We start from the raw sequence: 56,288 nt of genomic DNA on the forward strand, positions 1-56,288 counted from the left end.
ATGGCGAGCCCTCCCGGCTCGCTGGAGGCGTAGGCGAGTTCCTTGGCTGCCTTGCGCAAGGCGGTGGCGCCTTGGTGGTCGGCGCGGATGGCGGAGCGACGGGCGCGGTTGAACGCTTTGGCCGCCGCCCGCAGTTCTGCCCGGTGTGGGCTGGTCGTGGCGCTGGCGATGTTGTACAGGGCATCGCCGAAGGCGGCCAGGTAGCCCTGGGCGGCGGCATCGTCACCGGAGTCGAGGACGGAGTGCGCCGTGTGTATTGCGGTGGTGGCGTTCCTCCATGGCTCGGCAGGGTCCGCCGCATCCTGCGGGCGGTCGGCCACTTCCTGGTCGGGGAGGCGTTCGCGTAGACGGTTGATGGAGAGGTCAGGGGCGAGTTTCGAGCCGCCGTACCAGACGGGTTCGCCCGCCGCGTTGGTGTCGCCAGGTGCGGCGAGGCTGTAGCCGATCACGTCACCAGTCTCTGGGCCGAGGCGAGTCTTGACCTTGATGCCGAGGGACTGGAGCACGGTGAAGTAGTCGGCTTCGTTGTGTACGGCGGCGACCGCGTACGCCTGCTCGCGCAGCCACTGCCGTGCCGTGACCGCCTGGCCCTGGCGCTCGGCCTTGGCGCGTTCGGCGCCGGTGGGGGTGCGAGGAGCGGTGAGGTAGCGGTCGCCGGGCGCGGTACGGACCGGACAGTGCCAGACATGCTGAGGTGGTTTCTTGCCACCCAGCTCGCGGGTGCGTAGGTCGACGTGGTGGTCGAGGCGCTTGGCGAGCTGGGAGTAGGTGGCCGCCGGGTCGCGGCCGGGGTCAGGGGCGCCGGCCATGTCCCAGGCGGCGACGATATGAGAGTCCGTGTGTTCGTCGCGTCGGCCGGGGCCGAAGAGGTAGACGATCAGTCCGCGGGAGTCGGAACCGGTGGAGACGTCAGGCACCATGAGCGGTGCCCTCTGCCAGGAGCTGGTCGATCAGTCGGTAGCTCTTCTCGGCTGATTGCTCGACGCATTCCAGCACGGCCTCGGCACGCTCGGGCACCGTTCCTCGGTGGATGGCTGCGGTGATCTGGTTGAGGTTGCCACCGATGCGGTTCAGCGCGACCGTGTGCGCCTCGACGGCCTCGATCAGCGGGCGGAGTGGATCGTCCTCCGGGCTGCCAACCAGCCCCGCCTTGCCAAGGGCGACGGCGAGGGCGGCGTCCCCGACGAATCCGGCGAACTTCTGCCCGCGCTGGTGAGCGGCGGCGCTGATCACGCGGACCGCGGTCCGCGTGAAGCGGATGGTCTTCTCCTGGTCGCGCTTTTCAACCGTGCGCTTGCGGTTCATCAGCGCGGGCAGGACGGGGGCGTCGAGATCCCGCCAGGAGGGCTGCTCGACGGGCGGTTGGACTTCGGCGGGCGGCTGAGTGATCGGGGCGACGGAATCTGCTGCGGGCAGGCAGCCGATCTCGGCTATGCCCTCCTCCGGCTCGTGCGCCCCCTGGCGCTCGGCCTTCTCCTCCGCCACCCCTGGGGCGGGGGCAAGCGCGGACGAAGCCTCGTTAGAGGCTCGTTCGCTCCAGCTTGCTGCTGATCGACAGGTCAGGCCGAAGAATCCCTTGCGGCGGCGGGTGGGGGCGTTGTCGGTGCTCGTTTCGGACATGGTGGCGCTCCGGTGGTCGTGGGGTGGGGCTTCGTCACGTCCGTTGCATCCGTCCCGTAGCTGGTCAGGGTGGGTACGGAGGCGGGCGCCGGTACGGAGTGATCCGTATCGGCAAGGAACTCCGTCCCCGCGCTGACCTGCGCGGGGACGGATGCGACGGATTGATACGGAGCTGGTGTCAGCGAGTGGGCTTGGGGCTGGCAGGCCCGCCGGGCGGACCGATGGGCAGCATCCCGGTGGGAGGGGCGGGCAGCTTGCCGTGGGTTGGCCGTGCGAGCGCGGCCTCGTCGGCTGTGGGGGCCGGCTGGGAAGGGTCAGGGCAGTAGCGAGCCCAGGCGTCGAAGAACTGGTTACGGGCGTACGCCTTGGCCTGCCTGCCGTTCTCGAAACGGTGGTTGGCCGGGCTGATGCCGAAGTCGCGCAGCAGGTTGGCCAGGTGGTAGGCGTTCAGACCCTTGGTCCCGTACTCGGCCCACGGCCCCTCGGCGTCCTGGACGAGGGCGGCGAGCAGGTCCTGGCTGCGCAGAGCATCCTTGTTGCCCTCCTGCTCGAACACACGGCGGACGTCGCGCAGCAGCCGCGTCTTCAGCGTCGTCTGCTCGTCCTGGACCACCTCGTTGCGCGTCATCGCCAGGCAGGCGGCACGGGCCCGCGAGGGCCAGTGACCGCCGGCCAGGTCGGCGACGATCACCAGCGGCTCCCAGGTGTCGGCGGCGCGATCCTCGACCGGCATCTTCGGAACCAAGCCCGCGGCGCTGCTCCGCAGCGGGGCCAGCCAGGCGGTCAGCCGGTCACGCAGAGCGTGCAGTTCGGGCAGCGAGTACCGCGAGCGGAATGGAGTGATCCGCTCGCCCGGCTTACGCTTCTGCATGCGGATGACGACCGCCCGGTCCATGATCGTGTCCGGTAGGTTGCCGATCCCGGCGAGCGCGGCCATGGCGAAGGTGGGAAACGCCGTCGGCTTGTGCTCTGGCCCGGAGATCCGCCAGGCGGGTCGGTTGCGCTGGTGCCCGGCGTTCAGCAGGCCGCGAAGGTCCTCCTTGTCGCCGGCCTTGGGGCCGAAGATGGTGTCGGCCTCGTCCACCAGCAGCGTCGGCGGGTTCTTGCCGATGACGCGGAACACCACCGCAGGCGACGTGTTCACCGTCATCATCGGCTGGTGCACGGTCTCATGGAGCACGTCCAGGACCCGGGACTTGCCGCACCCCTTGGTCGGCCCCACGACCGCCAGCCGTGGGGCGTGCTGGAGGGCAGGCTGGATGTGGGAGGCCGCCACCCACAGCGTGACCGCCGTCAGGGCCTCGTCGCTCGGCAGCACCGCGTACCGGCCGATCGCCGCACGTAGGTCATCCAGCAGCGCGGCTCCTTCGTCGGCCGTCTCGCTGCTCGTACCGGCGCGGTCCCCGGTCCCCGATTCGCCGTCGGGGACCACGGTCCCCGCAGATGCGTGGGGACCGTGGCCCTCGCCATCTACTCGCAGCGCGCCGCGCTGGTCCGAGATTCGGGGACCGGGTTCGGGGACCGGCGGACCGAAAGTCTCCGCCCGGTCCCCGGCTTCCGCGCCGGCGGGACCGGTCCCCAAGGCGCTGACCTGCTCATATTCCGTGCGGGGGGAATTTCGGTCCCCGACCGGAACACCCGTCGAAGCATCACGGCTGGCGTGTGCAGCAGGGGACCGTGACTCCGTTCGGTCCCCGCTTCGGTCCCCGTTGCGCCAGGGGATGCCCTGGCCGGGGACCGCGGTGGTGGGCCAGACAACCTTGGATGTGTTCGAGGTGGCGGGGGACGTAAAGTCCTCCATAGACGTTCCTCTCAAGTGAGGGACGGGACGGGCAAGGTCCCGCCCCTCACCGGTTCGTTCGTTCAGGGATGGGCGACGTGCAGGGGAATCTCCGGCCCTCGGCGTTGGCGCGCCGGGGGCCGTTGCTGTGTCTGGGGCTGCCGGCAGCTCATGAGGCCAGGCCCCACTCGTCTCGGCCGTCGATCAAGGTGCGCTCGTAGCGCAGCAGCTCGGCCTCGGGGTACAGCACCCGCTTGCCGACCCTGATGCCGAGCGGCCCCTTCTTGATGTGGCGCCAGTAGCGGACGGTGCTTTCGGCTGTGCGGTAGCGCTCGGCGACCTCGGCGGTGGTCAGATATCGCATGCATTCCCATTCGGCTAGGAAGTGATTCGATCCGCATAGAGTTGTACCCCAGGATCGGCGGTTACCCAAATTGGGAAGCTCGTGTTTCAATTGGGATAGCTACGGTGACGATGGAGGTTCGATGGCAGGCGACAAGCCCGAGGGTGGCGAGGTGCCCCTGCTCTACAGCGAGGGGAACGTGGCCGCGCGCGTGGCCCTGGAGCGCGAGGTCAGAGGTTGGAGCACGACCGAGCTGGCCGAGCGGGTGACCAGGGCTGGCGTCAGGATGAACCAGACAGCGGTCTGGCGCATCGAGAACGGCACGCCTCGCCGGCGCATCAACCTCGACGAGGCCCTCGCCTTTACGCGGGTCTTCGAACTCCCCCTCGAAGAGCTCATGTCACCGCCCCTGGAGGGCCTCGACATCGATAGCCGCCGGCTCGTCCAGGAAGCCGTCGAGGCGTTCTACGAGACCCGAGACGCACGCGACCGCCTGCACCACGCCGTGGTCGCCATCGCCAATCACGTCAAGGCTCACCCCGACAGCTCGCGGGCGATCCACGAGCAGTGCCTCCGCCTCATGGGCGACGAGCGGGACGCTCGCACCCTCACCAGTGACATCGAGGACGGCGGCCACTACTGATAACCGACGCGAAGGAGAGGCCACTTGGCCAACATCCAGAAGCGCCCCAACGGCAAATGGCGGGCCCGCTACCGCGACCTCGACGGCAAGGAGCACGCCCGCCACTTCGACCGCAAGATCGACGCCCAGCGGTGGCTCGACGAGGTCACGGCCAGCGTGGTCACCGGACAGTACGTCGACCCGCGGTCGGCGAAGAAGCCCTTCAAAGAGTACGCAGAGGAATGGCGGGCCATCCAGCCGCACCGGCCTTCCACGGCCAAGGCGGTGGCCCAGCACTTGCGCTGCTACGTCTACCCCGCTTGGGAGAAGCGGGCACTCGGCGCCATCAAGCCCGGCGACGTACAGAGCTGGGTCACCAGCCTGACCGCCACGCATGGGCTGGCCGCCAGCACCTCACGCACGGTCTTCAACACGGTCAACGCCGTCTTCCGGGCGGCCGTCCGTGATCGGATGATCCCTCACAACCCGTGCGCCGAGGCGAAGCTGCCGTCGGTACCACGGAAGAAGATCGTGCCACTGGCCGTTGAGCAGGTGCGGACGCTGTCCGAGGAGATACCCGCCCGGTACAAGGGCCTTGTGCTGCTCGGCGCGGCCACTGGGCTCCGCCCCGGCGAGCTCTTCGGCCTCCAACTCCGGCACGTGGACCTGCTGCACGCGACCGTCTCGGTCGAGCAGCAGATACAGCAGGCCGCCAAGCATGGGGTGTACGTCGGACCGCCGAAGACCGCGCGCTCACACCGCACGGTTCCGCTCCCCCGCATGGCAGTGGATGCGATGAAGGCCCACCTGCGGGACTTCCCCGCCGATGGGCCCGAGAGCTGGATCTTCACGGCGCCGCAAGGCGGGCCTGTGGTCTACACGCACTTCATGGACGGGTCCTGGCGGCCCGCCTGCGCCAAGGCCGGCCTACCGAAGGGCACCGGACCCCACGCCCTCCGGCACCACTACGCCAGCCTGCTGATCAAGCACGGCGAGTCGGTGAAGACCGTCTCTGAGCGCCTCGGCCACACCAACGCGGCCATGACGCTGAACATCTACACCCACCTGTGGCCCGACTCCGAGGAGCGGACCCGGGCCGCCGTCGACAAGGCGTACGCGGACCGCCCTGCGGACGGCGAGACGGCGGTCGACGAAGCGGCGTAACCGCTCCACCTCGTGCCGGACTCATCCAGCACGTTGCGGACTCTGCGCGGACCGCAAAGGCCGCCCAACCCGCTCCGTCGCAGGTCAGACGGCCTTTCGCCGGACGTATTAGACGTTGAACCGGAACTCCACCACATCCCCGTCCTGCATCACATACTCCTTGCCCTCCATGCGGGCCTTGCCGGCGGAGCGGGCCTCGGCGACCGAGCCGGTTTCGACGAGGTCGTCGAAGGAGATGACCTCGGCCTTGATGAAGCCCTTCTGGAAGTCGGTGTGGATGACTCCGGCGGCCTCGGGGGCGGTGGCGCCCTTCTTGATGGTCCAGGCGCGGGTTTCCTTGGGGCCGGCGGTCAGGTACGTCTGCAGGCCGAGGGTGTTGAAGCCGACGTGGGCGAGGGTGGCGAGGCCGGGCTCGTCCTGGCCGACGGACTGGAGGAGTTCGAGGGCCTCGTCCTCGTCGAGCTCGGCGAGGTCGGCCTCCAGCTTGGCGTTGAGGAAGATCGCCTCGGCGGGGGCGACCAGCGCGCGCTGCTCGTTCTTGAAGTCCTCGTCGGTCAGCTCGTCCTCGTCGACGTTGAAGACGTAGAGGAAGGGCTTGGTGGTGAGGAGGTGGAGGTCGTGGAGGAGCTCCTCGTTGCCGGAGCCCTGGACGATGCCCGCGGAGAAGAGGGTGTCGCCCTTCTCCAGGATCTCCTTGGCCTCCTCGACGGCCTTGACCTTCGGGGCGACGTCCTTCTTGATGCGCGACTCCTTCTGGAGGCGCGGCAGGACCTTCTCGATGGTCTGGAGGTCGGCGAGGATCAGCTCGGTGTTGATCGTCTCGATGTCGTCCTTCGGCGAGACCTTGCCGTCGACGTGGACGACGTTCTCGTCCTTGAAGGCGCGGATGACCTGGCAGATCGCGTCGGACTCGCGGATGTTCGCGAGGAACTTGTTGCCCAGGCCCTCGCCCTCCGAGGCGCCCCGGACGATGCCCGCGATGTCGACGAAGTCGACGGTGGCCGGGAGGATCTTCTGGGAGGAGAAGATCTCGGCGAGCTTACCGAGGCGGGGGTCGGGGACGCCGACGACGCCGACGTTCGGCTCGATGGTGGCGAACGGGTAGTTGGCCGCCAGCACGTCGTTCTTGGTCAGGGCGTTGAACAGGGTCGACTTGCCGACATTCGGCAGACCGACGATTCCGATCGTGAGCGACACGGTGGCGACTCGACTTCCGAAGGGTGGTGGTGGGTGGGCAGCCGCTCCGTCACCGGATCCGGTGACGGATGCCGGTCCCGGGAGGGCCGATCCACCAGTCTACGGGGCGAGCCGCCGCAGACGGCCGCCACCAGGGACACCCGCCCCCGGCCCGCGCCCGCACCCCCCGCCCGGTGTCGAACGAAGGATCAAGGTCGGAACAAAGGGCGTGTCCCGTAACCGGTTAATACCACTTAGCGACCTACCGTTGACGGGTGGAGCAATACGAAACGCGCACGCACCAGCACGGTCCGCCGCGGTCCGGACGCCCGGGCACGGACACCGGCACCCGGCTCCCACGCCCCGCGGAGGCCGTGGCCGACGATCCCGATGACGCCTTTCTCTCCGCGATGCGGGCCTCCGGGTTCGCGTCCGTACCGGCCTCCGGCACCGCACGGACCGCCGGCAGCGCCCAGGTCTCCGGCGGCGCGCCGGCCGCCGTCCACGCGCCGGCGGGCATGCGTCCGCCGGCCCGCGGCCCGGCGCCGGCCGGGGCCGCCCGTGGTCGCGGCCGCGCGGACGAAGGCGGCCGGGCGCCGCGCCGTACCCCGCCGCCCCCGGTCGGCGCCGAGTCCTCGGCCGTCTACCGGGCCCGCGGGCAGCGCGGTCCGGTGCCCGTCCCGGCCGCCGCGCCCCTGGCCAGGATGCCCGCCGCCAAGCTCACCGGGCTCGGCTGCTGGCTGCTGGCGACGCTGGCGCTGCTGGCGTTCGCCTTCCTGGACCAGCTGCTCCTGGGCGGCGTGCAGAGCGCGTACGGGGTCTTCTTCCTGCTGGTGAGCGTGGGCGCGGCGCTCTGGGTGCGGCCGTACGACCTGGTCTTCGCGCCGGTCACCCTGCCGATCGCGTTCACCCTGGGCACGCTGCCGATCCAGCACGGCGGGGCCGGTTTCGGCGGGGTGGTGACGGGCGTCTTCACGGTCCTCGCGCTGAACGCCGGCTGGCTCTACGCGGGCACGCTGGTCTGCGCGCTCATCGCGCTCGTCCGGCGGGTGGCGGTCATCGCCCGGCGTCGGGCCAGCCGAGGGGCGATTCGACCGCAGGACGGGGCGCGGGACCGCCAGGACGGGCCGCCGGCGCAGGCTGCCGAGCAGGCGCGGCCACAACCGGGGAACCGTCCGCGCCGGGTGGCTCGCCAGTCCGAGCGGCGTACGCCGCCATCGCGGCCCCGACGATCCCCGCGTTGTTCCGAAGCTGAGCCGGCACGATCTCGGCCCTGATGCCCTCGATCAGCGGCAGGAACTTCTCCGCCTTGCGGGACACCCCGCCGCCGATCACGAACAGCTCGGGCGAGAACAGCATCTCCACATGGGCGAGGTACTTCTTGACCCGGTGGGCCCACTGCTCCCAGCTGAGGTCGTGGTCCTCCTTGGCCTTCGTGGACGCGCGCTTCTCGGCCTCGTGCCCGTGCAGCTCCAGATGGCCCAGCTCGGTGTTGGGGAGCAGCCGGCCGTCGCTGAAGACGGCGCTGCCGATGCCGGTGCCGAAGGTCAGGAGGATGACCGTGCCGGACCGGCCGCGGCCCGCGCCGTGCTGCATCTCGGCCAGGCCGGCCGCGTCCGCGTCGTTGAGCACCGTGACGGGGCAGCCGCCGGCCTCGCCGCCCAGCCGCTCGGTGAGCAGGGCGGCGACGTCGGTGTCGATCCAGCGCTTGTCGACATTGGCGGCCGTACGGGCGGTGCCGCCGATGATCACGCCGGGGAAGGTCACCCCGACCGGCCCCGACCACCCGAAGTGCTCCACGACCTCTGTGACGCAGTCCGCGACCGCGTCGGGGGTGGCCGGGTGCGGGGTCAGTACCTTGTGGCGCTCCTCCGTCAGGTCGCCCCGCTCCAGATCCACCGGGGCACCCTTGATGCCCGATCCGCCGATGTCCACGCCGAAGACCCTCATGGGAAAAGGCTAGGCGGCCACGGGCCGGGATGCCCGGGGGAAACGCAATCCCGTGCCGGTCAGTCCTCGGCCGTGCCGCCGGCCGCCCTGGCCTCGGCGCGCAGGTCGCGGCGCAGCTCCTTGGGGAGGGAGAAGGCGATGGACTCCTGGGCAGCGGTGACGGTCTCGACGTCCTCGTAGCCGCGCTGGGCGAGCCAGTCCAGGACGCCGTGGACGAGGATCTCGGGGACCGAGGCGCCGGAGGTGACACCGACCGTGCCGACGCCCTCCAGCCAGCTCTCGTCGATCTCCTCGGCGTAGTCCACCAGGTGGGCGTCGCGCGCGCCGGCGCCCAGCGCCACCTCGACCAGCCGGACGGAGTTGGAGGAGTTCTTGGAGCCGACGACGATGACCAGGTCGGCCTCGGCGCCCATCTGCTTCACCGCGGTCTGGCGGTTCTGGGTGGCGTAGCAGATGTCGTCGCTGGGCGGCGAGAGGAGGTTGGGGAAGCGGCCCTTGAGGGCGTCCACGGTCTCCATGGTCTCGTCGACCGAGAGCGTCGTCTGGGACAGCCAGACGACCTTGTCGGGGTCGCGGACCTCCACGTTCGCGACGTCGTCGGGGCCGTCGACGAGGGTGATGTGGTCGGGGGCCTCACCGCTCGTGCCGATGACCTCTTCGTGGCCCTCGTGGCCGATCAGGAGGATGTCGTAGTCCTCGTTGGCGAACCGGACGGCTTCCTTGTGGACCTTGGTGACCAGCGGGCAGGTCGCGTCGATGGTGGCGAGCTTGCCGCGCTTGGCCTCCTCGTGCACGACGGGGGCGACGCCGTGCGCCGAGAAGATGACGATGTTGCCCTCGGGCACCTCTTCGGTCTCGTCGACGAAGATCGCGCCCTTCTTCTCGAGGGTCTTGACGACGTACTTGTTGTGCACGATCTCGTGGCGCACGTAGACGGGGGCGCCGTACTGCTCAAGTGCCTTCTCGACGGCGATCACGGCGCGGTCCACGCCCGCGCAGTAGCCACGGGGGGCGGCGAGCAGGACCTTGCGGGCGGACGGCTGGATGTCGCTGCGACGCGCAGCGTCTCCACTGGGGGCGGCGGTGGGCGACGGGCGGGAAGTCATGCGGTCCATCGTAAGGCCGTGCCCCTTCCCCGGAAGATCTCGCCCGGTGGCCCAGACTGGGGCCGGTCGACCGAGGAGGCAGGGATGGCGTCGCTGCGGCGGACCGAGGAGGCGGGAGCGGGGCCGCTGCGCCGGACGCTGACGTTCCGGGATCTGCTCGTCTACGGGCTGCTGTTCATCGCCCCGATGGCGCCGGTCGGCATCTTCGGCACGCTGCAGGCGAAGTCGCACGGCGCGGTGGCCCTCGTGTACGTCGTCGCGACGGTCGCGATGGCCTTCACGGCGTATGCGTACGCCCAGATGGTGCGGGTCGCCCCGCAGGCCGGGTCGGTCTACACGTACGCGCGGGTGGGGCTGGGGCGGGGCGCGGGGTTCGTCGCGGGCTGGATGGCGATGCTGGACTACCTGCTGATCCCGGCGGTGGCGTACCTGTTCTCGGGGATCGCGCTGCACACGCTGGTGCCGTCGGTGCACCAGTGGGTGTGGACGGCGCTCGCGGTGGTGGTGACGACGCTGCTGAACCTGTGGGGCGTACGGACCGCGGCGCGGGTCGGCTTCGCGGTGCTGGCGATGGAGCTCGTGGTGCTGGCGGTCTTCGTCGTGGCGGCGGTGTGCGTGCTCGCCGCGCACGGGGCGCAGCGGGGCTGGTCGGCGCCGTTCACCGGTGAGGGGGCGTTCTCGCCGGGCGCGGTGCTGTCCGCGGTGTCGGTGGCGGTGCTGTCCTATCTGGGTTTCGACGCGATCGCCTCGTTCGCCGAGGAGTCCGCGGGAGGGGCGCGGCGGGTGGCGCGGGCGGTGCTGTCCTGCCTGGTGGTGGCGGGGGTGCTGTTCGCCGTGCAGACGTATCTGGCGGCGCTGCTCGCCCCGGTGCCGGCGGCCGAGCTGGCGGCGAGGCCGGGCGAGCAGGGGGACGCCTTCTACGTGACGGCGGGCGCGGCGGTCGGCGGGTGGCTGCAGAAGCTGGTGGCGGCGAGCAAGGCGATCGGGGCGGCGTTCGCGGCGCTGGCGGGGCAGGCGGCGGCCGGACGGCTGCTGTTCGCGATGGCGCGGGACCGGCGGCTGCCGGGGGCGATGTCGCAGGTGGACGAGGGCAGCGGGGTGCCGCGCCGGGCGTTGCTGGGTGCGGCCGTGGTGACGCTGGTGGCGGCGGTGTGGGCGGCCCGGCGGGAGGACGGGCTCGACCAGCTGTCGTCGGTGGTGAACGTGGGGGCGCTGACCGCGTTCGCGTTGCTGCACGCCTCGGTGATCGGCTGGTTCGGGATCCGCAAGGGGGCCGGGACGCCGGGCCCGCTGCGGCACGTGGTGGTGTCGCTGCTGGGGCTCGTGGTGGTGGGCGCGGTGATCGTGGCGGCGTCCCCGACCGCCCAGGTGGTGGGCGGCGTCTGGCTGGCGGTGGGGCTGGTGGTGCTGGCGGTGCAGTACCTGCGGCAGGCACGGGCCGGCGGCGGGGCGGCCGGGGCAGGGGACTGAGGGCGAGCTCGCGGCCACTGTCAGTGCCCACCGCTACTCTCGCTCGTATGGCTGTCTCAACGTCCCCGGAAACGCCGATCCCGGTCGGCGAGGTGTCCCGGCTCATCGGCGGGTGGATCGACCGCCTCGGCGCGGTGTGGGTCGAGGGGCAGATCACCCAGCTCTCGCGGCGGCCCGGCGCGGGGGTGGTCTTCCTGACGCTGCGCGACCCCTCGTACGACATCTCGCTGAGCGTGACGTGCTACCGCCAGGTCTTCGACAAGGTCGCCGACGTGATCAGCGAGGGCGCCCGGGTGGTGGTGCACGCCAAGCCGGAGTGGTACGCGCCGCGCGGCCAGCTGTCGCTGCGGGCGGCCGAGATCCGGCCGGTCGGGGTGGGTGAACTCCTCGCCCGGCTGGAGCAGTTGAAGAAGTCCCTGGCGGCGGAGGGGCTGTTCGCGGCGGAGCGCAAGAAGCCGCTGCCGTTCCTCCCGCAGCTGATCGGGCTGGTCTGCGGCCGGGCCAGCGCCGCCGAGCGCGACGTACTGGAGAACGCCCGGCACCGCTGGCCGGCGGTCCGCTTCGCGGTGCGCAACGTACCGGTGCAGGGGGTGCACGCGGTGCCACAGGTGATCGCGGCGGTGCAGGAGCTGGACGCGCTGCCCGAGGTGGACGTGATCATCGTGGCGCGCGGCGGCGGCAGCGTGGAGGACCTGCTGCCGTTCTCCGACGAGCAGCTCGTTCGCGCCGTGAGCGCGGCGGCGACACCGGTCGTCTCGGCGATCGGCCACGAGCCGGACAGCCCGCTGCTGGACCTGGTCGCAGACCTGCGAGCCTCGACGCCGACGGACGCCGCGAAGAAGGTGGTGCCGGACGTGGGCGAGGAGCTGGCCCGGGTGCGGCAGCTGCGGGATCGGGCGCTGCGCGCGATCGACGGCTTCCTGCAGCGGGAGGAGCGCGGGCTGGCCGGTGCGCTGCAGCGGCCGTGCATACAACGGCCGCAGCGGATGGTCGAGGAGCGCGAGGAGCAGGTGGCGGCCCTGGCGGCGCGCGGCCGGCGGACGCTGGGCCATCTGCTGGACCGGGCCGACTCCGAGCTGGTGCACACCCTCGCGCGGGTGGTCGCGCTCTCCCCCAAGGCGACGCTGGAGCGCGGCTATGCGGTGCTGCAGAAGCCGGACGGGGCGGCGGTGCGCTCACCGCAGGAGGTCGGTGCGGACGAGGAGCTCCGGGCCCGGGTGGCCGAGGGCGAGTTCAGGGTGCGGGTGGACGGCGTCCAGGGCGCTGTCACACCCCCTGCATAGGGTGGGAGACATGGCGAAGGCGAAGACGGACGACGGGGTGGACGCGGAGCAGGGCGGGGCGGACGGCGCACCGGCGCAGGTGCGGCCGGTGGACTCCACGCTCGGCTACGAACAGGCACGGGACGAGCTGATCGAGGTCGTCCGCAGCCTGGAGGCGGGCGGTACGACGCTGGAGGAGTCGCTGGCGCTGTGGGAGCGCGGCGAGGCGCTGGCGAAGGTCTGCCGCCGCTGGCTGGACGGCGCCCGCGCCCGTCTGGACGCGGCCCTGGCGGAGTCGGACGAGGCGGAGTCGGGCCCGGCGGGCGATTGAGCCGCCGGCCGCTGAAAGATCGGGAACATGTGAATCGGATCACAACGCGGGAGATTTAGTTGAAACTTAATCTATCCGCTTTAGAGTGGGGGTGACCGAATCTGACCGATCCGATTCACCGAGGTGCCCTTATGTCTCTCGCCCTTGACGCCGCCGCTCAGGACCTCCTGTTCCGCGAGGCCCAGACCGCCAACACGTTCACGGACGAGCCGGTGACGGACGAGCAGGTCCAGGCGGTCTACGACCTGGTGAAGTTCGGCCCGACCGCCTTCAACCAGTCCCCGCTGCGGATCACCCTGGTCCGTTCCGAGGAGGCCCGTCAGCGCCTGGTCAACCACGCCATGGGCGCCAACGGCCCGAAGACCCTGACCGCCCCGCTGACCGTGATCCTCTCCGTGGACCTGGACTTCCACGAGAAGCTGCCGGAGCTCTTCCCGCACGCCCCGGGCATCAAGGACAGCTTCTTCTCCGAGGCCGCCGTCCGCGAGGTCGCCGGCACCCAGAACGCCACCCTGCAGGCCGGTTACTTCATCGTCGGCGTCCGCGCCGCCGGGCTGGCCGCCGGCCCGATGACCGGCTTCGACTTCACCGGCGTGGACAAGGAGTTCTTCGGCGACGGCAAGCAGAAGTCGTTCATGGTCGTCAACATCGGCAAGCCGGGCGCCGACGCCTTCTTCCCGCGCTCGCCGCGGCTGGCCTTCGACGACGCCGTCACCACCGTCTGAGCAGGCACCCCGATCCACGACGAGGCCGCCGCACCCCTCCCGGGTGCGGCGGCCTCGTCGTCGGTGCGGGCGCCCTGCCGTCGTGCCTACGGCCGCGGGGCGCGCCTGCTCAGCTCTTCTTGGCCACCAGCGCGGCGGCCAGATCCGCGAGCCGCCCGTACGGCGCGGTGCCGGTGACGACCGTGGTCACGCCCGACTCCTCGCGGACCAGCGCCCGGTACCGGTCACCCTTGTAGCGGTCCCACTTCTTGCTGCCCACGGCCTGCTTGCCCTCGACCTTGGCGGCGCCGAGCGTGACCTCGCGGATGAACTTGCCGGCGGACGCGTCGCTCTGCTCGACGGACGCGTACTCCTGCTCCGGGTCGAGCATGCCCAGATGCCAGGCACCGCCCTTGCCGTCGTCGCTCGCCTTGTACGAGACCGACGTGGCGCGCCAGGTCTTCGGCAGCCCCTCCGGTGCCGCGACGGCGTAGGGCGCCGCCCGCCGGGCCGTGATGAGTTCGACGCGGTAGTCGACCGTCCTGACCGCGCTGTTCTCCGCGTCGGCGCTGTCGTCGTGCGGGATGAAGATGTAGATCGCCCCGACCAGGGCGCCGATCACCGCCAGCGACAGGACCATGTCGCGCACCGTTTGCCTGCCTCGCATACCTGCCACGCCCCTATGGTCCCCCATGCCCACGGCGACTCCGACAGGCCCCCTGGTGACGGCCGTCACCCGTGCAAACGAAGGATCGTGGCCGCATTCGTCCGCTCATGCGAAGGGCCCTCTGCTCATTTTGGCGGTCGGCAGATAAGGTCGGACCTACCCTCATCCTTCGCGGCCGTCGCCGTACAGAAAGGTGCGCTCGATGACCGAGCATCATCTCCCGTCCCAACTCGAGGTCAGCCCCGAGGCCCCGGACCGCAACCTCGCCCTGGAACTCGTCCGGGTGACCGAGGCCGGTGCCATGGCGTCGGGCCGCTGGGTGGGCCGGGGTGACAAGAACGGCGCGGACGGCGCGGCGGTGAAGGCCATGCGCGCCCTGATCCACACCGTCTCGATGAACGGCGTCGTGGTCATCGGGGAGGGCGAGAAGGACCACGCCCCGATGCTCTACAACGGTGAGCGGGTCGGCGACGGCACCGGCCCGGAGTGCGACGTGGCCGTGGACCCGGTGGACGGCACGACGCTGACCGCCAAGGGCATGGCGAACGCCGTCTCCGTGATGGCGGTCGCCGAGCGCGGCTCGATGTTCGACCCGTCCGCGGTGTTCTACATGGACAAGCTGGCGACCGGGCCGGAGGCGGCGGACTTCGTCGACATCACGGCGCCGGTGGCGGTCAACATCAAGCGGATCGCCAAGGCGAAGAAGTCCGCGGTCGAGGACGTCACCGTGGTCATCCTGGACCGGCCGCGCCACGACGGCCTGGTCAAGGAGGTCCGGGAGGCCGGCGCCCGGATCAAGTTCATCTCCGACGGCGACGTCGCCGGCGCGATCATGGCGGCCCGCGAGGGCACCGGCGTCGACCTGCTGCTGGGCATCGGCGGTACGCCCGAGGGCATCATCACCGCCTGCGCCATGAAGTGTCTGGGCGGCACGCTTCAGGCCAAGCTGTGGCCGAAGGACGACGAGGAGCGGCAGCGCGCCCTGGACGCCGGGCACGACTTGGACAAGGTGCTCCAGATCGACGACCTGGTCCGCAGCGACAACGTCTTCTTCGTCGCCACCGGCATCACCGACGGCGAGCTGCTGCGCGGCGTGCGCTACCGCGCCGAGACCGCCTACACCCAGTCCCTGGTGATGCGCTCCAAGTCCGGCACGATCCGCCAGATCGACTCCCAGCACCGGCTGTCGAAGCTGCGCGCGTACAGCTCGGTGGACTTCGAGCGCCCCAGCTAGCGGCCACCCGACCCGTGCACGCACTTCGCCCCCGTCGGAGAGTCTCCGGCGGGGGCGAAGTGGCCCATGGGCCGCGGGGGTCGGAGTGCAGTCAGCCCGCCGCGGGCATATGGGCCGCGCGCTGGAGTTCGGCCTCCCGCCGCCGCCGGCGGGTCAGCACGACCCGCCGCTCGGCCGCGGTCAGGCCGCCCCAGACGCCGTACGGCTCCGGCTGGAGCAGCGCGTGCTCCCGGCATTCGACCATCACGGGACAGCGGGCACAGACCCGCTTCGCCGCTTCCTCCCTGGCCAGCCGCGCGGCGGTCGGTTCCTTGGACGGGGCGAAGAACAGCCCGGCTTCGTCCCGGCGGCACACCGCCTCCGAATGCCAGGGACCGGCTTCGTCGCGTGCAGGCACTCGCGGGGACGGAACGACAGCGGCATCCTGCAGGGGCTGATGCGGTAGCAGCACGGTCTACTCCTGACGACGGCTTCGGCGAGAGAAATCACCCTTGCCCGTCTCGCTGCGCACGGCCTTTTTCCGCACCCCGCAGCCGTACGAGAGACGATGCACCAGCCCTACCCGCTGTGCGCACGCTTATGCACACCGTGGCGATCGTGCGGAAACACGACATCGCGACAACGCGAAAAACGCGCTCAGTCGTCCAGCCCCTTGCGGAAGCGGTCCCGGCGCTCACGCCGTTCGGCACGCAACCGCTCGTGCCACTCCTGTCGCTCCTCGCGCATCCGCTGGTGGCGTTCGCGGTGCTCGTCGCGCAGCTGATGGCGCAGCTCCCGGTGCCCCTCGCGCAGCCGGCCGCGCAGGTCGCGGACCCAGGCGCCGCGCTTGGGCCGGGCGTCCACGCTGCCCAGCACGGCGTAGCCGTTGACCAGGACCTGCGGGGCATCGCCGTCCGGCGCCTCGTTGGTCGTGACCTCGAAGCTGCCCAGCACGCCGGAGCCGCTGCTGCGGACCGTGATGTTCTCCGGCACCCGGATGTCCACGCTGCCGAAGATGGAGGTGACGTTGATCTGGACCTGCTGCTGCGGGAAGACCGCCTCGGTCAGATCGATCTCGACGGTGCCGAAGACCGCCACCGCGTTGATCCGCGCGGGGACCTGCCAGCGGCCCTTGCGGACCGAGGCGCTGAAGATCGCGACGAGGTTCTGGTCGGCCGGCGGAACCCCGGGCCCGGACGCGTACGCCTCCGACTCCGGCCGCGTACGGCCACCGCCCGCGGCGGGCAGATCGCGTACGACGTGCTCCAGCTCGCCCATGGTCTTGGCGCGGTAGACCGTGTCGATCCGCTCCGCGTGCTCCTCGGGATCCAGCCGGCCCTCCGCCAGCGCCTCCCGGAGGATCTCGGCGATCCGGTCGCGGTCCGCGTCGGACGCCCGGATGTCGGCCTCGGCCACGGGCGCACCCGCGGGCCTGGTCATCGGCCTGGTCTCGGCCTTGGTCAGATTCACCGCGTGCGGCGTCTCGGGACCCACTCGTCCCCCGTTGTGTTCGTCCACCGCCCCAGCGTACCGAAACGCGATAGATCGCGACTAGGGCAGCAGCGGTCCGGATCGCGTACGCCGCCGCGGGCGGCCCGCACGCCGACTGAGCCTTACCTCACAGCCACGTCCGCGCGCCAGGGTTCTACGCTGTTCAAGCGCTGCCGTAGATGCCAGCCGGACCTCTCCGAGTAAGGAATGACCTTCAATGCCGGAATTCGCCTACACCGACCTTCTCCCCGTAGGTGAGGACACGACCCCGTACCGCCTCGTCACGAAGGACGGCGTCAGCACCTTCGAGGCCGACGGCCGTACGTTCCTCAAGGTCGAGCCGGAGGCGCTGCGCAAGCTGGCCGCCGAGGCGATGCACGACATCTCGCACTACCTGCGCCCGGCCCACCTCGCCCAGCTCCGCAAGATCCTGGACGACCCCGAGGCCAGCGGCAACGACCGCTTCGTCGCGCTCGACCTGCTGAAGAACGCCAACATCGCGGCCGCGGGCGTGCTGCCCATGTGCCAGGACACCGGCACCGCGATCGTGATGGGCAAGCGCGGCCAGCAGGTCCTGACCGAGGGCGGCGACGAGGAGGCCCTCTCCCGCGGCATCTACGACGCCTACACCCAGCTGAACCTGCGCTACTCGCAGATGGCCCCGCTGACGATGTGGGACGAGAAGAACACCGGCTCCAACCTTCCGGCGCAGATCGAGCTGTACGCGACCGACGGCGGCGCGTACAAGTTCCTCTTCATGGCCAAGGGCGGCGGCAGCGCCAACAAGTCGTTCCTCTTCCAGGAGACCAAGGCGGTCCTCAACGAGGGCTCCATGATGAAGTTCCTGGAGCAGAAGATCCGCTCCCTCGGTACGGCCGCCTGCCCGCCGTACCACCTGGCCATCGTCGTCGGCGGCACGTCGGCCGAATACGCCCTCAAGACCGCCAAGTACGCCTCCGCGCACTACCTCGACGAGCTGCCCACCGAGGGCTCCCCGACGGGCCACGGCTTCCGCGACAAGGAGCTGGAGGACAAGGTCTTCGAGCTGACGCAGAAGATCGGCATCGGCGCCCAGTTCGGCGGCAAGTACTTCTGCCACGACGTCCGCGTGGTCCGCCTGCCCCGCCACGGCGCGTCCTGCCCGGTCGCCATCGCGGTGTCCTGCTCCGCCGACCGCCAGGCCGTCGCGAAGATCACCGCCGAGGGCGTCTTCCTGGAGCAGCTGGAGACCGACCCGGCGCGCTTCCTGCCGGAGACCACGGAAGAGGAGCTGACCGAGGGCGCGGGCCCCGACCTCGACGCGGTCGCCATCGACCTCAACCGCCCGATGGACGACGTCCTCGCCGAGCTGACCAGGCACCCGGTCAAGACCCGCCTCTCCCTCACCGGCACGCTGGTCGTCGCCCGCGACATCGCGCACGCGAAGATCAAGGAGCGCCTGGACGCCGGCGAGGAGATGCCGGAGTACCTCAAGAACCACCCGGTCTACTACGCGGGCCCGGCCAAGACCCCCGAGGGCTACGCCTCCGGCTCCTTCGGTCCGACGACCGCGGGCCGCATGGACGCCTACGTCGAGCAGTTCCAGGCCGCCGGCGGCTCCAAGATCATGCTGGCCAAGGGCAACCGCTCCCAGCAGGTCACCGACGCCTGCGCCGCCCACGGCGGCTTCTACCTCGGCTCCATCGGCGGCCCGGCGGCCCGCCTGGCCCAGGACTGCATCAAGAAGGTCGAGGTCCTCGAATACGAGGAACTGGGCATGGAAGCCGTCTGGAAGATCGAGGTCGAGGACTTCCCCGCCTTCATCGTCGTCGACGACAAGGGCAACGACTTCTTCCAGGACCCGGCCCCGGCCCCGACGTTCACGAGCATTCCGGTGCGCCAGGGGGCGTAATTCCCCGCCGGCCCGCCGCCACGGCCATCACCCGCACGACGCGGGTGGTGGCCGTCATTGTTTTCCACCTTCCCTACGGCAGACACATTTCAGTCAGCCTTCCGGCCGAAAATCCACCGGCGCATCAAGCTCCCGTAAAAGACCTGGAGAGCAAAATAACGCCGTGTTACGGTCGAAAACCGCGATGATCAAGAAATGTTCGTGAGCGAGGGGGCCAGCAATGTCCGGTTCGGGGGATTTCTCGGTTGATGTCGAGGAATTGGGCTCTCTGGCGACGCGTCTGGATCGCTGCACGGAATCGATGAAGCACGCCTGTGGCGATTTACGCAGTGCGACGGTCAGCAACCTCGGCAACGGTGATATCGACGAAGCAGGGGCAGACTTCAAGAGTGCCTGGGAGTACGGAATCTCGCAGATCGCCGCAATCACCGACGCCATCCGGGAAGGTCTGCAAGTTACCGCGCGCACATACAACGAAACCGACAGCGCCATCCAGCAGACGTTCTCGAAGGCGCATCATCCAGGTGCAGGAGCGGCGAGCCAGGTCAGCGGGCATTCAAGCCCGTTCGGATAGGGCATCGACTCGGCCAAGGATGAGATTTCGCATGAGGATAACCGGGGTAGAAAGTGTCACTCGGTGAGCAGCTCTGGGGATACGGCGGCGGGGACCCGTACGAGGACAACGGAAACTTCCCTGGTCTGCAGTTCAACCCCGCCCCCGGGGTTCCTCAGGCGGTCAACGACCTCCTCGAGGACCTGAACCGCGCGCACAAAAACCTCACCAGCGCCGCGGATACCCTGCGCGGCATCCACGACGGGGCCTGCTGGACAGGCTCGGGATGACCGATGCGGAAGCCAAAGCAGCTGCCGCGCGCTGCGACCGGGCCATCAATGAGATGAATGCGGCCCGTTCACAACTGGCGAGCATTATCAGCCATGCGACACAACTCCGTTCGCATCATGAGGAGATGGCCGGAAAGGCCGCCTCCGCACTTTCCGACGCGGGAGAACAGGCCCCGGACGAGCCGGGGTTCTTCGACGGCCTGCTGAACGGCCTCAAGGACCTGACAAAGGGCATCCAGGACCTTGGTCACGACATCGGCCAGTGGGTCAAGGAGCACGCCAATGCCATTGCCGCCATCGGCGACGTGTTCGCAGCCGTCAGTACCTTCACAGGTTTGGCCGGGTTTTTCTTTCCACCGGCCGAAGGGGTGATGGGGACAGTCTCCGGCGTCACTTCTCTGGTCGCGCTGGGCCTGCACAAGGCGGCGCAAGCTGCTGGCGGCAAGGATGTCGTCAGCGACAGGACGCTGACCGAGGACGGACTGGGAGCGGTCTCCTTCGGCCTCGGGAAAGTCGCGGGGCGGGTGGAGAAGTTCACTGAATCAGCCGTGGCGGGAGGCAAGATCAAGGAACTCGGGAGCGCTTCCGGCTGGGGAAGCATCGGCATGACCCTCTGGGACTGGACAAAGGACCAGACGGGCCTCGGCTACTTCCTCCCGGACGACAAGAAGGAATCGGCCGTGGTGGGTGGCTCGATGTTGTTCGGCGGTCCGATAGGACCTGTGGTTGATCTGGGAATGGCCTTCGAGCACGCCTGGAAAAAGGGCAGCGAAAAGGATGCGGCGGCGGCACAGCAGTCGGGCGGCTGAGGAGGGGATCATGGAATCTGTCTGCTGGCTCCTCTTCGCCGTTGCAGCCCCCGCCATCGCGGTAGGCATCGCGTATTCCGATCTCGTCGGCACAAAGGCGCAACGCGCCCGGAGATACGAAGAAATACTGCGCTCCTTTGACGGTCGGCCGGAAGTCAAGGTCCGGGTCAGCGGCACCGGGCTGTCCCCGGAACAGACTGCGTGGCTGGGACATCAGCATGGATATGCGGTACAACACTGGGAGACCGACCGGCACACGCCTCGGTATCTCGTGATGCGAAGGACCGCCTTCGCCCCGAAGAACACCGGCCCCGGGTCAGAGACATGGAACTCCCCACCTGCCCCCGCTTCCATGGGACAGATACGGCAGGAGCTCCGCAAAGCTCCGGACCCCGTCGCCCGCCGCAACCAGATCTTCGGCCTCCTGGTCTTCGGCATTGTGGCGGGCGCGATGACCGTCAGCAATTACCGTTCCGGGGGCTCCTATATTGCACCAGCCATTGCCGCGCCCGTTTTCTTTGCCGGTGCCGCAACCCTCAGGTGGTACACCCGGCGAGTCCACCGGGAGAGGGAAAGGCAGTCCCCGCCCAACTCGGGCCAGCAGAAGTGGTGAAAGCAATGAGCGCCGTACAGGTCAGCTTCGAGATCTCCCCCATCTTTCAGAGGATCACCTCGGGCCTGGATCCGGAGCGCGCGCGGGCTGAGGTCACAGCGCGCATCCACGCACAAGGCGCAGCAGTTCCGGACGAACTGATCGACGAGATCACAGCGGAGTACCAGAAGGTCTCCACCATGCTCGCAGACACCGGAGTCCTCTACTCCGGCTCCTGCTTCGGCCAGTTCGACGGCGATTGGTCCATGGGCTCCCTCACCATCGGAGTCCAGCCTCTGTCCTACCGGGACCCGGAGGTGGCGATCGCCGGCATGACCAAAATTCTCGCCGCCGAGCACGGTCGGCACGCCGACGTCAACGCCCTCACGCTCCCCTGCGGCCAGGCCACCCTGGTCATCCGGCAATCACCCGACTTGCGACTGCCCGCCGAGTTCTCAGATTCGGGCGAGGGCCTCCCGATAGACGTCGCCCAACTGCAGGCATTCATTCCTGTTCCACCGAGTTCTGTGCCCGGGGCGCAGACACTGGTCACGGTGACGTTCAGTACCCCGAGCACAGATCATTGGGCGGACTACTGCGAATTGCTGGTGCCACTCCTCAACAGCATTCGCTTCCGGCCTGCCCAGGAAGCCGAATTGGGCGCCCCGGCTCCCGAAGCGGCACCGTCGGGCGGCCGTGGCCCCGCCACGGCTTTCGGCTGAGCCCCGCGGCCGTCGGCCTACCCCTCCCGATGACGCGGGCAGGCGCACGGCGGCCAGACCTGCGTCAGCCCGTAGATGTCCGGTCGGTCGCCCGCCATGACGTGCACCGGCGCCCGCTCCTCGGTGACGACGCCCTCGCGGGTCGCCGTGTAGACCCGCAGCGTCATCAGCGACTTCCGGGGCGGTGGGCCCGGTGGCGTGGGGACGAGGCTCACCAGACCACCTCGGCGGGCTGCGGCCGGCGCTCGTAGGCGGCGTAGTACGGACGGACCAGGGGCGAGCGGTCGCCGTCCACCCTCGTCTCGGCGGGCCGGTGACGGCGTACCCGCCCCGGCAGCGGCGGTGGGCTCCACGGCCGTACGAGGACGGTGCGGGCGCTCGCCGGGCGGCGGTGCGCGCGGGGGCCGACGGCCCGGTGCCGCCCCGAGGCCCGTGGAATCAGCAAAGCCCGCACGCGGGCGAGGCAACGGGCAATAGGCTCCGGCATGTTGACGCTCCTTCTGGATCAAGCGTTGGCCATGCCCCGGGACCGTGTGCGCGGTCGCCGGGGCCCGTCGTGTGCCCGCCTCGGCGGATCATCACGTTCCGTGTTCACATCGTCGCCATGCGGCATACGCTGCGAAAGGGAGTAGCTCCTTACTCCTGCAGCCGTAAGGACGGAAGTGAGGCCGTGGCCAAAGAAATTGATCCCTCGGCATCGATGGCGGCGCTCTTCGCCACGCGACTGCGCAGACTTCGGCTGAACGCGGGGCTCACACAGGCTCAGCTGGGCCAACGCACCCATACGCACCCGACCCGTATCAACCAGATCGAACGGACCACCGGCGCCAAACCCACGCTCGAACTGGCTCGTGCCCTGGACGAGGCGGTGGGTGCCGAAGAGCTGCTGGTCGAGCTGTGGCCGTACGTCTACCGGGAGACGTTTCCGGACTGGGCGCGGGAGTTCATGGAGCGTTCGGAGCGGGCAACGGCCATCAGGGAGTACGCGTCGGCCGTCGTACCCGGCTTGTTGCAGACGGAGGACTACGCACGCGCCCTTCTGAGTCTGGGCCGAACACTCGAATCCGCCGAGCAACTCGAGGAGCGGGTGGCAGCTCGACTCGGACGACAGGTGAGGCTCACAGAACCTTCCGGACCCGAGCTGTGGGTCGTGGTCGATGAGGCCGTGCTGCTGCGTCCACTCGGCGATCCGTCCGTGATGCAGGCACAGCTCACCCGGCTTCTGGAAGCAGGGCAGCACCCCCGCGTCACCCTCCAGGTACTGCCATTCAGCAGTGGCGGCCACGAAATCATCGGCAGATCTCTCACGCTCCTGAACCAGCCGGACGGGACAGAATCGGCCTACGTCGAAGTCGCGGACTTCGGTCAACTCTTCGACGATTCCGACGAGGTGGAGTCGTTCTCGGTAACTTACGATCGGCTTCGGGCCCTGGCCCTGCCGCCGAACATGTCGCTCGACATGATCCGATCAGCGATGGAGGGCACTCGCCGTGCTGAACGCACCCCGTCCCGACCTGAGCGCCGCCGCTTGGCGCAAGTCCAGCTACAGCAATCAGGAGGGCGGCAACTGCGTCGAGGTCGCCGACCACTACCCCGGCCTCGTCCCCGTCCGTGACTCCAAGAACCCGCACGGCCCCGCCCTCCTCATCCCCGGCGAAGCCTGGACGGCGTTCATAGCGGGCCTGAAGGACGGATTGCCCGCAGGTAGGTGACATCGGCACGGTGCCCGGGAACAGATCGCCGTTCCCGGGCACTCTCATAGGTATGAGTGACAACGGTGCATCCGGCGAGGCCGGTGAGTTCAGGATCGAGCACGACTCCATGGGCGAGGTGCGGGTGCCCGCGCACGCCAAGTGGCGGGCGCAGACGCAGCGGGCGGTGGAGAACTTCCCGATCTCCGGGCAGCGGCTGGAGCGGGCGCACATCGAGGCGCTGGCGCGCATCAAGGGTGCGGCGGCGCTGGTGAACGCCGAGCTCGGGGTGCTGGCCAAGGACGTCGCGGAGGCGATCCGGGAAGCGGCCGCCGAGGTGGCGGACGGGCGCTGGGACGAGCACTTCCCGGTCGACGTGTTCCAGACGGGGTCGGGGACGTCGTCGAACATGAACACCAACGAGGTCATCGCGACGCTGGCGAGCGAGCGGCTGGGGCGGGACGTCCACCCCAACGACCACGTCAACGCCAGCCAGTCGTCCAATGACGTCTTTCCGTCCTCGATTCACATCGCGGCGACGTCGGCGGTCCTCAACGATCTGATTCCGGCGCTGGAGCACCTGGCGGAGGCCCTGGAGCGCAAGGCGGAGGAGTTCGCGACCGTCGTGAAGGCGGGGCGGACGCATCTGATGGACGCGACGCCGGTGACGCTGGGGCAGGAGTTCGGCGGGTACGCCGCGCAGGTGCGGTACGGCGTCGAGCGGCTGCGCGCGTCGCTGCCGCGGCTGGCGGAACTCCCGCTGGGCGGTACGGCGGTGGGCACCGGCATCAACACGCCGCCCGGGTTCTCGGCCGCGGTGATCGCCGAGGTGGCGCGGGTGACCGGGCTGCCGCTGACGGAGGCGCGCAACCACTTCGAGGCGCAGGGCGCCCGGGACGGGATCGTCGAGACCAGCGGGCAGCTGCGGACCATCGCGGTCGGGCTGACGAAGATCGCCAATGATCTGCGGTGGATGGCGTCGGGGCCGCGGACCGGCCTCGCGGAGATCAACCTGCCGGACCTCCAGCCGGGCTCGTCGATCATGCCGGGGAAGGTCAACCCGGTCATTCCGGAGGCGGTGCTGATGGTCGCGGCGCAGGTCACCGGCAACGACGCGACGGTGGCGGCGGCCGGCGCGGCCGGCAACTTCGAGCTGAATGTGATGCTGCCGGTGATCGGGAAGAACGTGCTGGAGTCCGTGCGGCTGCTGGCCAACGTCTCCCGCCTGCTGGCGGACCGTACGGTCGACGGGATCACGGCGAACGCCGAACGGGCGCGGGAGTACGCGGAGTCGTCGCCGTCGGTCGTGACGCCGCTCAACAAGTACCTCGGCTACGAGGAGGCCGCGAAGGTCGCCAAGAAGGCGCTCGCGGAGCGGAAGACGATCCGTCAGGTGGTCGTGGAGAGCGGGTACGTCGAGCGCGGGCTGCTGACCGAGGAGCAGTTGGACGAGGCGCTGGACGTGCTGCGGATGACGCATCCGTGACGGTCGCCGGACACCGGGTCGTAACGGCGCACGGGCGCGCGTTCCCGCGCTCGTAACGGCGGGTGCGGCTCATGTCACGGCGAGCTTCATGCGACGCCTCTAAGATCTGCGCATGACAGCGGACATGGTGGACACGACGGAAGGCGGAACGGCCGGCGGACGCGGAACGGCCGGGGGACGCAGTACGCCGGGGGCGAGGCGGCCGGCAGACGACACGGCCGGGCGGCCGGCGGGCCGCTGGGCTCCGGGGGACCACATCCTGTGGCGCTATCGCGACAACGCCGATCGCCGGCAGTTCCACATCGCCCGGCCGATGACCGTCGTCCAGGACACCCCGGAGCTGCTCGCGGTGTGGATGGCGCCCGGGACGCCGTGCATCAAGCCGGTGCTCGACGACGGGACGCCCGTTTACCGCGAGCCGCTGGCCACCCGCTACACCCGCCCGCGGCGCACCGTCCGCGACCAGTGGTTCGGCACGGGGGTGCTGAAGCTGGCCCGGCCCGGCGACCCGTGGTCGGTGTGGCTGTTCTGGGAGGACGACTGGCAGTTCAAGAACTGGTACGTCAACCTGGAGGAGCCGCGCCGCCGTTGGAGGGGCGGGATCGACTCCGAGGACCACTTTCTCGACCTCTGCGTCTACCCGGACCGGCACTGGGAGTGGCGGGACGAGGACGAGTTCGCCCAGGCGCAGCGGGACGGGCTGCTGAATTCCGCCCAGGCCGCCGAGGTCAGGTCCGCCGGCCGGGCCGCGATCGCACAGATCTCGGCCTGGCGCGGGCCGTTCGCGGACGGCTGGGAGGACTGGCGGCCCGATCCGGCCTGGGAGGTCCCGGGGCTGCCGGAGGACTGGGACCGCGCGCCGGATCATTTGCGGTCGTGAGGGAGTGAACGTGAATGACGTGTGCGAAGTGTGAGTGAAGGGGGCGAACCTTGGAAAGGTGCGCCTGTGGGCTGCACTGTTTCCCGCCGGGCGAGGAGCCGGGCCGAGCCCCCTTGCTGCGCCCCGGGTCTTCAAACGTAGGATCGTCCTCCGCAAGACTGCACAGGCGCAACTCCAGAACTGGAAAACGAACTTGACCGCGGTCGCAGGAGGGGCGAGGTCGTGAGTGCGACTAGCTACGACGGATACGAGGGTCTGAACCGGTTAGCGCTGGACCGGGCCGGGCAGGCCGAGGCGTTCGACGCGATCGGCGACCGGTACGACGAAGCCTTTCCGCACAAGGAGGGCCAGCTGGCCTCCGGCGCCTGGCTCGCGGACGCCCTGCCCGCCGGCTCGCGCGTCCTGGACGTCGGCTGCGGGACGGGGCTGCCGACGGCGCGTCAGCTGTCGGACGCCGGCCACCGCGTGGTGGGCATCGATCTCTCCCCCTCCATGGTCAAACTGGCCCGGGACCACGTCCCGGGCGCGGAGTTCCACCGCCTGGACATCGCCGATCTGCGCGGCGGCCGGCTCGGCGGCGCCGGCGCCTTCGACGGAATCGCCGCTTATTTCTCCCTGCTGATGCTGCCCCGTGCGGAAATCCCTTACGCACTGGCCCTGCTGCATGATCTGCTACGTCCCGAGGGGCTGCTGGCCCTGTCGATGGTCGAGGCGGATGTGGACGACTTCACGATTCCGTTCCTGGGCAACTCGATCCGGGTATCGGGTTACCTGCGGGACGACCTGCGCCGGGTCGTGCGCGACGCGGGTTTCGACGTCGTCGGGGAGGACGCGTACGCATACGCCCCGTCGAGTACGGACGTACCACCCGAAATCCAGCTCTTTCTGCACCTGCGACGCGCCTGAGACGCAGCGCGTCGGGCGCGTCCCGTACAGGTACGCACCCGGAACGCGGCGCGTCGGGCGCACAGCCCCGGACGGATGGAATCCCACGCGTGACGGAGCATCCCACCTCCCACGAATCGCGGCGGTCGGCCTCGACCGCCGCGCCCTCGGCGTCCCCTGCGCGGGGGCCGGGCGGGACGGCGCCGCTCGGCGCGGTCCCCGACCCGCGCAGCGCCCTCCAGCAGCCCGCCGCGGCCGGGTTCAGCCCGGTGCCAGGCAGCGGCTTCGCGGTGCGCGGCGGGGACGACCTCGGCCTGTCCGGTGTCGCCGTGACGGCCTCGGCGGGGCCGCCGGCCGGCCGGGCCGGGCACGCCGACGACGAGCCGGCCGCGGACCACGGGGCGGCGCGGGACGACGCCGCCATACCGTACGGGGAGGCGTACGGGGACCCTTACGGCGGTGACTCATACGGGGAGGTGGCCATGCCGGCGAGCGGGCGGCCCAGCGGCGCGCCGGACGCAGGGCGCGAGACGGCCCGGGCCGGGCGGCGGGGCGCGCAGGGCGCGGTGGGCCGCGCCGAGGCCCCCGAGCCGGGCGACGAGCCGCACCGCGGGCAGCGTCCGCGGCACGGCGGCGGTGGCGCCGGGCGGCCGTGGGAGGAGGGCGACGAGCGGGCGCGCAACGAGGGCATCGGGCGGCCGCGGGAGGGCGGCGGCCCGGGCGGCGGGGACCGGGTGCCGGCGCCGGCCGGCGCCGCGGACAGCCTGCCGTCCGCTCCGCTGCCGCCGGTTCCCCCGGCGCGCTCGGCGCATCCCGGTGAGAGCGGCGAGGTGGCGGCGGCCCGGCAGGCCGGCGGTGACCGGCTGCGGTTCATCGGCGCGGCGACCCGACGGATCGCCCGCGGCATAGACCTGGACGAGATCGTGCTCGGGCTGTGCCGGGCGACCGTGCCGACGTTCGCCGACGCCATCCTCGTCTACCTGCGCGATCCGCTGCCGGTGGGCGACGAGCGGCCGACCGGTCCGGTCGTGCTGCGGCTGCGGCGGACCGACCGGATCCCGGAGGAGCCGGACACCAACGGCGCGCGGCTTCCCGTGCTGCCCGCGCAGCCGGACCTCGGTCCGGCGATGGGCGGCAGCGCGGCGGAGCTGGCCGAGGTGCGTCCGGGCGGGCCGCTGGCCGAGGTGCTGCGGGGTGTGCGGCCGCTGTTCGGCGAGGCGCAGGCGGCGCGTACGGCGCTGCCCGAGCTGCTGGGACCCGATCCGCGGCTGCCCAGCGGCCACCGGGTGATCCTGGCGCCGCTGCGCGGGCGCCGGCGGGTCATCGGGGCGGCGGTCTTCCTGCGCCGCCCGGACCGGCCGGCGTTCGAACCGGACGACCTGCTGGTGGCGGCGCAGCTGGCCACGCACACCGCGCTGGGCGTGGACAAGGCGGTGCTCTACGGGCGCGAGGCGTACATCGCCGACGCGCTGCAGCGCACGATGCTGCCGGACTCGCTGCCGCAGCCGACCGGGGTGCGGCTGGCCAGCCGCTATCTGCCGGCCGCGGAGACGGCGCGGGTGGGCGGCGACTGGTACGACGCGATCCCGCTGCCGGGCAGCCGGGTGGCGCTGGTCGTGGGCGACGTCATGGGGCACTCGATGACCTCGGCCGCGATCATGGGGCAGTTGCGCACCACCGCGCAGACCCTGGCGGGTCTGGACCTGCCGCCGCAGGAGGTGCTGCACCACCTCGACGAGCAGGCCCAGCGGCTGGGTTCGGACCGCATGGCGACCTGCATGTACGCGGTCTACGACCCGGTCGCGCACCGGATCACCATCGCCAACGCGGGTCATCCGCCGCCGGTGATGCTGCACCGCGGCGGCCGCGCCGAGGTGCTGCGGGTACCGTCGGGCGCGCCGATCGGCGTCGGCGGGGTGGACTTCGAGGCGGTGGAGCTGGACGCCCCGGCGGGCGCCACGCTCGTGCTGTACACCGACGGGCTGGTCGAGTCGCGGATCCGGGACGTGTGGACCGGTATCGAGCAGCTGCGGGAGCGGCTGGCGGAGACGGCCCGGCTGACCGGTCCCAACCCGCCGCCGCTGGAGCCGCTGTGCGACGAGGTGCTGGACATGCTCGGGCCCGGCGACCGCGATGACGACATCGCGCTGCTGGCGGCCCGGTTCGACGGGATCGCGCCGAGCGACGTCGCGTACTGGTACCTCGATCCGAAGGCGCAGACGGCCGGCCAGGCGCGCCGGCTGGCCCGGCGGGCGCTGGCGCGCTGGGGCCTGGACGAGCTGACCGACCAGCTGGAACTGCTGGTGAGCGAGGTGGTGACGAACGCGGTGCGGTACGCGGAGCGGCCGATCACGCTGCGGCTGCTGCGGACGGACGTGCTGCGCTGCGAGGTCGGGGACGACGTTCCGCAGCTGCCGCGGCTGCGCCAGGCCCGGCCGTCCGACGAGGGCGGACGCGGGCTGTACCTCGTCAACCGGATGGCCCGGCGCTGGGGCGCGACCCGTCTGAGCATGGGAAAGGTCGTCTGGTTCGAGCTGTCGATGCCGCCGGGGGCGCCGCGCCCCTGACGGCCGCGGGACGCCGGCCCGGCACGTCCCACATATTGGACCCCGTCCGAGATCGGACGGGGTCCAACTCTTGCCGACATGCCGTCGGAGGCGTTGACTGCTGTGGTGGGCATAAGGGACGTACTCCCCCGTACGGGAGTGCCCGTTCAAGCCCCAGCCGTCGAACCGGGAGGCATTCCTCCATGACCAGCACGCCGCAGAACGTCCCGCACACGACGAACAACGCCGGGGTTCCGGTGGAGAGCGACGCACACTCGCTCACCGTGAGCCCGGACGGCCCGATCCTGCTCCAGGACCACTACCTGATCGAGAAGATGGCCCAGTTCAACCGGGAACGGGTCCCGGAGAGGGTGGTGCACGCCAAGGGCAGCGGCGCGTACGGATTCTTCAAGGTCACCAACGACGTCAGCCAGTTCACCAGGGCGGACCTCTTCCAGCCGGGCAAGACCACCGACATGCTGGCCCGCTTCTCGACGGTCGCGGGCGAGCAGGGCTCCCCCGACACCTGGCGCGACCCCCGGGGCTTCGCCCTGAAGTTCTACACCGAGGACGGCAACTACGACCTGGTCGGCAACAACACCCCGGTCTTCTTCGTCCGGGACACGATCAAGTTCCAGGACTTCATCCGTTCGCAGAAGCGCCGCCCGGACAACGGGATGCGCGACAACGACATGCAGTGGGACTTCTGGACGCTGTCGCCCGAATCGGCGCACCAGGTCACCTGGCTGATGGGTGACCGCGGCATCCCCAAGACGTACCGCAACATGAACGGCTACGGCTCGCACACCTACATGTGGGTCAACGCCGGCGGACAGAAATTCTGGATCAAGTACCACTTCAAGACCGACCAGGGCATCGACTTCCTCACCCAGGAGGAGGCGGACCGGCTCGCCGGCACGGACGGCGACGTCCACCGCCGCGACCTGTACGAGGCCATCGACGGCGGCAACGCCCCGTCGTGGACGCTGTACGTGCAGGTCATGCCGTTCGACGACGCGCCGGACTACCGGTTTAACCCGTTCGACCTGACCAAGGTGTGGCCGCACGGCGACTACCCGCTGATCGAGGTCGGCCGGATGACGCTGAACAGGAACCCGGAGGACTTCTTCGTCCACATCGAGCAGGCGGCGTTCGAACCGTCCAACATGGTGCCGGGCATCGGCCCGTCGCCGGACAAGATGCTGCTGGGCCGGCTCTTCTCCTACGCGGACACCCACCGCTACCGCATCGGCCCGAACTACGCCCAGCTGCCGCCCAACCGGCCGCACGTGCCCGTCCACTCGTACGCGAAGGACGGCCCGATGCGCTTCGAGCCGAGCCGGGCGGCGCGTCCGTACGCCCCGAACAGCTACGGCGGCCCCGCCGCGGACACCCTGCGCTACGGGGAGCCGGCGGGCTGGGAGACCGGCGGCGAGATGGTGCGCGAGGCGTACACGCTGCGCCGGGAGGACGACGACTTCGGCCAGCCGGGCACGATGGTCCGCGAGGTCCTGGACGACGCGGCCCGTGAGCGGCTGGTGAACAACGTCTCCGGGCACCTGCTGAACGGCGTCAGCCGCCCGGTGCTCGACCGCGCGCTGCAGTACTGGCGCAACATCGACAAGAACGTGGGCGACCGGATCGCCCACAAGGTGAACGGCGGCTGAGGCGCCACGGGCGACCGCCCTCGTCCCTGTCCGCACAGCACCGCGGCCCCCGCCCGTATCGGGCGGGGGCCGCGGTGTGCCGGGCGCTAGCCGAAGCCGGGCACGCTGTCGGCGGAGTTGCCGCCGGTGCCGCCGCCGTGGCCGCCGGTTCCGGTCGTGGTGCCGGCGTCGGTACCACCGCCGCCGTCGACACCGCCGTCCGCCGGGCCGGAGGGGGTGCCGCCGGTCGGGGTGGCCGGGTCCGACGGACGGCCGGACTGGGTGTTCGACGGGCGGCCGGACGGCGACGAGGGCGTCCCGGACGGCGTGCTGCTCGGCGAGTCGGACGGGGACGGGGACGTCGACGGGGTGGTGCTCGGCGTCACGGTGGGCGTCGGCGGGACCCCGGCCCCCAGGTCCGTCTCCAGGTCGAAGTCGGCGCCGGTGGCGCCGTCGAGCACGCCCTCGTTGTAGTCCGCCCACACCCGGGCGGGGTAGCCGCCGCCGTTGACCCGGCCGCCGCCCCCGGTGCCCTTGAGGGTGACCTGGGCGCCGCCCTTGGGGGACTCGCCGAACATGCCGACCGCGGTGACCAGCTTGGGCGTGTAGCCCACGAACCAGGCCGACTTGTTGTCGTCGGACGTACCGGTCTTGCCGACCGCGTGGTAGGCGGTGTTCTTCACGGCCTCCGAGGCGGTGCCGTCGTTGACCACGCCCGCGAGGACCGAGGTGAGGGTGTCGGCGGTCTTCCGGCTGAGCACCTGGTCACCGATCGGGTCCTTCAGCTGCTGCTCGGTGTCGACGCCGTTGACCGGGTGCACGGCCTTGGTCACCAGCGTGGGGGTGACCTTCTTGCCGTGGTTGTCGAGGGTGGCGTAGGCCCCGGCCATCTGGAGCGGGCTGGCGCCCATGGTGCCCAGGGCCATGGCCGGCCGGACCTCCATCTTGGAGCCGTCCATGCCCAGGCTGACCGCGGTCTTCTTGACGTTGTCCAGGCCGACGTCCGCACCCATCTGCGCGAAGACCGAGTTGACGGAGTTGTTGGTCGCCGTCTGGACGGTGATCTTGCCGTAGGTGTGCTCGTCCTCGTTCGGCGGCGCGAACGGGATGTTCCCACCGACGACCGGACGGCGGTTGCGGCCGTCGTAGATCGTGTTCGGGGTGATCGGCACGCCGTCATGGGTGACCGAGTTGTTCTCCATCGCGGAGGCGAGGACCAGCGGCTTGAAGGTGGAGGCCGGCTGGTAGTCGGAGCGCGTGGCGTTGTTGGTGTAGTGCTTCGGGTAGCCCGCGCCGCCGTACATCGCCACGATGTGGCCGGTCTTGGGGTCCACCGAGGTGGCGCCGAGCTGGGCGTCCGCGTCGACCTTGCGGGTCTTGGGGTTCAGGTCGGCGGTCAGCTTGCGCTGGACCGCCTTCTCCAGCGCCTTCTGCTTGCTCTTCTCGATGCCGAGGGTGACCGTCCAGCCGCCGGCGTCGAAGGACTTCGGGTCCACGCCCTGGGCGAAGAGTTCCTTGCGGGCCTCGGTCACCAGGTAGCTGGTCTGGCCGCTCATGCCGGGCAGCGGCTTGGGGTCCTTGGGGACCTCGAACCTCTGCTTGTCGCGGTCCTCCTTGGAGAGCCAGTGCATCTCGACCATGTTGTCGAGGGTGTAGGCCCAGCGCTCCTGGACCCGCTTCTGGCCGGCCTTGGACGCCAGGGTCCAGTCGTACTGGTTCGGCGCCTGGAGCAGCGAGGCGAGGTAGGCGCCCTCGGAGACGGTGAGCTTGTCGACGTCCTTGCGGTAGTACGCCTGGGCGGCGGCCTGGATGCCGTACGCGCCGCGGCCGTAGTAGCTGGTGTTGATGTAGCCGGCGAGGATCTTGTCCTTGCCCAGCTTGTTGTCCACCTTGAGCGAGATGACGATCTCCTGGAGCTTGCGGCTGACCGTCTGCTCCTGGCTCAGGTAGTAGTTCTTGACGTACTGCTGGGTGATCGTCGAACCACCCTGCTTGCCCTGGCCCCGGAGGGTGTTGAAGATGCCGCGCAGCGTGCCCTTCAGGTCGACGCCGGAGTCCTGGTAGAAGGTCTTGTTCTCGGCGGCGACGAAGGTGTGCTGGACGGCCTTGGGTATCCGGTCCAGCGCGACGCTCTCCCGGTTGACCTGGCCGACCCGCGCCATGACCTTGCCGTCGGCGTACTTGTAGACGTTGCTCTGCAGCTGGGCTTGCTTGTTGCCGTCCGTGGGGATGTCCACGTACAGGTACAGGCCGAGGAAACCGAGGATGCCCAGGAGGCAGACCCCGAGGAACGCTCCTACGAGCTTCTTCCAGGTGAAGAACCGGCGTATGCCGGACTTCTTGTCCGTCCCTTCCTTCCGCCTGGTCCGGCGAGCGCTCCCCTGTTGCGCCCTTCTCGCTTCCGCTCGGCCCATCGCTTCGACAACTCCAGTCGTTCCGCCCCCAGCTAACTCAGCTGTTGAAGCTAACACCGCATCTGTCAACAAATACTCATCGATCAAGGCTTTTCCCGACGTGACAAACAGCACCCGGAGCGGGGGAACCTCGGGGCGGGTTTTGCGCGTCGCCGCCGCCTCACCTGGGCACTTGCGGCAATCCGGACCACACCCGAAGGCTGGACGGCCGGCCCGTCCAGGCGTTAAAGTGCTATCACTTTGCTAGACCAGTGACATCACCTGATGCGGCCGACATCACGTGCCGCACCTGGAGAAACGGGGACCCCATGTCTGACCAGACACCGGCCGAGCGCACCACCGGCCCCGGCGACGACCTCGCCGTGGACACCCCGGAGATGCCCCGCCCGCAGATCCGTGAGGTGCCGGCGCACAGCATCCCGGGCGGCTTCGCCCTGCTGCTGACCCTGCTCGGCGTGGCGCTGGGCATCGGCGTGATCGTCTTCGGCGGCATACTCAGCAACGGCGGCAACAAGGCCGTCGGCGCCCCGGTGATCGTCGCCGGCGTCCTGCTGCTGCTCACCTCGCTCTTCTGCATGACCGGCGTGAAGATGGTGGCGCCCGGCCAGGCCCGGGTCATCCAGCTCTTCGGGCGCTACGTCGGCACCATCCGCACCGACGGGCTGCGCTGGGTCAACCCGCTGACCACCGCCCGCAGCATCTCCACCCGGGTGCGCAACCACGAGACCGCGGTCCTGAAGGTCAACGACGCCTACGGCAACCCGATCGAGCTGGCCTCGATCGTCGTGTGGCAGGTCGAGGACACCGCCCAGGCGCTCTTCGAGGTCGACGACTTCCTGGAGTTCGTCGCCACCCAGACCGAGGCGGCCGTGCGGCACATCGCGATCGAGTACCCCTATGACGCGCACGACGAGGACGCCCTGTCGCTGCGCGGCAACGCCGAGGAGATCACCGAGAAGCTCGCGCTGGAGCTGACCGCCCGGGTGCAGGCCGCCGGCGTGCGGATCATCGAGTCCCGCTTCAGCCACCTCGCCTACGCCCCGGAGATCGCGTCCGCGATGCTCCAGCGGCAGCAGGCGGGCGCCGTGGTCGCGGCCCGGCAGCAGATCGTCGAGGGCGCGGTCGGCATGGTCGAGCAGGCACTGGCCAGGATCAACGAACAGGGCATCGTCGAGTTGGACGAGGAGCGGAAGGCGGCCATGGTGAGCAATCTGATGGTGGTGCTGTGCGGCGACCGGGCCGCCCAGCCGGTCCTCAACACGGGCTCGCTCTACCAGTGAGCGAGCAGGGCGAGCGGACCCCCGCGCGACAGCCGCAGCGGCGCAAGCAGGTGCTGCTGCGGCTGGACCCGCTGATCCATGACGCCCTGGCGCGCTGGGCCGACGACGAACTCCGCAGCGCCAACGCGCAGATCGAGTTCCTGCTGCGCAAGGCGCTGTCGGAGGCGGGCCGGCTGCCCCGGGGCGCGGGGGCGATCCCGCGGCGCGGGCGGCCGCCCAAGGAGCCGCCGGCCGGGGAACCGCGCGGGAAGGGGGAGCCGCCGGCCGGGGAGCCACCGACCGGAGAGCCACCTCGGGGCCCGGGGCCGGGCGGCGGCTGACCCCGTTCCCCGAGCCCCCACCGCGGCGGGAAGCATCGGCATCCTCCAGCTATACATCATGCGTATACACCTGATGTAGAGTGCGCGGCATGCCCATCGGACCCACAGGGCGATGCCCCCTGCCCGCATTCCCGGAGGCCCGCGGATGATCCCGGCCGGTTCCCTGCTCCACGCCGTCGCCCTGCACAAGGCGTACGGCCGCACTCCCGCCCTCGACGGCGCGGACTTCTCGCTCCACCCGGGCGAGGTCGTCGCCGTCATGGGCCCGTCCGGCTCCGGCAAGTCGACCCTGCTGCACTGCCTGGCCGGCATCATCGCCCCCGACTCCGGCACCGTCCGCTACGGCGACCGCGAACTGACCGCGATGAGCGACGCCGAACGCAGCGCCCTGCGCCGCGCAGACTTCGGCTTTGTCTTCCAATTCGGCCAGCTGGTACCGGAGTTGACCGCGCTGGAGAACGTCGCGCTGCCGCTGCGGCTGAACGGCACCAGGCGCAGGGACGCGGAGCGGCAGGCCCGCGAGTGGCTGGAGCGGCTGGAGGTGGACACCGTCGCGGACCGGCGGCCCGGGGAGGTCTCCGGCGGCCAGGGCCAGCGCGTCGCGGTCGCCCGCGCGCTCGCGGGACGGCCCCGGGTGGTCTTCGCCGATGAGCCGACCGGCGCCCTGGACTCCCTCAACGGCGAGCGGGTGATGTCCCTGCTCACCGACGCCGCCCGCGACACCCGGGCCGCGGTGGTGCTGGTCACCCACGAGGCACGGGTCGCCGCCTACTCCGATCGCGAGGTCGTGGTGCGTGACGGGATCGCCCGGGAAGGGGTGGCGGCGGTATGAGCGCGCACGAGGAAAGGGCGGCGAACCAGGGGAGCGGCCCGGACCCCGGGCGCGCCTCCTGGGCCCGCGATCTCGCCATGGGCCTCCGCTTCGCGGTGGGCGGCGGCCGCGAGGGCTGGATCCGTACGGCCCTGACGGCCGTCGGTGTCGGGCTCGGGGTGGTGCTGCTGCTCGGCGCGGCGTCGATCCCGCACATTCTGGAGAGCCGGCAGGCGCGCGGCGACGCCCGGGTCGCCGTCAACGGGGACCGGCCGGTCAAGCGCTCCTCGGCGACCCTGCGGTACGCCGACGCCGGGACCTCCTTCCACGGCGACCCGGTCCGGGGCGCGCTGCTGCGACCCGACGGGCCCGACGCCCCGGCGCCGCCCGGCGTGCACGAACTGCCGCACCACGGCGAGATGGTGGTCTCCCCCGCCCTGAAGGAGCTGCTCGCCTCGCCCGAGGGCACGCTGCTGCGCGAGCGGCTGCGCTTCAAGGCCGTCGGCACGATCGCCGAGCCGGGCCTGGCCGGGCCGGGCGAGCTGGCGTACTACGCGGTCAGCGACCGGCTCGCCGGGGAGGACGGCTCCTTCCGCATCGCCGGCTTCGGCAGCCGGATACCGCCGCGGGAACTGCCCCCGACGCTGCTCGTACTGATCATCGTGGCCTGCGTGGTGCTGCTGATGCCGGTGGCCCTCTTCATCGCCACCGCGGTCCGCTTCGGCGGCGAGCGCCGCGACCGGCGGCTGGCCGCGCTGCGGCTGATCGGCGCGGACCGCCGGACGGTGCGCCGGACGGCCGCCGGGGAGGCGCTGTTCGGCGCGGTCTGCGGGCTGCTGCTGGGCACGGTCCTGTTCCTGGCCGTGCGGCAGGGCATCGGCTCGGTCACCGTCTGGGACGTCAACGCCTTCCCCGGTGATGTCACGCCGTCCCCCGCGCTGGCGGCGCTGGTGGCCGTCGCCGTCCCGCTGTGCGCCGTGGGCGTCACCCTCGTCGCGCTGCGCGGGGTGGTCATCGAGCCGCTGGGCGTGGTGCGCAGCGGCGCCGGGCGGCGCCGCAGGGTGTGGTGGCGGCTGCCGCTCCCGGTGGCGGGCATCGCCCTGCTGCTGGCCAACGGGCAGGTCGGCACCGGCGGGGGCACGGTCGATCCGTATCTGATCGCGGGCGGTGCGGTGCTCGTGCTGCTGGGCGCCGTGACGCTGCTGCCGTGGGCCGTCGAGGCGGTGGTGGGGCGGTTCCGCGGCGGACCGGTGCCCTGGCAGCTGGCCACCCGCCGGCTCCAGCTGAGCAGCGGCCCGGCGGCCCGCGCGGTCAGCGGGATCACCGTCGCGGTCGCCGGCGCCATCGCGCTCCAGCTGTTCTTCTCCGCGATCCAGGGCGACTTCATGAAGGTCACCGGGCAGGACCCGCACCGGGCGCAGCAGGACGTGACGCTGCCGTCCCACGACGTCGCCACGATCCGGGAGATGGTCGCCCGGTTCCGCACCACCAAGGGCGTCCGGGGCGTCATCGCCACCATCGAGTCCACCGCCTCCCGGCCGGGGCCGGTCCGCAGGGGCGAGGACTTCCCCCCGTCCACCCAGGTCACGGTCGGCGACTGCGCCTCCCTGGGCGAGCTGGCGCACACCGGTCCCTGCAAGGACGGCGACGTCTTCGTGGTCAAGGACAGCACCGGCATGGTCGACACCGGCTACCTCTTCAAGACCGCCCGCCCCGGGGCCCGGGTGCTGCTCAACCAGGACATCCGGACCGGGAAGCCCGACGGGGCACCCCGGACGTGGACCGTCCCGAGGACCGCCCGTGTCGTCGGCTCCCGCAAGGACCCCTCGGGGCAGACCGCCTTCGGTATCTTCGCCACCCCGGGCGCCCTGGACACCGCCGCACTGGCCGACCCGCGGGCCCGCGCGATGGTGCGGACCGACCCGGCGGTCGCCGACGCCGCCGAGTACGTACGCAACACCGCCGCCCGGATCGATCCGCTGATGGACGTCCGCACGCTCCAGAACCTGGAGCGGGACAAGCAGTTCGGCAGCGTGCGCACCGGGCTGCTCGTCGCCTCCACCGCGACGCTCGCGCTGATCGCCGCCGGCATGCTGGTGACGACGCTGGAGCAGCTGCGCGAGCGGCGCCGGCTGCTGTCGGTGCTGGTGGCCTTCGGCACCCGCCGGGCCACGCTCGGCTGGTCGGTGCTGTGGCAGACCGCCGTCCCGGTCGCCCTGGGGCTCGCCCTCGCGCTGGCGGCCGGTGCCGGGCTGGGCCTGGCGCTGCTGAGGACGGCGGGCAAGGACATCTTCGACTGGTCGGTGATCTGGCCGATGGTCGGTGGCGGCGCCGGTCTTGTCGCCGTCGTCACCCTGCTCAGCCTGCCGCCCCTGTGGCGCCTGATGCGCCCGGACGGTCTGCGGACGGAGTGAGCACCGCGCCCGCCCCGGGGCACCGCGTACGCAGGGTGCCGGGGCGGGCGCACGAGGGGCCGGCGACGGCCTCCCGCCGGCTATACCGCCCGCGTATACACCAGCGACAGAGCCCCAAGTAAGGTGGTCGTCATGTCAATCGGTCATACGCTGCTGGGCCTCCTGGAGTCCGGCCCCCGCCATGGCTACGACCTCAAGCGGGCCTTCGACGAGCACTTCGGCCACGACCGCCCGCTGCACTACGGGCAGGTCTACTCCACGATGTCCCGGCTGCTGAAGAACGGCCTGGTCGAGGTGGACGCCGTCGAGGCCGGCGCCGGACCCGAGCGCAAGCGGTACGCGATCACCGACGCCGGTGTCACCGACGTCGCCCAGTGGCTGGCCCGCGCGGAGAAGCCCGAGCCGTATCTCCAGTCGACGCTCTACACCAAGGTCGTACTCGCCCTGATGACCCGCCGCGACGCCGCCGAGCTGCTGGACACCCAGCGCACCGAGCATCTGCGGCTGATGCGCGGACTGACCGAGCGCAAGCGCACCGGCGACCTCGCCGACCAGCTGATCTGCGACCACGCCCTCTTCCACCTCGAAGCCGACCTGCGCTGGCTGGAGCTGACCGCCGCCCGGCTCGACAAGCTGGCGGAAGCGGTCCGGGCATGACGCCGGAGGGATCCCTGCTCGTGGCGGAGGGGCTGCACAAGGCGTACGGCCCCACGCCCGCCCTCGACGGCGCGGACTTCTCGATCCACCCGGGCGAGGTCGTCGCCGTCATGGGCCCCTCCGGGTCCGGCAAGTCGACGCTGCTGCACTGCCTGGCCGGCATCATCGCCCCGGACTCCGGCACCGTCCGCTACGGCCCGCACACCCTCACCGGCCTCAGCGACGCCCGGCGCAGCGCCCTGCGCCGCACCGACTTCGGCTTCGTCTTCCAATTCGGCCAGCTGGTACCGGAGTTGACCGCGCTGGAGAACGTCGCACTGCCGCTGCGGCTGAACGGCACCAAGCGCAAGGAGGCCGAGCGGCAGGCCCGCGAGTGGCTGGAGCGCCTGGAGGTGGACACCGTCGCGCAGCAGCGCCCCGGTGAGCTCTCCGGCGGCCAGGGCCAGCGGATCGCGGTCGCCCGCGCGCTGGCCACCCGCCCCCGGGTGGTCTTCGCCGACGAGCCGACCGGCGCCCTGGACTCCCTCAACGGCGAGCGGGTGCTGACCCTGCTCACCGACGCCGCCCGCGACACCCACGCCGCGGTCGTCCTGGTCACCCACGAGGCACGGGTCGCCGCCTACTCCGACCGGGAGATCGTCGTCCGCGACGGCAAAGTGAAGGACATGATGGCGGGCTTGATATGAGCCCGCTGCCCTCCCGTGCCGGCGACGGCGGCGGGCGCGGCGGCGGCCGGGACCGGGACGCGGCGGCCCGCCGGGACCCGCTCGCCGCACCGCGCACCGGCCCCGCCGTCTGGGGCCGCGACCTCGCGATGGGCATCCGGTTCGCGGCCGGCGGCGGCCGCGAGGGCTGGATCCGTACGGCGCTGACGGCGGCCGGCGTCGCCCTGGGCGTGGCGGTCCTCCTCCTCGGCGCGTCCGTACCGTCCCTGATGGACGCCTGGCACGGCCGCGAGAAGGCCCGCGAGAACCTCGGCCAGGTCCACCAGCCCCGGGCGGCCGACACCACCCTGCGCTACGCCTCGGTCGACACCACCTTCCGCGGGACGCCGATCCGCGGCCGGCTGGTCCGTCCCGACGGCGCCCACCCGCCCGTACCGCCCGGCGTGCGCCACCTCCCCGGCGCCGGCCGGATGCTGGTCTCCCCCGCCCTCAAGGAACTGCTGGACTCCCCCGAAGGCGCCCTGCTGCGCGACCGCCTGCCCTACCGGATCGCCGGCACCATCGGCGACGCCGGCCTGCTCGGCCCGCGGGAACTCACCTACGTCGCGCAGAGCGCCACCCTCGCCGCGCCCGACGGCTACCGCATCGACCACTTCGGCAAGAACTGGGACCCGACGCCGATGCAGACCCCCGCCGTGCTCCTGGTGATCATGACGTGTGTGGCCCTGCTGACGCCCGTCATGGTCTTCATCGGCACGTCCGTGCGGTTCGGCTACGAGCGCCGCGAACGACGGCTGGCCGCGCTGCGCCTGGTCGGCGCCGACGTCGGCACCACCCGCCGGGTCGCCTCCGGCGAGGCGCTGTTCGGCTCCCTGCTGGGGCTGCTCGGCGGGGCCGCGCTCTTCGTGGGCGGCCGGCTGTCCGCGCCGCTGATCACCCTCTGGGGCATCAACGTCTTCCCCTCGGACGTCACCCCCGGCCCGCTCGCCGCGACGCTCGTCGGGCTGCTCGTGCCGACCGCGGCCGTCCTGGTCACGCTGTTCGCCCAGCGCGGGATCACTGTCGAGCCGCTGGGCGTCGTCCGCAACCGGCCGCCGGTCCGCCGCCGGCTGTGGTGGCGGGTGGCGCTGCCCGCGCTGGGCGCCCTGCTCCTGGTCCCCCTGACGTGGGGGGAGAAGTGGACCGACACCCCGCTCAACACCGCCCGGTTCGCGGCCGGCTCGCTGCTGCTGCTGATCGGCGTCACCGCGCTGCTGCCCTGGCTGGTGGACGCGGTGGTCAGCCGGCTGCACGGCGGCCCGGTCCCGTGGCAACTGGCCGTCCGCCGCCTCCAGTTGAACAGCGGCTCGGCCACCCGCGCGGTCAGCGGGATCACCGTCGCGGTGGCCGGCGCGATCGCGATCCACATGCTGATGACGGGCATGCAGGCCGGCTACGCCGCGGCGTACGCGGAGTCCGGCAAGATCCCGCGGATCGGCCTGTGGGGCAACGCCAGGAGCTGGTCCGGGACCGAGCAGGCGCTCGGCGCGCTGCATGCCACCCCCGGGGTGACCGCCGCCCGCGGCACCGTCGACGCCCTGATCGGGCCGCTCCCGGCGGCCGGCCGGCCGCAGGACGACCTCCGCCCCTGGACCCTCGCCGTCGGAAGCTGCGCCGAACTGCGCACCCTCGCCCGCCTTCCCTCCTGCCGGGACGGCGACGTCTTCCGCACCACCAACGCCCCCGGCACGGACGTCCCGGTGGCCCCCGGCCGGACCGTGGACCTCAACACCGCGATCGGCCCGGACGATCAGGTGACGCCGCAACCCTGGACGGTCCCCGGCACCACGCGCCCGGTGCAGCTGCGCGACCCCGGCCGGGAGCCCGGCCGCTTCTCCTACGACCTGCTGGCCACCCCGTCGTCCCTCGACCTCGGCCGGCTCAACAGCCCCACCGCGGAATTGCAGGTCGACTTCGACCGCGCCACCCCCGACGCGGTGGAGCACATCCGCAACACCGCCGCCCGGATCGACCCGATGATGAACGAGTACTCCGCGGTCGACAACCCGCACGACGGGCCGTACACCAGCGTCCGCAACGGCCTGTTCATCGGCGCGGTGATCACCCTGCTGCTGATCGGCGCGGGCCTGATCATCTCCACCGTCGAGCAGCTCCACGAACGCCGTCGCCTGCTGTCCACCCTCGATGCCTACGGCACCCGCCGCGCCACCCTGGGCTGGTCGGTCCTGTGGCAGACCGCCCTCCCCGTCGTGCTCGGCCTCGCCCTGGCGCTGGCCTGCGGCCTGTCCCTGGGCTCGCTGCTGCTCGCCATGATCGACAGCGCGGTGACCGTGGACTGGCCCGTCGTCACCGCCATGACCGGCATCGGCGGCGCCGTCATCCTCTTCGTCACCGCCCTGAGCCTCCCGCCGCTGTGGCGCATGATGCGGCCGGAGGGCCTGCGAACGGAGTGAGCGGGACGGGCTCGCCTCGAACGGGTGAACGTCGTCGTACGAGACGGCTGCGCGGCGCTCTGCCTACGATGATGGTCTCGATACCAGCCACTAGGAGGCGCCATGTCTGCCGCAGCGGTCGAGCACCCCTGCGAGGATGAGCCCACCCTGCTCGACGAAGCAGAAAAGCTCACCGAGATGCTTCCCGGCTACCGCGTCGAGATTCTCGGGGGAGCAATCACCGTGACACCATCCGCCGACGGCGCCCATGCGGTCTCCTTGACCGACATCGCCTACGCGTTCGCTCCGGTTCACGGTGGCCAGACCTATGTGGCCCAGTCGATGGGCGTATGGCTCCCCGATGGTCCTTTCAACTACGCGATCCCGGACCTGTCCGTCGTGGACGCCGATTTCCGCGAGCACCGCATCGAGAAGAACAACTACGATCCCGCGATCTTCCGCCTGGCGCTGGAGGTCACCTCGTCCAACCACGCGACCGATCTCAAGACAAAGGTCGTCGCCTATGCCATCGCCAAGATCCCGGTCTACGTCATCGTCGACAGGAGGAACCACCGCATCCACGTGCTGACCGACCCCTACGCCAACGAATACCGCAGTCACCGGGTCCACGCGCCCGGCGAGCAGATCACGCTCCCGGACTCCGTCGGAGCGGAGGTCGTCCTGGACGTCGCCGCGATCCTCGAAACCGCCCGCCCCTGACCCTCACCCCGTCGCCATCCGCACCGGCAGCCCCCGCAGCGCCCCGCGCAACGCCTCCGCGAACGCCTCGAATTCGTTCTGCCGGGCGGCGCCCGTACGCATGGCGAGGGCGATGCGCCGGGAGGGCGCCGGGTCGGCGAAGTAGCCGGTGGTGAGCTGGTCGTTGCGGGCCGTTTCGACGCGGAGGGCCGTACGGGGCAGCAGGGTCACGCCCATGCCGCCGGCCACCAGCTGCACCAGCGTGGACAGGCCGGCCGCACTCGTGGTCACGGGGGTGTTCTCGTCCCGGCCGGCCTCGCGGCAGATGTCCAGGGCCTGGTCGCGCAGGCAGTGCCCCTCGTCGAGCAGCAGCAGGTCGAGTTCCTGGAGGGCCTGGCGGGGGATGTCGCCGCGGCCGCCGAGCCAGTGGTCCTTGGGGGCGACCAGGACGAAGTCCTCGTCGAAGAGGGGGAGTTCGGTGACCTGGGGGACGCCGAGGGGGACGGCGAGGAGCAGCAGGTCGAGCCGGCCGTGGGCCAGGCCGTCCAGGAGCGAGGCGGTCTGCTCCTCGTGGACCTGGAGGTCCAGGTCGGGGTAGGTGTCATGGACCAGCCGCAGCACCGTCGGCAGGAGATACGGCGCGACGGTGGGGATCACCCCGAGGCGCAGCACGCCCGTGAAGGGTGCGCGGGCCGCCTCCGCCTCCTCCATCAGGTCGCCGACGGCCTCCAGGACCGTACGGGCCCGGGCCGCCACCCGCTCCCCCGCCGGAGAGAGCAGCACCTTGCGCGTCGTACGCTCCAGGAGCTGCACCCCGAGCGTTTCCTCCAGCGCGGAGACCGCCCCGGACAGCGCGGGCTGGCTCATGCCGATCTCGGCTGCCGCCTCGCGGAAGTGCAGATGCTCGGCCACCGCGGCGAACGCGCGCAGCTGGGCAAGGCTGGGCTGGCGGGGCCGTCCGCCCACCGGTGAAGCCACTGATAACCACCTCCGATCAACATCAACCAGTCTAGCTATTTCCCTGATCAATAGCTCGTGTGCCACTGTGTGACTCGTCCAAGCCTCATAGAACGACTGAAAGACCCCACAAGGGACTTTCTGTGCTACAAGGAGAGCGTGTGCTCACTGTCGGTGACAAGTTCCCCGAGTTCGACCTGACTGCCTGTGTCTCGCTGGAGAAGGGCAAGGAGTTCGAGCAGATCAACCACAAGACCTACGAGGGCAAGTGGAAGATCGTCTTCGCGTGGCCCAAGGACTTCACCTTCGTGTGCCCGACCGAGATCGCGGCCTTCGGCAAGCTGAACGAAGAGTTCGCCGACCGTGACGCCCAGATCCTCGGCTTCTCCGGCGACTCCGAGTTCGTGCACCACGCCTGGCGCAAGGACCACCCGGACCTGACCGACCTGCCCTTCCCGATGCTCGCCGACTCGAAGCACGAGCTCATGCGCGACCTGGGCATCGAGGGCGAGGACGGCTTCGCGCAGCGCGCCGTCTTCATCGTCGACCAGAACAACGAGATCCAGTTCACGATGGTGACCGCCGGCTCCGTCGGCCGTAACCCCAAGGAGGTCCTCCGGGTCCTCGACGCTCTCCAGACGGACGAGCTGTGCCCCTGCAACTGGAGCAAGGGCGAGGACACCCTGGACCCGGTCAGCCTGCTGGCAGGTGAGTGACACCCATGGCTCTCGATGACCTCAAGTCCGCGGTTCCGGACTACGCCAAGGACCTGAAGCTGAACCTCGGTTCGGTGATCGGCAACAGCGACCTGCCCGCTCAGCAGCTGTGGGGCACGGTGCTCGCCTGCGCGATCGCCTCGCGCTCGCCGAAGGTGCTGCGCGAGCTGGAGCCCGAGGCGAAGGCGAACCTCTCCGCCGAGGCGTACACCGCTGCCAAGTCCGCGGCCGCCGTCATGGCGATGAACAACGTCTTCTACCGGACCCGGCACCTGCTGTCGGACCCCGAGTACGGCAACCTGCGCGCCGGGCTGCGGATGAACGTCATCGGCAACCCGGGCGTCGACAAGGTCGACTTCGAGCTGTGGTCGCTGGCCGTCTCGGCCATCAACGGCTGCGGCATGTGCCTGGACTCGCACGAGCAGGTGCTGCGCAAGGCCGGCGTGGAGCGCGAGACGATCCAGGAGGCCGTCAAGATCGCGGCCGTCCTGCAGGCCGTCGGCGCCACGCTGGACGCCGAGGCCGCGCTCGCCGAGTAATCCGGCACCCGCGCGGCGCCTCGCGCCACGTATCGACGAAACCCCCGCAGACCGTGCGTCTGCGGGGGTTTCGCGTGCGCCGTCATGTGCGGCCCGGCAGGCGCCCGTTACCCGGGCGGCTCCTGGGACGTGCGTGCCGACGGGGGCAGGGTCGGTGCCACCCCGATCGCGGTGGCGCCCCGGGGCGCCACCGACATCCGCAGCGCCTGCTCCCTGGAGTACGAGCGCAGATAGCCGACGGCCGTATTGAGGACCGCCACCAGCGGGACCGCGACGACCGCACCGCCGATGCCGGCGATCAGACCGCCCGCGGCGACGGAGAGGATCACCGCCAGCGGGTGCACCCGGACCGCCCGGCCCAGGATGAACGGCTGGAGGACGTGGCCCTCGATCTGCTGCACGGCCAGCACCACCGCCAGCACCATCAGCGCCGTGAACACGCCCTGGGTCACCAGCGCGACCACGCAGGCCAGCGCGCCCGAGACCACCGCGCCCACCAGCGGGATGAAGGCGAACAGGAAGATGAAGACCGCGAGCGGGACGGCCAGCGGCACATTGAGGAAGTACAGCCCGATGCCGATGAAGATGGCGTCGATGAGCGCCACGAGGACCGTGCCGCGCACATAGGCGGTCAGCGTCCGCCAGGCCCGCGGCCCGGCGCCCGCCACGCCCTCGCGGGCCGCGCCCGGGACGAGCCTGAGCAGCCACTCCCAGATCCGCCGCCCGTCGTAGAGCAGGAAGAGCGTGGTGAACATCGCCAGCAGGATGCCGGTGAACACCTCCAGGACGACGGTGACGCCCTCCAGACCGGCCGAGGTGATCGCCTCGGTGTTGGCGCCGATCGCGTCCTGGAGGTTCTTGGCGATGCTGTTGATCTGACTCTCGGTCACATGGAACGGACTCTTCAGCAGCCAGCCCTTGAGCTCGCTGATGCCCTCCTGGATGCGGCTGGAGACCGAGTCGATGTTGTCCTGGACCTGCCATACGACGAACCAGCCGACCAGACCCATGATCACGAAGCCGCCGATGAAGGTCAGCGCGGTGGCCGGCCCGCGCGGCAGCCCGCGCCGGCGCAGCCAGCCCACCGTCGGCTGCAGCAGCGCGGTGATCAGCATCGCCGCGATGAACGACAGCACGACCAGCTGGATCGTGGTGATGACCCGCGCCAGCACCCACAGCGTGGCGGCCAGCACCAGCAGCCGCCAGCCCGCCTCGGCGGCGACCCGCATGCCCCACGGCACCGCGTCGACCGGATCGGGACGGGCCGCGACGGCCGGTGCGTAGGAGGGCGGGGCGGGAACGGACTCCGGCGTGCGCGCGGCATCGGCGTCCGGTGCCCCGGCCGCCTCCGTCGCCGGCGCCGGCTCTGTTGCGGTGTCCGTCCGCGGAGTCCGCTGCGGCGCACGGGGCTCGGCGACCGTGCCCACCACACCGTGGACGACGGCCCCCTCGGGCCTTTTCACGCCACCGGCCGGGTGCCCGTCAGCGTGCTCGGCACGCCTCAGCTCCTCCGGGTCGCCGGCCTCCCCCAGGGAGTCCGACAGGCTCCCTCCAGGGGAGACCTCCACCGCGGCCTCCGCACGGCGGCGCTGTTCCTCCAGCCGCTGCGAGAGACGCGTCAGACCGGCGCCGAGGCCGCCGACCCACTGAGGCAATCTGGACATGTCCCTTTCCTCTTCCCCTCCCACGCACCACACCTGATGGCACGACGTTACCTGTGCCGGACACGCGAAACCCCCGACGCGGGTGCGTTCGGGGGTTTCGGACGTGCGGTGGTGCGGCCGGCGGGCCTAGTACCAGCTGTTGGCCTGCCAGAACGACCAGGCGCCGCAGGGGCTGCCGTAACGGTCGTTCATGTAGTTGAGGCCCCACTTGATCTGGGTCGCCGGGTTGGTCTGCCAGTCGGAGCCGGCCGAGGACATCTTGGAGCCGGGCAGCGCCTGGACGAGCCCGTAGGCGCCCGAGGAGGCGTTGGTGGCCCGGTAGTTCCAGCCGGACTCGTGGTCCACGATGTTGCTGAAGCACTGGAACTGGTCGCCGGCCATCATCTGGCGGGCGATCGCCTGTGTCTCGGCGACGGAGTACGAGCTCTTGCCCAGGAGGTCGCCCAGGTCGGCGCGCGAGGAGGAGCGGGTTGCGGCCTGCTCCTTCTTCTTGCGCGCGTCGGCGTCCTTCTTGGCCTTGGCCTCGTCCGCGGCGTCCTTCTTGCTCTGCGCGGTCTCCGCTGCTGCCTTGCGGGCGGCTTCCTGTGCGGACTTGAGGGCTGCCGCATCCGCCTGGGTGGACTGGTCGTCCGCCTGCTGCGTCAGGGAAGCCGTCTGCACCTGGGCCTGTGCGCCCGCGGGGATGTCTGCGATCGTCGCATCGGCGGCGGTGGCCTCGGCGCTGACCGAAGCGGGCTGCCCTGCGGCGACGCCGACCACGGCGCCGACGGTGGTGACCGCGGTGGCGGATGCCACGGCGAATCCCCGGACCGAGATCCGGCTCACACGTTTTCCTTCCAGCATCGCCCGCTTAGGTGACCTCGCGGACGCAATCGTGCCCCTGGCGCTGACCTCCCCTTGTTCCGGGCCCTGTTGAGCAGGCGGGACCGGCTGGTCACGGGAGGCACTGGCCCGGTACGTCCCCCTCGGGGTCCGCGTGGTGCTCGGGCGGCATACGGCGATTCGCTATGAAGTTCAGTTGTTGTCCCCACCGCTGGGGGTGGTGGTGCTGCCGTATGCGGGGCCTGACAGGACCCAGACTCTGCCCGAACGGCACGCCGGGAAGCAATTCCCTGCTGGGTGTGAAAGCTCACACCTCGTTTACGCCCAATGATTTTCGGATACTCGCACGCAGCGGAACGCCGCCCGGCTAAGCTCCTTCGCTTTGCCGGACGGCGCGTCCTACAACAGGTCAGATCCGGACAACCGGTCAGATCCGGCCGTCCTCCAGCATTTCGGTCACCAGTGCCGCAATGGGTGAACGCTCCGAGCGGTTCAGGGTGACGTGCGCGAACAGCGGATGCCCCTTCAGCTTCTCGACGACCGCGACCACCCCGTCGTACCGCCCGACCCGGAGGTTGTCGCGCTGGGCGACGTCATGGGTCAGCACGACCCGGGAGTTGGCCCCGATACGGGACAGAACCGTCAAAAGGACGTTCCGCTCCAGGGACTGGGCCTCGTCCACGATGACGAACGCGTCGTGCAGCGACCGCCCTCGGATGTGCGTCAGGGGCAGCACCTCCAGCATGCCGCGGCCGACCACCTCCTCGATGACGTCCTTGGTGGTCACCGCGGACAGCGTGTCGAAGACGGCCTGCGCCCAGGGGCTCATCTTCTCGGCCTCGCTGCCCGGCAGATAGCCCAGCTCCTGCCCGCCGACGGCGTACAGCGGCCGGAAGACCATCACCTTGCGGTGCTGCCGGCGTTCGAGTACGGCCTCCAGGCCCGCGCACAGCGCCAGCGCCGACTTGCCCGTACCGGCCCGCCCGCCCATCGAGACGATGCCGACGTCCGGGTCGAGCAGCAGGTCCAGCGCGATCCGCTGTTCGGCGCTGCGGCCGTGGATCCCGAACGCCTCCCGGTCGCCCCGCACCAGCCGGACCGCGCCCTCGGCGGTGACCCGGCCGAGCGCCTTGCCGCGCTCGGACTGGAGGACGAGTCCGGTGTGCACCGGGAGTTCGGCGGCCCCCGGCAGGTGCACCGTTTCGGCCGCGAACAGGTCGTCCACCTGGTCGGCGGGGACCGTCAGCTCGGCCATCCCCGTCCAGCCGGAGTCGGTGATCGCCAGCTCGGCGCGGTACTCCTCGGCCAGCAGCCCGACCGAGGACGCCTTGATGCGCATCGGCAGGTCCTTGGAGACGACCGTGACGTCGTACCCCTCGGCCTGGAGGTTGCGCGCCACGGCGAGGATCCGCGAGTCGTTGTCGCCGAGCCGGTGACCGTTGAGGAAGGCCGCGGGCAGGATGCCGGGGTCGGAGTGGTTCAGTTCGACCCGGAGCGACCCGCCCAGCTCTCCGATGGGGATGGGCGCGTCCAGCCGCCCGAACTGCACCCGGTACTCGTCCAGCAGGCGCAGCGCCTGGCGGGCGAAGTAGCCGAGCTCGGGATGGTGCCTCTTGGCCTCCAGCTCCGTGACCACCACGACCGGCAGCACGACCTCGTGCTCGTCGAAGCGGGCCATGGCGCCTGGATCCGCCAGCAGGACGCTGGTGTCGAGGACATAAGTGCGCCGGTCGTTGGCACGGCGCTGCTTGCTGTTCACCACGGGTGGACGAACCCCCTCGGATGAGGTTGGGGTGCGACGGCGTCGCGGGGCGGTGTGCTCCCCCGGGGCGAGGCCCCGGGGACCCCCGGCCATCTACTGACCGGACCGGGCTCAGGCCACAGTGCGTGGGCCGAGCGCCGGCCCCTCGCGTCGCCCGTGCGGTACGCACGGATCTCCGTGATGTGCAAAGGGCCTCCCGGGCGGACGGCCCCATGCCGTCCGCTGAGATGCGGCGCCCGATGGCTTGTTCCGGACGCCGACCTGGAAGGGATATTCCCTCGAACCCCCGCCGCCATGCCACGGCATATGACGCACGGTCGATGAACCTTTGGTAACGCGTGATCGCCGGGCGGCGCGCGCCGGGGCCGGCCGGGCCCCGGGCCGAGAAGGCGTCAGAAAGGCCCCGGTCACGGGGGCGTGGGGCCGGCCGCCCCCGGAAGCCGTGTGCGCCGGGGGCCTGGCGCGAACCGCACGCCGGTGGGGGGCCTAGAAGCCGTAGCGGCGGTGCCGGGCGGCGTAGTCGCGCAGCGCGCGCAGGAAGTCGACCTTCCGGAAGGCCGGCCAGAAGACCTCGCAGAAGTAGTACTCCGAATGGGCGCTCTGCCACAGCATGAAGCCGGAGAGCCGCTGCTCACCGCTGGTGCGGATCACCAGGTCCGGGTCCGGCTGGCCGCGGGTGTAGAGGTGCTCCGAGATCAGGTCGATGTCGACGATCTCGGCCAGTTCCTCGAAGGACGTGCCGCGCTCGGCGTGGTCCAGCAGCAGCGAACGCACCGCGTCGGCGATCTCCTGGCGGCCGCCGTAGCCCACGGCCACGTTCACCAGGATGCCGCTGTTGTCGTGGGTGGCCTGCTCGGACTCCTTGAGCACCCGCTGGGTGGCTTCCGGGAGCAGGTCACGGTTGCCGACGTGGTGCACCCGCCAGCGGCCGTCGGCGGCCAGGTCCCGCACGGTGTTCTCGATGATGCCCAGCAGCGGCTTCAGCTCGCCCTCGGGCCGGTCGAGGTTGTCCGTCGACAGCATCCACAGCGTGACGACCTCGACGTCGGTCTCCTCGCACCAGCCCAGCAGTTCGCTGATCTTGGCCGCACCCGCCTGGTGGCCCTGTTCGGCCGTCCGCCCGTCGGCCCGCGCCCAGCGCCGGTTGCCGTCCAGGATGACGCCGATGTGCTTGGGCACCTGGGTGTGATCCAGGCGGCCCTCCACCCGACGCGCGTACAGCCGGTAAACCAGATTGCGCAGTGCAGGCGGATACGGGATGCGCATCCCGGAAGATCGCAGCATGTATGGTCCAGCCCCTCCGTGCCAATGGCGGTCGCCCCGTCGCCTCAAGTGGGCAACTTTACTTCTCGGCCGTCGCGACAGCCCAATCAGGTAGGTCACAAGTACGTGATAGGGAGATGAGCATGACTGGCACCGACTACCGCGCCGCGGATTCCCGCTACGACTCGATGAAGTACCGGCGAACGGGTCGCAGCGGACTCAAACTCCCCGCTATCTCCCTTGGACTCTGGCACAACTTCGGGGATGACCGCACCCTGAGCTCCCAGCGGGCCATCCTGCGCCGCGCCTTCGACCTGGGCGTCACCCACTTCGATCTGGCCAACAACTACGGCCCGCCGCCCGGCTCGGCCGAGCTGAACTTCGGAAAGATCTTCGCGCAGGACTTCCGGGGCTACCGCGACGAGATCATTCTCTCCACGAAGGCCGGATATCTGATGCACCCCGGGCCCTACGGCGAATGGGGTTCGCGGAAATATCTCCTCTCGTCGTTGGATGCGTCACTGAAGCGGATGGGTGTCGATTACGTCGATATCTTCTACTCGCACCGCTTCGACCCGGAGACTCCGCTCGAGGAGACGATGGGTGCCCTGGCCTCCGCCGTCCAGCAGGGCAAGGCCCTCTACGTCGGCATCTCGTCGTACAACGCCGAGCAGACCCGGCAGGCGGCCGGCATCCTGCGCGGCATGGGCGTACCGGCCCTGATCCACCAGCCCTCGTACTCGATGATCAACCGCTGGACCGAGGACGATCAGCTGCTGGACACCCTCGAGGACGAGGGGATGGGCTGCATCTCCTTCGCCCCGCTGGCCCAGGGCATGCTCACGGACAAGTACCTCAAGGGCATCCCCGAGGGCTCCCGCGCCGCCCAGGGCAAGTCGCTGGACCCGAAGCTGCTGTCCGAGGAGGTGGTCCGCCGGCTGCGTGGGCTGAACGAGATCGCCGCCCGCCGCGAGCAGTCCCTGGCCCAGCTCGCGCTCGGCTGGGTGCTGCGCGACGAGCGCATGACCTCCGCCCTCATCGGCGCCAGCAGCGTCGCCCAGTTGGAGGCCAACATCGCCGCGCTGGACGCGCCGGCGATCACGGACGCGGAACTGGCCGAGATCGACGAGTTCGCGAGGACCACGGACGGCGTGAACATCTGGGCCCGGCGGTGACGACCGCTGCCGCCCCGGTCGCCCGGCCCCTGCCGTAGCGGAGAGCCGGGGCCGGCCCCGGGGAGACCCGCGGCCGGCCCCGGGCAAGAAAAAGCGGGCCGGTCCGTGGGGGGGATACGGACCGGCCCGAGGGGGGGTTTCCACCATAACCCCGCGGAAGGCGTGGTGCGCGCACCGGCGCGCGCCGCGGCGTGGCGCGGGCGGCCCGGAGCGTACGGGGTCGCCCGGAACGGCCCCGCGCGCCACCGGCTCAGGGCGCCGCGGCGGCCCCCAGGAGCAGACCGCAGAAGGCCCCGCTGATCATGAAGGGCCCCAGGGGCATGGGGGTTTTCCGGCCTCCGCGCCGGACGAGCACCAGCCCCGCCCCGTAGAGCGCGCCGAGCAGCACCCCCGCCGCTCCCCCGGTGACCAGCGTGCGCCAGCCGTACCACCCAAGGGCGACCCCCAGGCCGGCGGCCAGCTTGACGTCGCCCAGGCCGAGCCCCGACCGGTTGATCACGTACAGCAGGAAGTAGAAGCCCGCGAGGAGCAGGCCGGCCAGCAGGGCCCGGCGCCAGGCCGCGGTCTCGCCGGTGAGCAGCGCGACGAGGCCCAGCATCCCCGCCCCGGTCGCCGCGAGCGACAGCGTCAGCGCGTCCGGGAGCCGCCGGACCCGCCAGTCGACGGTCACCATCAGCAGCGCGAGCGGCGCCATCACCAGCCAGGCGACGAGTTCCGGCCGCGGGCCGGTGGCCGCCGCGAGGGCGGCGCAGACCAGCGCGGTCGCGGTCGCGGCGGGCAGCGCGGCGGGCCCGTAGGCCCCGCAGTGCGGACAGCGCCCCGGGCCGAGCCAGCCCCGTGCCGCACCCGTGAGCGGATGCCCGCCGGGGCACCGGGCGCGCCACTCCTCCTCCGGCTCGACGGCCATCCGGTAGGCGGGCCGCGGCAGGAGCAGCCCGACGGCGGCCCCGTAGGCGGCGGCGAGAACCATCAGCGTCACTGGCACCCGTCGACCCTAGAGCGTGCCGGCGGGCCGGGGTGGGCGGACCGGGGAGGTGCCGAAGCTGATAGAAACGCCGGCATGGCGCGGTGGGAGAACGGCCCGGGGATGCTGCACGGTGCGGACTGCGCCGTTCCGGTGGAGATCGCGGCGTCCTACCGCGCGCGTACCCGTGGTCTGCTGGGCCGCGACGGCATCGCGGGGGCGCTGCTGCTGACCCCGGCGAGCGGGGTGCACACCTTCCGGATGCGGTTCGCGATCGATGTGGCCTATCTGGGGCGGGACTTCACCGTGCTGGGCGTACGGACGATGCGGCCGGGCCGGCTGGGGCTCCCCCGGCTCCGCGCCCGGCACGTCCTGGAGGCGGAGGCCGGCGCGATGGCGCGGTGGGGCCTGCGCCGCGGGCTGCGGCTGCGTCTCGAAGTGGCCGGACCGGACGGCGCGCCCCTGCCTCCGGAGGCACCCCCTACGGACGCACCTCCTACGGGCTGACGCCCCGTCGCCCGGCCGCTCACTCCCGCCAGTCGGCGACCAGACCCAGCAGGCCGGGGAACCGCGTCTCCAGGTCGGCCACCCGGACATGGCTGCGCCGCTCCAGGCCGTACTGGCGCTGACGGATCAGACCGGCTTCGCGCAGCGCCCTGAAGTGGTGGGTGAGCGAGGACTTGGGGCGGTCGAGGCCGAACCAGCCGCAGGTGTGGTCGAACGCCTCGGACTCCAGCAGCAGCGTGCGCACGATGCGCATCCGGAGCGGGTCGCTCAGCGCGCCCATGACGACGTCCAGCCGCAGCGCGTCGCGGTCCGGCTCCGGCAGCGGATCGGGAGCGCCGGGCGGCACGGGCCGCTGCAGCGCGGCGAGGTCGAGCCGCAACGGGCGCCCGCCGCCTGCCCTTTCGGCTCCGCCCGCCTTCTCGGCTCCGCCCGTCTTCCCGGTTCCCTTCGCCGTGGTGGACGACATCCGGGTGCTCCTCCCTCTCGGCCACGCGCTCCGTTGTACGACTTGCATCGTACTGCCATTGCCTGTACGAATCTTCTCGTACAGCTTGTACGAAGTAACTCGTACAGGCCGGAGGAGGAGGGGACCCGATGACCGAAACCCGAACGCCAGCCGTGCCCGCACCCCGCACGGCACCCGCGACCCGGCCCGTGCCGGTGGCACCCACGGCGCCGCCGCCACCCGTCCGCGAGATCTGGTTCGCCGCCTGGCCGGTGGTCGCGCTCTTCATCCTGTCGAATGCGGCGATGCCGCTGTACGGCGTCTGGCAGCACCAACTGGGCTTCGGTTCCGGCACTTTGACGCTCGTCTACGCCGCGTATGTGGTCGGGCTGCTCGGCACGCTGCTGGTGGCGGGCGTCGCCTCGGACCGGCTGGGCCGCAAGCCGGTCCTGGTGCCGGCGCTGCTGCTGGGCATCGTCGCCTGCCTCGTCTACGCCACCGCGCCCTCGGTGGCCGCGCTGGCCGCGGCCCGCCTGCTGACCGGGATCGCCACCGGCGCCGCGGTGTCGGCCGGCATGGCCGCGGTGACCGATCTCGCGGCCGGACGGACCCTCGGCCCGCTGCTGGCTTCCACGGGGATGGTGCTGGGCGCCGGGATCGGCCCCGTACTGGCCGGGGTGCTCTCGGAGACCGCGCCCGCGCCGACCGTCACCGTCTTCGGCGTCGAAGCGGTCCTGCTGGCAACGGCGTTGGCGGTGGTGGCGCGGATGCCGCTGCCGCGCAGCCGGCCGGGGCGCGACGCCCGTGCCGCCTCCCCTGCGACCGCCGGCTCCTCCGGTTCCTGGGTGCGACTGCCGGCCGTCCCCCGGGCCAACCGCCGCCATCTCGCACTGGGGCTGGCCGGGTTCGCCCCGGGCATCAGCGCCACCGCGTTCGTCCTCTCGCTGGGACCGTCCCTGCTGACCGGGCTGCTCGGTACGGCGAACCGCGCGCTGGCGGGCGGCATGGCGCTGGCGATGTTCCTGTCCGCGACCGGCGTGCAGTTCGCGCTGCGCCGGCCGGCGGTCCGCACCGTCCTGCTCGTCTCCGGCGCCGCCACCGTCTCCGCCACCCTGGCCCTGGTCACCGCGATCCACACCGGCGCCCTGGCACCGCTGCTCGCCTCGGTGGTCCTGGCCGGCGCGGGCCAGGGCGCGGGGCAGCTCGGCGGGCTGACGCTGCTGAGCCGCGAGGTCCCGGCCCATCGCCGCGCGGAGGCCAACGCGGCCCTGAACGCGGGCGGTTACCTCCTCGCCGGCGCCCTCCCCGTCGCCGACGGCTACCTCAGTGACGCCCTCGGCCTGCCGACGGCCGCCACCCTCTTCGGACTCGCCGTCGCGGCCCTCGCGGCGGCGGGGGCGGCACTGGTGACCCTGCGGGGCAGGGACGCGCGGTAGCCGAACGACGCCCCGGGTGCCGGGCGCGTCGCCGCCGCGGCGGTCAGAAGGCGGCGAGGGCCGCGTCCGCGACCGCCTCCAGGGCGGCGCGGTCGACGCCGGCGCGCGCGGAGACGCGGAGGCCGCCGATGGTGGCGATGACGAGGTGGGCGAGGGTGCGGGCGTCCCGGTCACCGGTGAGGTCGCCGGCGCGCCGGCCGGACTCGATCACGGCGCGGAGCGCTTCCAGCCGCACGCCGTAGTCGCGCTCCAACGAGGCGGCGACGGACGGGTCATGGGCCGCCACCTCGACGCAGGAGTTGACGACCAGGCAGCCCCGGCCGTCCGCGTCGTCCGCGCACTCCTCGTCGATCACCCGCTGGAGCAGCGCGCGGATCTTCTGCCGGGTGGGCAGCTCGCCCTCCAGGAGCGCGGCGAGTTCGCCGTTCTTGCGCTCCATGTAGCGGGCCAGGGCCCGTTCGAAGAGGTCGTGCTTGCTCTTGAAGGTGTTGTAGATGCTGCTGCGGCCCAGGCCCGTGGCATCACACAGGTCCTGGGTGGACGTCGCCTCGTAGCCGGCGGCCCAGAACGCCTCCATCGCGGCGTCCACCGCCCGCGCCTCGTCGAACTTCCTGGGCCGTGCCATGGCGGCACGCTACCACCTTTTGGATCGCTCGATCCAATACTCGGGGCCCGTACCGTGCGCACAACAAGCCGGCGGGCGCCGTGGTCGTCCGCGGCCGGAGGCGCGCGGCGCAGCCGGGCCGGGGCCCGCCCGCGGCCGCCCAGCCGCCCGGGCTCACGAGCCGGCGCGCGGGAAACTGACCTCGACCCGGCGGTTCTTCTTGCGGCCTTCCTCGGTGCTGTTGTCGGCGATCGGGTACTGCTCGCCGTAGCCGCGGATCTGGAAGCTCACCGAGGAACCGAGGTCCTTGGCCAGTTCCTGCTGCACGGCGTTGGCCCGCTTCCTGGACAGCACCAGACCGTGGCTCGCCGACCCGAGGTTGTCGGTGAAGCCGAAGACCCGCAGGCTGGTGGCGTTCTGCTTCTTGACCTCGGTAGCGATGGTCCCGATGCGGGAGAGCGCGTCCGGGGTCAGCTCGGCGCTGTCCTTGCCGAAGAGCACCTCCGCCTGGAGCGAGAAGGTCACGTTGTCGTTGGTGTCCTGCCGCCGCTCGGAGCCGTCGTCGGTCTCCACGATCGACTTGATGTTGAGCACCTTGGACGGGGCGAGCTTGGCGCCCTGGACCATCCTGAGGTCGGGGTCGTTGGCGTCGATCTTGACCGGGGGGCTGGAGTCCTCGGTCATGCCGGGCGGGTCGGCGTGCGCGGCCGGGACCGACAGGGCGGCGGTCAGCAGCAGCGCGACGGCGCCGGCGACCGCACTGCGGGTCGCTCGGGGCGCTCGGGGGGCACGGGGCGTCTGGGTCGCGGTCATCGGGTGCCCGCTCAGTCCGTGATCTGCACGCTGGCCGGC

General features: G+C 71.1%; 54 protein-coding genes and 3 pseudogenes (2 of these 57 cut by a window edge). 34 read left to right on the forward strand and 23 right to left on the reverse strand.

Translation table 11 applies throughout. The annotated features are described in order from the left end of the window. The 4 genes from OO62_RS05875 to OO62_RS05890 form a co-directional block, all read right to left on the reverse strand. Positions 1-920, reverse strand: the 5' portion of a protein-coding gene (locus tag OO62_RS05875) for a hypothetical protein (protein ID WP_033266142.1). The gene continues 529 nt to the left of window position 1, outside the view; the window shows 920 of its 1,449 coding nt (coding positions 1-920); it begins with the start codon at positions 918-920; its stop codon lies off the left edge, out of view. Beyond that, positions 910-1,485 (reverse strand): hypothetical protein, encoded by a 576-nt coding sequence (locus tag OO62_RS05880; RefSeq protein ID WP_033266143.1) that lies wholly within the window; start codon positions 1,483-1,485, stop codon positions 910-912. Before OO62_RS05880 ends, OO62_RS05875 begins: the two co-directional genes overlap by 11 nt. Before the next feature lie 313 nt (positions 1,486-1,798). After that, the gene (locus tag OO62_RS05885) at positions 1,799-3,052 is read right to left on the reverse strand and encodes a DUF3631 domain-containing protein (RefSeq protein ID WP_033266144.1); all 1,254 of its coding nucleotides are present in this window, start codon (positions 3,050-3,052) and stop codon (positions 1,799-1,801) included. Between the two features lie 517 nt (positions 3,053-3,569). Then, positions 3,570-3,764 carry a helix-turn-helix domain-containing protein gene (locus OO62_RS05890; protein ID WP_033266145.1) on the reverse strand — a complete coding sequence of 65 codons (195 nt, stop codon included), beginning with the start codon at positions 3,762-3,764 and terminating at the stop codon, positions 3,570-3,572. A 121-nt stretch (positions 3,765-3,885) separates the two neighbouring features. On the opposite strand from OO62_RS05890, the gene OO62_RS05895 reads away from it, so the two are divergent. Both OO62_RS05895 and OO62_RS05900 read left to right on the forward strand, forming a co-directional pair. Continuing rightward, positions 3,886-4,386 (forward strand): helix-turn-helix transcriptional regulator, encoded by a 501-nt coding sequence (locus OO62_RS05895; protein WP_033266146.1) that lies wholly within the window; start codon positions 3,886-3,888, stop codon positions 4,384-4,386. 24 nt (positions 4,387-4,410) lie between these two features. Continuing rightward, complete coding sequence (locus tag OO62_RS05900; RefSeq protein ID WP_033266147.1) at positions 4,411-5,529, forward strand: tyrosine-type recombinase/integrase; 1,119 nt, start codon at positions 4,411-4,413, stop codon at positions 5,527-5,529. Positions 5,530-5,637: 108 nt separating this feature from the next. On the opposite strand, the gene ychF is transcribed toward OO62_RS05900, so the two are convergent. After that, positions 5,638-6,726 (reverse strand): redox-regulated ATPase YchF, encoded by a 1,089-nt coding sequence (gene ychF, locus OO62_RS05905; protein WP_033266148.1) that lies wholly within the window; start codon positions 6,724-6,726, stop codon positions 5,638-5,640. Positions 6,727-7,409: 683 nt separating this feature from the next. On the opposite strand from ychF, the pseudogene OO62_RS41505 reads away from it, so the two are divergent. Beyond that, a pseudogene (locus OO62_RS41505) lies at positions 7,410-7,748 on the forward strand (DUF6542 domain-containing protein); the annotation flags it as partial. Between the two features lie 13 nt (positions 7,749-7,761). On the opposite strand, the gene ppgK reads toward OO62_RS41505, so the two are convergent. Together ppgK and OO62_RS05915 are read right to left on the reverse strand one after the other, a co-directional pair. Beyond that, entirely contained in the window at positions 7,762-8,655 is an 894-nt protein-coding gene (gene ppgK, locus OO62_RS05910; protein ID WP_033266149.1) for a polyphosphate--glucose phosphotransferase, read from the reverse strand. Positions 8,656-8,714: 59 nt separating this feature from the next. Next, on the reverse strand, positions 8,715-9,761 hold the full coding sequence (locus tag OO62_RS05915) for a 4-hydroxy-3-methylbut-2-enyl diphosphate reductase (RefSeq protein ID WP_228332526.1): 1,047 nt from the start codon (positions 9,759-9,761) through the stop codon (positions 8,715-8,717). Between the two features lie 84 nt (positions 9,762-9,845). On the opposite strand from OO62_RS05915, the gene OO62_RS05920 reads away from it, so the two are divergent. The 4 genes from OO62_RS05920 (at position 9,846) to OO62_RS05935 (ending at position 13,549) form a co-directional block, all read left to right on the forward strand. Next, positions 9,846-11,231 carry an APC family permease gene (locus OO62_RS05920; protein ID WP_051732788.1) on the forward strand — a complete coding sequence of 462 codons (1,386 nt, stop codon included), beginning with the start codon at positions 9,846-9,848 and terminating at the stop codon, positions 11,229-11,231. A gap of 47 nt (positions 11,232-11,278) precedes the next feature. Beyond that, entirely contained in the window at positions 11,279-12,514 is a 1,236-nt protein-coding gene (gene xseA / locus OO62_RS05925) for an exodeoxyribonuclease VII large subunit (RefSeq protein ID WP_033266150.1), read from the forward strand. Positions 12,515-12,524: 10 nt separating this feature from the next. Next, complete coding sequence (locus OO62_RS05930; RefSeq protein ID WP_033266151.1) at positions 12,525-12,824, forward strand: exodeoxyribonuclease VII small subunit; 300 nt, start codon at positions 12,525-12,527, stop codon at positions 12,822-12,824. Between the two features lie 131 nt (positions 12,825-12,955). Continuing rightward, positions 12,956-13,549, forward strand: a complete 594-nt coding sequence (locus OO62_RS05935) for a malonic semialdehyde reductase (RefSeq protein WP_033266152.1) — start codon at positions 12,956-12,958, stop codon at positions 13,547-13,549. 109 nt (positions 13,550-13,658) lie between these two features. On the opposite strand, the gene OO62_RS05940 is transcribed toward OO62_RS05935, so the two are convergent. Continuing rightward, entirely contained in the window at positions 13,659-14,195 is a 537-nt protein-coding gene (locus OO62_RS05940; RefSeq protein ID WP_077193385.1) for a DUF4245 domain-containing protein, read from the reverse strand. Between the two features lie 202 nt (positions 14,196-14,397). Between OO62_RS05940 and glpX the strand changes: the two genes are divergently transcribed. Further along, entirely contained in the window at positions 14,398-15,429 is a 1,032-nt protein-coding gene (gene glpX / locus OO62_RS05945) for a class II fructose-bisphosphatase (protein ID WP_033266154.1), read from the forward strand. Between the two features lie 91 nt (positions 15,430-15,520). Here glpX and OO62_RS05950 read toward each other — a convergent pair whose 3' ends face one another. Next, positions 15,521-15,880: a WhiB family transcriptional regulator gene (locus tag OO62_RS05950; protein WP_033266155.1), complete on the reverse strand. Its 360-nt coding sequence runs from the start codon at positions 15,878-15,880 to the stop codon at positions 15,521-15,523. 326 nt (positions 15,881-16,206) lie between these two features. Beyond that, a pseudogene (locus OO62_RS05955) lies at positions 16,207-16,848 on the reverse strand (DUF1707 SHOCT-like domain-containing protein); the annotation flags it as partial. A gap of 268 nt (positions 16,849-17,116) precedes the next feature. On the opposite strand from OO62_RS05955, the gene OO62_RS05960 reads away from it, so the two are divergent. The 6 genes from OO62_RS05960 (at position 17,117) to OO62_RS05980 (ending at position 21,756) form a co-directional block, all read left to right on the forward strand. Further along, complete coding sequence (locus OO62_RS05960) at positions 17,117-18,790, forward strand: fumarate hydratase (RefSeq protein ID WP_033266156.1); 1,674 nt, start codon at positions 17,117-17,119, stop codon at positions 18,788-18,790. A gap of 220 nt (positions 18,791-19,010) precedes the next feature. Next, positions 19,011-19,364 (forward strand): WXG100 family type VII secretion target, encoded by a 354-nt coding sequence (locus OO62_RS39465; RefSeq protein WP_129322864.1) that lies wholly within the window; start codon positions 19,011-19,013, stop codon positions 19,362-19,364. A gap of 53 nt (positions 19,365-19,417) precedes the next feature. Beyond that, a complete protein-coding gene (locus tag OO62_RS05965) occupies positions 19,418-19,633 on the forward strand; it encodes a hypothetical protein (RefSeq protein WP_033266157.1) in 216 nt (71 codons plus the stop codon). Next, positions 19,630-20,442, forward strand: a complete 813-nt coding sequence (locus tag OO62_RS05970) for a hypothetical protein (RefSeq protein ID WP_129322863.1) — start codon at positions 19,630-19,632, stop codon at positions 20,440-20,442. Before OO62_RS05965 ends, OO62_RS05970 begins: the two co-directional genes overlap by 4 nt. 10 nt (positions 20,443-20,452) lie before the next feature. Next, positions 20,453-21,055 (forward strand): hypothetical protein, encoded by a 603-nt coding sequence (locus OO62_RS05975; RefSeq protein WP_129322862.1) that lies wholly within the window; start codon positions 20,453-20,455, stop codon positions 21,053-21,055. 5 nt (positions 21,056-21,060) lie between these two features. Continuing rightward, the gene (locus OO62_RS05980) at positions 21,061-21,756 is read left to right on the forward strand and encodes a hypothetical protein (RefSeq protein WP_033266160.1); all 696 of its coding nucleotides are present in this window, start codon (positions 21,061-21,063) and stop codon (positions 21,754-21,756) included. Between the two features lie 17 nt (positions 21,757-21,773). Here the strand turns inward: OO62_RS05980 and OO62_RS39470 are convergent, their stop codons facing one another. Next, positions 21,774-21,971, reverse strand: coding sequence for a hypothetical protein (locus OO62_RS39470; RefSeq protein WP_129322861.1), 198 nt, complete (start codon positions 21,969-21,971; stop codon positions 21,774-21,776). Beyond that, the gene (locus OO62_RS39475; protein WP_129322860.1) at positions 21,968-22,243 is read right to left on the reverse strand and encodes a hypothetical protein; all 276 of its coding nucleotides are present in this window, start codon (positions 22,241-22,243) and stop codon (positions 21,968-21,970) included. Before OO62_RS39475 ends, OO62_RS39470 begins: the two co-directional genes overlap by 4 nt. Before the next feature lie 213 nt (positions 22,244-22,456). Between OO62_RS39475 and OO62_RS05990 the strand changes: the two genes are divergently transcribed. The 7 genes and pseudogenes from OO62_RS05990 (at position 22,457) to OO62_RS06015 (ending at position 30,911) form a co-directional block, all read left to right on the forward strand. Then, positions 22,457-23,371, forward strand: a complete 915-nt coding sequence (locus tag OO62_RS05990; RefSeq protein ID WP_033266161.1) for a helix-turn-helix domain-containing protein — start codon at positions 22,457-22,459, stop codon at positions 23,369-23,371. Further along, positions 23,340-23,468: pseudogene (locus OO62_RS40465) on the forward strand (DUF397 domain-containing protein); the annotation flags it as partial. The gene OO62_RS05990 and the pseudogene OO62_RS40465, both read left to right, overlap by 32 nt. 52 nt (positions 23,469-23,520) lie before the next feature. After that, positions 23,521-24,933, forward strand: a complete 1,413-nt coding sequence (locus OO62_RS05995) for a class II fumarate hydratase (RefSeq protein ID WP_033266162.1) — start codon at positions 23,521-23,523, stop codon at positions 24,931-24,933. A gap of 112 nt (positions 24,934-25,045) precedes the next feature. Then, a complete protein-coding gene (fomD, locus tag OO62_RS06000) occupies positions 25,046-25,813 on the forward strand; it encodes a cytidylyl-2-hydroxypropylphosphonate hydrolase (RefSeq protein WP_228332525.1) in 768 nt (255 codons plus the stop codon). Between the two features lie 222 nt (positions 25,814-26,035). Next, complete coding sequence (locus OO62_RS06005; RefSeq protein ID WP_033266164.1) at positions 26,036-26,719, forward strand: class I SAM-dependent DNA methyltransferase; 684 nt, start codon at positions 26,036-26,038, stop codon at positions 26,717-26,719. Between the two features lie 89 nt (positions 26,720-26,808). Continuing rightward, a complete protein-coding gene (locus tag OO62_RS06010; protein WP_033266165.1) occupies positions 26,809-29,265 on the forward strand; it encodes a SpoIIE family protein phosphatase in 2,457 nt (818 codons plus the stop codon). 182 nt (positions 29,266-29,447) lie between these two features. Beyond that, the gene (locus tag OO62_RS06015) at positions 29,448-30,911 is read left to right on the forward strand and encodes a catalase (RefSeq protein ID WP_033266166.1); all 1,464 of its coding nucleotides are present in this window, start codon (positions 29,448-29,450) and stop codon (positions 30,909-30,911) included. Between the two features lie 86 nt (positions 30,912-30,997). On the opposite strand, the gene OO62_RS06020 is transcribed toward OO62_RS06015, so the two are convergent. Then, positions 30,998-33,304, reverse strand: coding sequence for a transglycosylase domain-containing protein (locus OO62_RS06020; RefSeq protein WP_033266167.1), 2,307 nt, complete (start codon positions 33,302-33,304; stop codon positions 30,998-31,000). A gap of 308 nt (positions 33,305-33,612) precedes the next feature. Between OO62_RS06020 and OO62_RS06025 the strand changes: the two genes are divergently transcribed. From OO62_RS06025 to OO62_RS06060, 8 genes are all read left to right on the forward strand, one after another. Beyond that, a complete protein-coding gene (locus tag OO62_RS06025) occupies positions 33,613-34,584 on the forward strand; it encodes an SPFH domain-containing protein (protein ID WP_033266168.1) in 972 nt (323 codons plus the stop codon). Next, on the forward strand, positions 34,581-34,904 hold the full coding sequence (locus tag OO62_RS06030; protein WP_033266169.1) for a type II toxin-antitoxin system antitoxin: 324 nt from the start codon (positions 34,581-34,583) through the stop codon (positions 34,902-34,904). Before OO62_RS06025 ends, OO62_RS06030 begins: the two co-directional genes overlap by 4 nt. 145 nt (positions 34,905-35,049) lie before the next feature. Beyond that, entirely contained in the window at positions 35,050-35,736 is a 687-nt protein-coding gene (locus OO62_RS06035) for an ABC transporter ATP-binding protein (RefSeq protein ID WP_033266170.1), read from the forward strand. Then, positions 35,733-38,129, forward strand: a complete 2,397-nt coding sequence (locus tag OO62_RS06040) for an ABC transporter permease (RefSeq protein WP_033266171.1) — start codon at positions 35,733-35,735, stop codon at positions 38,127-38,129. Before OO62_RS06035 ends, OO62_RS06040 begins: the two co-directional genes overlap by 4 nt. 132 nt (positions 38,130-38,261) lie before the next feature. Continuing rightward, the gene (locus tag OO62_RS06045) at positions 38,262-38,786 is read left to right on the forward strand and encodes a PadR family transcriptional regulator (protein WP_033266172.1); all 525 of its coding nucleotides are present in this window, start codon (positions 38,262-38,264) and stop codon (positions 38,784-38,786) included. Beyond that, the gene (locus tag OO62_RS06050) at positions 38,783-39,472 is read left to right on the forward strand and encodes an ABC transporter ATP-binding protein (protein ID WP_033266173.1); all 690 of its coding nucleotides are present in this window, start codon (positions 38,783-38,785) and stop codon (positions 39,470-39,472) included. The genes OO62_RS06045 and OO62_RS06050 overlap by 4 nt, the downstream gene beginning before the upstream one ends. Beyond that, positions 39,469-41,904 (forward strand): FtsX-like permease family protein, encoded by a 2,436-nt coding sequence (locus OO62_RS06055; RefSeq protein WP_033266174.1) that lies wholly within the window; start codon positions 39,469-39,471, stop codon positions 41,902-41,904. The genes OO62_RS06050 and OO62_RS06055 overlap by 4 nt, the downstream gene beginning before the upstream one ends. 102 nt (positions 41,905-42,006) lie before the next feature. After that, positions 42,007-42,603: a Uma2 family endonuclease gene (locus OO62_RS06060; protein ID WP_033266175.1), complete on the forward strand. Its 597-nt coding sequence runs from the start codon at positions 42,007-42,009 to the stop codon at positions 42,601-42,603. 3 nt (positions 42,604-42,606) lie between these two features. On the opposite strand, the gene OO62_RS06065 is transcribed toward OO62_RS06060, so the two are convergent. Further along, positions 42,607-43,560 carry a hydrogen peroxide-inducible genes activator gene (locus tag OO62_RS06065; RefSeq protein WP_077193370.1) on the reverse strand — a complete coding sequence of 318 codons (954 nt, stop codon included), beginning with the start codon at positions 43,558-43,560 and terminating at the stop codon, positions 42,607-42,609. Positions 43,561-43,700: 140 nt separating this feature from the next. On the opposite strand from OO62_RS06065, the gene OO62_RS06070 reads away from it, so the two are divergent. After that, complete coding sequence (locus OO62_RS06070; protein ID WP_033266177.1) at positions 43,701-44,255, forward strand: peroxiredoxin; 555 nt, start codon at positions 43,701-43,703, stop codon at positions 44,253-44,255. A 5-nt stretch (positions 44,256-44,260) separates the two neighbouring features. Beyond that, on the forward strand, positions 44,261-44,794 hold the full coding sequence (locus OO62_RS06075; RefSeq protein ID WP_033266178.1) for an alkyl hydroperoxide reductase: 534 nt from the start codon (positions 44,261-44,263) through the stop codon (positions 44,792-44,794). 107 nt (positions 44,795-44,901) lie between these two features. Here the strand turns inward: OO62_RS06075 and OO62_RS06080 are convergent, their stop codons facing one another. The 4 genes from OO62_RS06080 to OO62_RS06095 all read right to left on the reverse strand — a co-directional run bounded on the left by OO62_RS06080 (position 44,902) and on the right by OO62_RS06095 (position 50,308). Next, on the reverse strand, positions 44,902-46,458 hold the full coding sequence (locus tag OO62_RS06080) for an AI-2E family transporter (RefSeq protein WP_033266179.1): 1,557 nt from the start codon (positions 46,456-46,458) through the stop codon (positions 44,902-44,904). Positions 46,459-46,584: 126 nt separating this feature from the next. Continuing rightward, positions 46,585-47,283, reverse strand: coding sequence for an aggregation-promoting factor C-terminal-like domain-containing protein (locus tag OO62_RS06085; protein WP_033266180.1), 699 nt, complete (start codon positions 47,281-47,283; stop codon positions 46,585-46,587). A 424-nt stretch (positions 47,284-47,707) separates the two neighbouring features. After that, positions 47,708-49,042, reverse strand: coding sequence for an RNA 5'-3' helicase PhoH2 (gene phoH2 / locus OO62_RS06090; RefSeq protein WP_033266181.1), 1,335 nt, complete (start codon positions 49,040-49,042; stop codon positions 47,708-47,710). Between the two features lie 486 nt (positions 49,043-49,528). Beyond that, positions 49,529-50,308 (reverse strand): isoprenyl transferase, encoded by a 780-nt coding sequence (locus tag OO62_RS06095; RefSeq protein ID WP_033266182.1) that lies wholly within the window; start codon positions 50,306-50,308, stop codon positions 49,529-49,531. Positions 50,309-50,448: 140 nt separating this feature from the next. Between OO62_RS06095 and mgrA the strand changes: the two genes are divergently transcribed. Further along, the gene (gene mgrA / locus OO62_RS06100) at positions 50,449-51,480 is read left to right on the forward strand and encodes an L-glyceraldehyde 3-phosphate reductase (RefSeq protein WP_033266183.1); all 1,032 of its coding nucleotides are present in this window, start codon (positions 50,449-50,451) and stop codon (positions 51,478-51,480) included. A 250-nt stretch (positions 51,481-51,730) separates the two neighbouring features. Here the strand turns inward: mgrA and OO62_RS06105 are convergent, their stop codons facing one another. Next, positions 51,731-52,465: a prepilin peptidase gene (locus tag OO62_RS06105; protein WP_106974814.1), complete on the reverse strand. Its 735-nt coding sequence runs from the start codon at positions 52,463-52,465 to the stop codon at positions 51,731-51,733. A gap of 75 nt (positions 52,466-52,540) precedes the next feature. Between OO62_RS06105 and OO62_RS06110 the strand changes: the two genes are divergently transcribed. Continuing rightward, positions 52,541-52,951, forward strand: a complete 411-nt coding sequence (locus OO62_RS06110) for a DUF192 domain-containing protein (protein WP_033266184.1) — start codon at positions 52,541-52,543, stop codon at positions 52,949-52,951. Positions 52,952-52,970: 19 nt separating this feature from the next. On the opposite strand, the gene OO62_RS06115 is transcribed toward OO62_RS06110, so the two are convergent. Then, positions 52,971-53,417 carry an ArsR/SmtB family transcription factor gene (locus OO62_RS06115; protein WP_078617034.1) on the reverse strand — a complete coding sequence of 149 codons (447 nt, stop codon included), beginning with the start codon at positions 53,415-53,417 and terminating at the stop codon, positions 52,971-52,973. A gap of 128 nt (positions 53,418-53,545) precedes the next feature. On the opposite strand from OO62_RS06115, the gene OO62_RS06120 reads away from it, so the two are divergent. After that, a complete protein-coding gene (locus OO62_RS06120) occupies positions 53,546-54,832 on the forward strand; it encodes an MFS transporter (RefSeq protein ID WP_051732790.1) in 1,287 nt (428 codons plus the stop codon). A 43-nt stretch (positions 54,833-54,875) separates the two neighbouring features. Here the strand turns inward: OO62_RS06120 and OO62_RS06125 are convergent, their stop codons facing one another. The 3 genes from OO62_RS06125 to OO62_RS06135 all read right to left on the reverse strand — a co-directional run. After that, positions 54,876-55,457, reverse strand: a complete 582-nt coding sequence (locus tag OO62_RS06125) for a TetR/AcrR family transcriptional regulator (RefSeq protein WP_033266186.1) — start codon at positions 55,455-55,457, stop codon at positions 54,876-54,878. A 153-nt stretch (positions 55,458-55,610) separates the two neighbouring features. Continuing rightward, positions 55,611-56,249: an OmpA family protein gene (locus OO62_RS06130; RefSeq protein WP_033266187.1), complete on the reverse strand. Its 639-nt coding sequence runs from the start codon at positions 56,247-56,249 to the stop codon at positions 55,611-55,613. A gap of 11 nt (positions 56,250-56,260) precedes the next feature. Continuing rightward, positions 56,261-56,288, reverse strand: partial view of a hypothetical protein gene (locus OO62_RS06135; protein WP_033266188.1) — the 3' portion only. 557 nt of this gene lie beyond the right edge of the window; the window shows 28 of its 585 coding nt (coding positions 558-585); its start codon lies beyond the right edge, outside the window; the stop codon is at positions 56,261-56,263.

The organism is Streptomyces lydicus (assembly GCF_000717345.1).
GTDB classification, from domain to species: Bacteria; Actinomycetota; Actinomycetes; order Streptomycetales; family Streptomycetaceae; genus Streptomyces; species Streptomyces lydicus.

Coding starts and splice junctions, on each gene's coding strand:
- OO62_RS05890 (WP_033266145.1), bottom strand. CDS start 3,764: ATGCGATATCTGACCACCGCCGAGGTCGCCGAGCGCTACCGCACAGCC.
- OO62_RS05895 (WP_033266146.1), top strand. CDS start 3,886: ATGGCAGGCGACAAGCCCGAGGGTGGCGAGGTGCCCCTGCTCTACAGC.
- ppgK (WP_033266149.1), bottom strand. CDS start 8,655: ATGAGGGTCTTCGGCGTGGACATCGGCGGATCGGGCATCAAGGGTGCC.
- OO62_RS05915 (WP_228332526.1), bottom strand. CDS start 9,761: ATGACTTCCCGCCCGTCGCCCACCGCCGCCCCCAGTGGAGACGCTGCG.
- OO62_RS05920 (WP_051732788.1), top strand. CDS start 9,846: ATGGCGTCGCTGCGGCGGACCGAGGAGGCGGGAGCGGGGCCGCTGCGC.
- xseA (WP_033266150.1), top strand. CDS start 11,279: ATGGCTGTCTCAACGTCCCCGGAAACGCCGATCCCGGTCGGCGAGGTG.
- OO62_RS05930 (WP_033266151.1), top strand. CDS start 12,525: ATGGCGAAGGCGAAGACGGACGACGGGGTGGACGCGGAGCAGGGCGGG.
- OO62_RS05935 (WP_033266152.1), top strand. CDS start 12,956: ATGTCTCTCGCCCTTGACGCCGCCGCTCAGGACCTCCTGTTCCGCGAG.
- OO62_RS05940 (WP_077193385.1), bottom strand. CDS start 14,195: ATGCGAGGCAGGCAAACGGTGCGCGACATGGTCCTGTCGCTGGCGGTG.
- glpX (WP_033266154.1), top strand. CDS start 14,398: ATGACCGAGCATCATCTCCCGTCCCAACTCGAGGTCAGCCCCGAGGCC.
- OO62_RS05960 (WP_033266156.1), top strand. CDS start 17,117: ATGCCGGAATTCGCCTACACCGACCTTCTCCCCGTAGGTGAGGACACG.
- OO62_RS39465 (WP_129322864.1), top strand. CDS start 19,011: ATGTCCGGTTCGGGGGATTTCTCGGTTGATGTCGAGGAATTGGGCTCT.
- OO62_RS05970 (WP_129322863.1), top strand. CDS start 19,630: ATGACCGATGCGGAAGCCAAAGCAGCTGCCGCGCGCTGCGACCGGGCC.
- OO62_RS05975 (WP_129322862.1), top strand. CDS start 20,453: ATGGAATCTGTCTGCTGGCTCCTCTTCGCCGTTGCAGCCCCCGCCATC.
- OO62_RS05980 (WP_033266160.1), top strand. CDS start 21,061: ATGAGCGCCGTACAGGTCAGCTTCGAGATCTCCCCCATCTTTCAGAGG.
- OO62_RS39475 (WP_129322860.1), bottom strand. CDS start 22,243: ATGCCGGAGCCTATTGCCCGTTGCCTCGCCCGCGTGCGGGCTTTGCTG.
- OO62_RS05990 (WP_033266161.1), top strand. CDS start 22,457: ATGGCGGCGCTCTTCGCCACGCGACTGCGCAGACTTCGGCTGAACGCG.
- OO62_RS05995 (WP_033266162.1), top strand. CDS start 23,521: ATGAGTGACAACGGTGCATCCGGCGAGGCCGGTGAGTTCAGGATCGAG.
- fomD (WP_228332525.1), top strand. CDS start 25,046: ATGACAGCGGACATGGTGGACACGACGGAAGGCGGAACGGCCGGCGGA.
- OO62_RS06015 (WP_033266166.1), top strand. CDS start 29,448: ATGACCAGCACGCCGCAGAACGTCCCGCACACGACGAACAACGCCGGG.
- OO62_RS06020 (WP_033266167.1), bottom strand. CDS start 33,304: ATGGGCCGAGCGGAAGCGAGAAGGGCGCAACAGGGGAGCGCTCGCCGG.
- OO62_RS06025 (WP_033266168.1), top strand. CDS start 33,613: ATGTCTGACCAGACACCGGCCGAGCGCACCACCGGCCCCGGCGACGAC.
- OO62_RS06035 (WP_033266170.1), top strand. CDS start 35,050: ATGATCCCGGCCGGTTCCCTGCTCCACGCCGTCGCCCTGCACAAGGCG.
- OO62_RS06040 (WP_033266171.1), top strand. CDS start 35,733: ATGAGCGCGCACGAGGAAAGGGCGGCGAACCAGGGGAGCGGCCCGGAC.
- OO62_RS06045 (WP_033266172.1), top strand. CDS start 38,262: ATGTCAATCGGTCATACGCTGCTGGGCCTCCTGGAGTCCGGCCCCCGC.
- OO62_RS06050 (WP_033266173.1), top strand. CDS start 38,783: ATGACGCCGGAGGGATCCCTGCTCGTGGCGGAGGGGCTGCACAAGGCG.
- OO62_RS06055 (WP_033266174.1), top strand. CDS start 39,469: ATGAGCCCGCTGCCCTCCCGTGCCGGCGACGGCGGCGGGCGCGGCGGC.
- OO62_RS06060 (WP_033266175.1), top strand. CDS start 42,007: ATGTCTGCCGCAGCGGTCGAGCACCCCTGCGAGGATGAGCCCACCCTG.
- OO62_RS06075 (WP_033266178.1), top strand. CDS start 44,261: ATGGCTCTCGATGACCTCAAGTCCGCGGTTCCGGACTACGCCAAGGAC.
- OO62_RS06080 (WP_033266179.1), bottom strand. CDS start 46,458: ATGTCCAGATTGCCTCAGTGGGTCGGCGGCCTCGGCGCCGGTCTGACG.
- OO62_RS06095 (WP_033266182.1), bottom strand. CDS start 50,308: ATGCGCATCCCGTATCCGCCTGCACTGCGCAATCTGGTTTACCGGCTG.
- mgrA (WP_033266183.1), top strand. CDS start 50,449: ATGACTGGCACCGACTACCGCGCCGCGGATTCCCGCTACGACTCGATG.
- OO62_RS06110 (WP_033266184.1), top strand. CDS start 52,541: ATGGCGCGGTGGGAGAACGGCCCGGGGATGCTGCACGGTGCGGACTGC.
- OO62_RS06115 (WP_078617034.1), bottom strand. CDS start 53,417: ATGTCGTCCACCACGGCGAAGGGAACCGGGAAGACGGGCGGAGCCGAG.
- OO62_RS06120 (WP_051732790.1), top strand. CDS start 53,546: ATGACCGAAACCCGAACGCCAGCCGTGCCCGCACCCCGCACGGCACCC.
- OO62_RS06125 (WP_033266186.1), bottom strand. CDS start 55,457: ATGGCACGGCCCAGGAAGTTCGACGAGGCGCGGGCGGTGGACGCCGCG.
- OO62_RS06130 (WP_033266187.1), bottom strand. CDS start 56,249: ATGACCGCGACCCAGACGCCCCGTGCCCCCCGAGCGCCCCGAGCGACC.